At 29.1% G+C, this 57,365-nt stretch carries 54 protein-coding genes; 14 read left to right on the top strand and 40 right to left on the bottom strand.

Annotated features, from left to right (window positions below; translation table 11 throughout):
* Nucleotides 1-121: 121 nt before the first annotated feature.
* Both RSD37_RS12415 and RSD37_RS12410 read right to left on the bottom strand, forming a co-directional pair.
* Nucleotides 122-697, bottom strand: coding sequence for a response regulator (locus RSD37_RS12415; RefSeq protein ID WP_346947059.1), 576 nt, complete (start codon nucleotides 695-697; stop codon nucleotides 122-124).
* A gap of 8 nt (nucleotides 698-705) precedes the next feature.
* A complete protein-coding gene (locus RSD37_RS12410; RefSeq protein WP_346947058.1) occupies nucleotides 706-2,535 on the bottom strand; it encodes an ATP-binding protein in 1,830 nt (609 codons plus the stop codon).
* 195 nt (nucleotides 2,536-2,730) lie between these two features.
* Here RSD37_RS12410 and RSD37_RS12405 point away from each other — a divergent pair, with 195 nt between their 5' ends.
* The 6 genes from RSD37_RS12405 to RSD37_RS12380 all read left to right on the top strand — a co-directional run bounded on the left by RSD37_RS12405 (nucleotide 2,731) and on the right by RSD37_RS12380 (nucleotide 6,641).
* Complete coding sequence (locus RSD37_RS12405) at nucleotides 2,731-3,111, top strand: NAD-binding protein (RefSeq protein WP_346947057.1); 381 nt, start codon at nucleotides 2,731-2,733, stop codon at nucleotides 3,109-3,111.
* 1 nt (nucleotide 3,112) lies between these two features.
* A complete protein-coding gene (locus tag RSD37_RS12400; protein WP_346947056.1) occupies nucleotides 3,113-3,478 on the top strand; it encodes an NAD-binding protein in 366 nt (121 codons plus the stop codon).
* Between the two features lies 1 nt (nucleotide 3,479).
* Nucleotides 3,480-3,887 carry a TrkA family potassium uptake protein gene (locus RSD37_RS12395; RefSeq protein WP_346947055.1) on the top strand — a complete coding sequence of 136 codons (408 nt, stop codon included), beginning with the start codon at nucleotides 3,480-3,482 and terminating at the stop codon, nucleotides 3,885-3,887.
* Nucleotides 3,872-4,561, top strand: a complete 690-nt coding sequence (locus tag RSD37_RS12390) for a TrkA family potassium uptake protein (protein WP_346947054.1) — start codon at nucleotides 3,872-3,874, stop codon at nucleotides 4,559-4,561. Before RSD37_RS12395 ends, RSD37_RS12390 begins: the two co-directional genes overlap by 16 nt.
* Before the next feature lie 77 nt (nucleotides 4,562-4,638).
* Nucleotides 4,639-6,165 carry a potassium transporter TrkG gene (locus RSD37_RS12385; RefSeq protein ID WP_346947053.1) on the top strand — a complete coding sequence of 509 codons (1,527 nt, stop codon included), beginning with the start codon at nucleotides 4,639-4,641 and terminating at the stop codon, nucleotides 6,163-6,165.
* The gene (locus RSD37_RS12380) at nucleotides 6,144-6,641 is read left to right on the top strand and encodes a hypothetical protein (RefSeq protein ID WP_346947052.1); all 498 of its coding nucleotides are present in this window, start codon (nucleotides 6,144-6,146) and stop codon (nucleotides 6,639-6,641) included. Before RSD37_RS12385 ends, RSD37_RS12380 begins: the two co-directional genes overlap by 22 nt.
* 89 nt (nucleotides 6,642-6,730) lie before the next feature.
* Here RSD37_RS12380 and RSD37_RS12375 read toward each other — a convergent pair whose 3' ends face one another.
* Both RSD37_RS12375 and RSD37_RS12370 read right to left on the bottom strand, forming a co-directional pair.
* Nucleotides 6,731-8,680, bottom strand: a complete 1,950-nt coding sequence (locus tag RSD37_RS12375) for an ABC transporter ATP-binding protein (protein WP_346947051.1) — start codon at nucleotides 8,678-8,680, stop codon at nucleotides 6,731-6,733.
* Entirely contained in the window at nucleotides 8,673-10,934 is a 2,262-nt protein-coding gene (locus RSD37_RS12370) for an ABC transporter ATP-binding protein (RefSeq protein WP_346947050.1), read from the bottom strand. The genes RSD37_RS12375 and RSD37_RS12370 overlap by 8 nt, the downstream gene beginning before the upstream one ends.
* Nucleotides 10,935-11,409: 475 nt before the next feature.
* On the opposite strand from RSD37_RS12370, the gene RSD37_RS12365 reads away from it, so the two are divergent.
* Complete coding sequence (locus tag RSD37_RS12365) at nucleotides 11,410-11,853, top strand: MarR family transcriptional regulator (protein ID WP_346947049.1); 444 nt, start codon at nucleotides 11,410-11,412, stop codon at nucleotides 11,851-11,853.
* Nucleotides 11,854-11,981: 128 nt separating this feature from the next.
* Here the strand turns inward: RSD37_RS12365 and RSD37_RS12360 are convergent, their stop codons facing one another.
* The gene (locus tag RSD37_RS12360) at nucleotides 11,982-12,773 is read right to left on the bottom strand and encodes a methyltransferase domain-containing protein (protein WP_346947048.1); all 792 of its coding nucleotides are present in this window, start codon (nucleotides 12,771-12,773) and stop codon (nucleotides 11,982-11,984) included.
* Between the two features lie 376 nt (nucleotides 12,774-13,149).
* Entirely contained in the window at nucleotides 13,150-14,646 is a 1,497-nt protein-coding gene (crtI, locus tag RSD37_RS12355) for a phytoene desaturase family protein (RefSeq protein WP_346947047.1), read from the bottom strand.
* 319 nt (nucleotides 14,647-14,965) lie between these two features.
* On the opposite strand from crtI, the gene RSD37_RS12350 reads away from it, so the two are divergent.
* Nucleotides 14,966-16,483: a S41 family peptidase gene (locus RSD37_RS12350; RefSeq protein WP_346947046.1), complete on the top strand. Its 1,518-nt coding sequence runs from the start codon at nucleotides 14,966-14,968 to the stop codon at nucleotides 16,481-16,483.
* Between the two features lie 176 nt (nucleotides 16,484-16,659).
* Here the strand turns inward: RSD37_RS12350 and RSD37_RS12345 are convergent, their stop codons facing one another.
* The gene (locus tag RSD37_RS12345; protein ID WP_346947045.1) at nucleotides 16,660-17,832 is read right to left on the bottom strand and encodes a MalY/PatB family protein; all 1,173 of its coding nucleotides are present in this window, start codon (nucleotides 17,830-17,832) and stop codon (nucleotides 16,660-16,662) included.
* A gap of 444 nt (nucleotides 17,833-18,276) precedes the next feature.
* Between RSD37_RS12345 and RSD37_RS12340 the strand changes: the two genes are divergently transcribed.
* The 3 genes from RSD37_RS12340 (at nucleotide 18,277) to RSD37_RS12330 (ending at nucleotide 23,905) form a co-directional block, all read left to right on the top strand.
* Nucleotides 18,277-19,428, top strand: coding sequence for a double-cubane-cluster-containing anaerobic reductase (locus RSD37_RS12340; protein ID WP_346947044.1), 1,152 nt, complete (start codon nucleotides 18,277-18,279; stop codon nucleotides 19,426-19,428).
* A gap of 377 nt (nucleotides 19,429-19,805) precedes the next feature.
* Nucleotides 19,806-21,974: a helix-turn-helix domain-containing protein gene (locus RSD37_RS12335; RefSeq protein ID WP_346947043.1), complete on the top strand. Its 2,169-nt coding sequence runs from the start codon at nucleotides 19,806-19,808 to the stop codon at nucleotides 21,972-21,974.
* 563 nt (nucleotides 21,975-22,537) lie between these two features.
* Entirely contained in the window at nucleotides 22,538-23,905 is a 1,368-nt protein-coding gene (locus RSD37_RS12330; RefSeq protein ID WP_346947042.1) for an MATE family efflux transporter, read from the top strand.
* A gap of 92 nt (nucleotides 23,906-23,997) precedes the next feature.
* Here RSD37_RS12330 and RSD37_RS12325 read toward each other — a convergent pair whose 3' ends face one another.
* The 16 genes from RSD37_RS12325 to RSD37_RS12250 form a co-directional block, all read right to left on the bottom strand.
* Nucleotides 23,998-25,293 carry a hypothetical protein gene (locus RSD37_RS12325; RefSeq protein WP_346947041.1) on the bottom strand — a complete coding sequence of 432 codons (1,296 nt, stop codon included), beginning with the start codon at nucleotides 25,291-25,293 and terminating at the stop codon, nucleotides 23,998-24,000.
* A 186-nt stretch (nucleotides 25,294-25,479) separates the two neighbouring features.
* Entirely contained in the window at nucleotides 25,480-26,532 is a 1,053-nt protein-coding gene (locus tag RSD37_RS12320) for a hypothetical protein (RefSeq protein WP_346947040.1), read from the bottom strand.
* Nucleotides 26,533-26,813: 281 nt separating this feature from the next.
* Entirely contained in the window at nucleotides 26,814-27,626 is an 813-nt protein-coding gene (locus RSD37_RS12315; protein ID WP_346947039.1) for an ABC transporter permease subunit, read from the bottom strand.
* A gap of 1 nt (nucleotide 27,627) precedes the next feature.
* Nucleotides 27,628-28,515: an ABC transporter ATP-binding protein gene (locus RSD37_RS12310; protein ID WP_346947038.1), complete on the bottom strand. Its 888-nt coding sequence runs from the start codon at nucleotides 28,513-28,515 to the stop codon at nucleotides 27,628-27,630.
* Nucleotides 28,516-28,663: 148 nt separating this feature from the next.
* On the bottom strand, nucleotides 28,664-29,104 hold the full coding sequence (locus RSD37_RS12305; protein ID WP_346947037.1) for a hypothetical protein: 441 nt from the start codon (nucleotides 29,102-29,104) through the stop codon (nucleotides 28,664-28,666).
* Between the two features lie 14 nt (nucleotides 29,105-29,118).
* Nucleotides 29,119-29,556, bottom strand: coding sequence for a LytTR family DNA-binding domain-containing protein (locus RSD37_RS12300; RefSeq protein WP_346947036.1), 438 nt, complete (start codon nucleotides 29,554-29,556; stop codon nucleotides 29,119-29,121).
* A gap of 200 nt (nucleotides 29,557-29,756) precedes the next feature.
* Nucleotides 29,757-30,503, bottom strand: coding sequence for a hypothetical protein (locus RSD37_RS12295; RefSeq protein WP_346947035.1), 747 nt, complete (start codon nucleotides 30,501-30,503; stop codon nucleotides 29,757-29,759).
* An 89-nt stretch (nucleotides 30,504-30,592) separates the two neighbouring features.
* The gene (locus tag RSD37_RS12290; RefSeq protein WP_346947034.1) at nucleotides 30,593-31,603 is read right to left on the bottom strand and encodes a sensor histidine kinase; all 1,011 of its coding nucleotides are present in this window, start codon (nucleotides 31,601-31,603) and stop codon (nucleotides 30,593-30,595) included.
* Entirely contained in the window at nucleotides 31,600-32,268 is a 669-nt protein-coding gene (locus tag RSD37_RS12285; protein WP_346947033.1) for a response regulator transcription factor, read from the bottom strand. The genes RSD37_RS12290 and RSD37_RS12285 overlap by 4 nt, the downstream gene beginning before the upstream one ends.
* A gap of 154 nt (nucleotides 32,269-32,422) precedes the next feature.
* Entirely contained in the window at nucleotides 32,423-34,438 is a 2,016-nt protein-coding gene (locus tag RSD37_RS12280; protein WP_346947032.1) for an FtsX-like permease family protein, read from the bottom strand.
* Complete coding sequence (locus tag RSD37_RS12275; protein ID WP_346947061.1) at nucleotides 34,428-35,192, bottom strand: ABC transporter ATP-binding protein; 765 nt, start codon at nucleotides 35,190-35,192, stop codon at nucleotides 34,428-34,430. The genes RSD37_RS12280 and RSD37_RS12275 overlap by 11 nt, the downstream gene beginning before the upstream one ends.
* A 393-nt stretch (nucleotides 35,193-35,585) precedes the next feature.
* On the bottom strand, nucleotides 35,586-36,122 hold the full coding sequence (gene rbr, locus RSD37_RS12270; RefSeq protein WP_346947031.1) for a rubrerythrin: 537 nt from the start codon (nucleotides 36,120-36,122) through the stop codon (nucleotides 35,586-35,588).
* A 94-nt stretch (nucleotides 36,123-36,216) separates the two neighbouring features.
* On the bottom strand, nucleotides 36,217-37,281 hold the full coding sequence (locus tag RSD37_RS12265; RefSeq protein WP_346947030.1) for a hypothetical protein: 1,065 nt from the start codon (nucleotides 37,279-37,281) through the stop codon (nucleotides 36,217-36,219).
* Between the two features lie 298 nt (nucleotides 37,282-37,579).
* A complete protein-coding gene (locus RSD37_RS12260; protein WP_346947029.1) occupies nucleotides 37,580-38,737 on the bottom strand; it encodes a GerMN domain-containing protein in 1,158 nt (385 codons plus the stop codon).
* A 202-nt stretch (nucleotides 38,738-38,939) separates the two neighbouring features.
* Nucleotides 38,940-39,446: a hypothetical protein gene (locus RSD37_RS12255; protein ID WP_346947028.1), complete on the bottom strand. Its 507-nt coding sequence runs from the start codon at nucleotides 39,444-39,446 to the stop codon at nucleotides 38,940-38,942.
* 177 nt (nucleotides 39,447-39,623) lie between these two features.
* Nucleotides 39,624-40,424 carry an SDR family oxidoreductase gene (locus tag RSD37_RS12250; protein ID WP_346947027.1) on the bottom strand — a complete coding sequence of 267 codons (801 nt, stop codon included), beginning with the start codon at nucleotides 40,422-40,424 and terminating at the stop codon, nucleotides 39,624-39,626.
* Between the two features lie 232 nt (nucleotides 40,425-40,656).
* On the opposite strand from RSD37_RS12250, the gene RSD37_RS12245 reads away from it, so the two are divergent.
* Complete coding sequence (locus RSD37_RS12245; RefSeq protein ID WP_346947026.1) at nucleotides 40,657-42,048, top strand: hypothetical protein; 1,392 nt, start codon at nucleotides 40,657-40,659, stop codon at nucleotides 42,046-42,048.
* A 90-nt stretch (nucleotides 42,049-42,138) separates the two neighbouring features.
* Here the strand turns inward: RSD37_RS12245 and RSD37_RS12240 are convergent, their stop codons facing one another.
* From RSD37_RS12240 to RSD37_RS12230, 3 genes are all read right to left on the bottom strand, one after another.
* Nucleotides 42,139-42,624 carry a GNAT family N-acetyltransferase gene (locus tag RSD37_RS12240; RefSeq protein WP_346947025.1) on the bottom strand — a complete coding sequence of 162 codons (486 nt, stop codon included), beginning with the start codon at nucleotides 42,622-42,624 and terminating at the stop codon, nucleotides 42,139-42,141.
* Nucleotides 42,625-42,673: 49 nt separating this feature from the next.
* Complete coding sequence (locus RSD37_RS12235; protein WP_346947024.1) at nucleotides 42,674-43,228, bottom strand: GNAT family protein; 555 nt, start codon at nucleotides 43,226-43,228, stop codon at nucleotides 42,674-42,676.
* 110 nt (nucleotides 43,229-43,338) lie between these two features.
* Nucleotides 43,339-44,415: a ribonuclease Z gene (locus tag RSD37_RS12230; protein ID WP_346947023.1), complete on the bottom strand. Its 1,077-nt coding sequence runs from the start codon at nucleotides 44,413-44,415 to the stop codon at nucleotides 43,339-43,341.
* A 361-nt stretch (nucleotides 44,416-44,776) separates the two neighbouring features.
* Here RSD37_RS12230 and RSD37_RS12225 point away from each other — a divergent pair, with 361 nt between their 5' ends.
* Both RSD37_RS12225 and RSD37_RS12220 read left to right on the top strand, forming a co-directional pair.
* Nucleotides 44,777-45,907, top strand: coding sequence for a sodium ion-translocating decarboxylase subunit beta (locus RSD37_RS12225; RefSeq protein WP_346947022.1), 1,131 nt, complete (start codon nucleotides 44,777-44,779; stop codon nucleotides 45,905-45,907).
* Entirely contained in the window at nucleotides 45,907-46,035 is a 129-nt protein-coding gene (locus RSD37_RS12220) for an OadG-related small transporter subunit (RefSeq protein ID WP_346947021.1), read from the top strand. Before RSD37_RS12225 ends, RSD37_RS12220 begins: the two co-directional genes overlap by 1 nt.
* A gap of 140 nt (nucleotides 46,036-46,175) precedes the next feature.
* Here the strand turns inward: RSD37_RS12220 and RSD37_RS12215 are convergent, their stop codons facing one another.
* From RSD37_RS12215 to RSD37_RS12150, 14 genes are all read right to left on the bottom strand, one after another.
* Entirely contained in the window at nucleotides 46,176-46,511 is a 336-nt protein-coding gene (locus RSD37_RS12215; RefSeq protein ID WP_346947060.1) for a DUF2085 domain-containing protein, read from the bottom strand.
* A gap of 36 nt (nucleotides 46,512-46,547) precedes the next feature.
* Nucleotides 46,548-46,841 carry a zinc-ribbon domain-containing protein gene (locus RSD37_RS12210; protein WP_346947020.1) on the bottom strand — a complete coding sequence of 98 codons (294 nt, stop codon included), beginning with the start codon at nucleotides 46,839-46,841 and terminating at the stop codon, nucleotides 46,548-46,550.
* Between the two features lie 553 nt (nucleotides 46,842-47,394).
* Nucleotides 47,395-48,186 carry a GNAT family N-acetyltransferase gene (locus tag RSD37_RS12205; RefSeq protein WP_346947019.1) on the bottom strand — a complete coding sequence of 264 codons (792 nt, stop codon included), beginning with the start codon at nucleotides 48,184-48,186 and terminating at the stop codon, nucleotides 47,395-47,397.
* A 91-nt stretch (nucleotides 48,187-48,277) separates the two neighbouring features.
* Nucleotides 48,278-49,381, bottom strand: a complete 1,104-nt coding sequence (locus RSD37_RS12200; RefSeq protein ID WP_346947018.1) for an alkaline phosphatase family protein — start codon at nucleotides 49,379-49,381, stop codon at nucleotides 48,278-48,280.
* A gap of 170 nt (nucleotides 49,382-49,551) precedes the next feature.
* A complete protein-coding gene (locus RSD37_RS12195) occupies nucleotides 49,552-50,082 on the bottom strand; it encodes a DNA topology modulation protein (protein ID WP_346947017.1) in 531 nt (176 codons plus the stop codon).
* 20 nt (nucleotides 50,083-50,102) lie between these two features.
* Nucleotides 50,103-50,804 carry a 5'-methylthioadenosine/adenosylhomocysteine nucleosidase gene (locus RSD37_RS12190; RefSeq protein WP_346947016.1) on the bottom strand — a complete coding sequence of 234 codons (702 nt, stop codon included), beginning with the start codon at nucleotides 50,802-50,804 and terminating at the stop codon, nucleotides 50,103-50,105.
* Nucleotides 50,792-51,547, bottom strand: a complete 756-nt coding sequence (locus RSD37_RS12185) for a nucleoside phosphorylase (protein WP_346947015.1) — start codon at nucleotides 51,545-51,547, stop codon at nucleotides 50,792-50,794. Before RSD37_RS12185 ends, RSD37_RS12190 begins: the two co-directional genes overlap by 13 nt.
* A gap of 31 nt (nucleotides 51,548-51,578) precedes the next feature.
* A complete protein-coding gene (locus RSD37_RS12180; RefSeq protein ID WP_346947014.1) occupies nucleotides 51,579-52,013 on the bottom strand; it encodes a GNAT family N-acetyltransferase in 435 nt (144 codons plus the stop codon).
* 168 nt (nucleotides 52,014-52,181) lie between these two features.
* Nucleotides 52,182-53,108, bottom strand: a complete 927-nt coding sequence (locus RSD37_RS12175; protein WP_346947013.1) for a DUF2935 domain-containing protein — start codon at nucleotides 53,106-53,108, stop codon at nucleotides 52,182-52,184.
* A gap of 226 nt (nucleotides 53,109-53,334) precedes the next feature.
* Nucleotides 53,335-54,102: a class I SAM-dependent methyltransferase gene (locus tag RSD37_RS12170; RefSeq protein ID WP_346947012.1), complete on the bottom strand. Its 768-nt coding sequence runs from the start codon at nucleotides 54,100-54,102 to the stop codon at nucleotides 53,335-53,337.
* 184 nt (nucleotides 54,103-54,286) lie between these two features.
* A complete protein-coding gene (locus RSD37_RS12165) occupies nucleotides 54,287-54,760 on the bottom strand; it encodes a GNAT family N-acetyltransferase (protein ID WP_346947011.1) in 474 nt (157 codons plus the stop codon).
* A gap of 31 nt (nucleotides 54,761-54,791) precedes the next feature.
* Entirely contained in the window at nucleotides 54,792-55,355 is a 564-nt protein-coding gene (locus tag RSD37_RS12160) for a GNAT family protein (RefSeq protein ID WP_346947010.1), read from the bottom strand.
* 32 nt (nucleotides 55,356-55,387) lie between these two features.
* Complete coding sequence (locus tag RSD37_RS12155) at nucleotides 55,388-56,242, bottom strand: GNAT family N-acetyltransferase (RefSeq protein ID WP_346947009.1); 855 nt, start codon at nucleotides 56,240-56,242, stop codon at nucleotides 55,388-55,390.
* A gap of 73 nt (nucleotides 56,243-56,315) precedes the next feature.
* Nucleotides 56,316-57,353 carry a S66 peptidase family protein gene (locus RSD37_RS12150; RefSeq protein ID WP_346947008.1) on the bottom strand — a complete coding sequence of 346 codons (1,038 nt, stop codon included), beginning with the start codon at nucleotides 57,351-57,353 and terminating at the stop codon, nucleotides 56,316-56,318.
* Nucleotides 57,354-57,365: the final 12 nt, after the last annotated feature.

The raw sequence follows: 57,365 nt of genomic DNA, 5'->3' as shown, positions 1-57,365 counted from the left end.
AAATGCCCCCTTTATAGAAACAGTTTTATTATTTTAACTGTCTACTATAAAGGGAGCATATCATAATGCAAAGGTCCTAGGAAACTTGCCTACTTTAAACCTAAAATATGTCGGTTGCACATTATTTCTTAAATGCATTGTAACAATTTAAGAACTTATCTCTATTAGTATTATCACCCATGCCTTCATAACATTCTGAAAGTAGCTTATATACTTCTGAATTCGTTGCCTCTATTGATAATGCTTTATTTAATAGAAGTATTGAATCCTCATATTTCTTTAGGTACATCAGCTTTGATACTCCCTTTATTATATTTTCAAGTACTTTGTTGTCTTCATTAAAGTTATTTAATCTATATACTAGGGAATTAATTTTGTCTATAGTAAATGGCTTAAGTAAATATTCAACAGCGCCTAATTTAGTGCAGTCCACAGCATTTTTAACTGTTGGAAAAGCTGTCATAATTATCACTGTAGAAAATATTCCATCTTCTCGAATTCTTTTTAACACTTCTGTGCCACTTAATGTTGGCATTTTAACATCTAAAAAAATCAAATCAAAGTTTTCCCTAGATAATATTTCTATTGCAGCTACTCCATTTTGAGCCTCAGTAACAAGATATTCATTTAATTCTAAAGATGTTTTCAATAATTTCCTTATATTTTTAGTATCATCAACTACAAGTGCTTTTTTCATAGTACCTCCTAATTATATGGAATAATAATTGTAAATGTTGCCCCTTCACCTAAATCACTTTCGCATGATATTTGTCCATCATGAGCAGTTATTATGTCTTTGCATATCCAAAGTCCAAGACCAGAGTTATTTTTAATATCCTTATTAGTTAATTGAGTATATTTATCAAATATTTTTTCAGTATTATCTTTTAAGATTCCAACACCGGTATCAGTTACTGTTATATTTAATATATTATCTTTTAAGAAGCCTCTTATAGAAATTAAATCTCCATCTTTACAGTGTCTAATAGCGTTTATTATCAAATTGTTAAGCACCCATACTAATTTCTCACCATCACAAGATATCGGTTTTACATTTACATCTACATGGTATTCAAGAATAATTCCACTATAATCTGCAATCCCCTTATTGCTAGATACTGAAGTTTCTATTAAATCTTCAACAGAGTTATACTCTTTTTTATAAATTTCAGTTGAAGATTCCAGTTTTGATAACAAAAGCATATTTGAAACAAGTAAGTTTAGCCTTTCTCCATCCTCTTTAATTGTATTTAATATTTTTCTTTGTTCCTCACTTAAATTACCCATTTTACTACTTTCTAACAGACCGGTACCAATCATAATCGAAGTTAATGGAGTTTTAAATTCGTGTGAAATTGTTGCAAAGAAATCTTTACTAATTTGTTCTATTTCCTTTAAATGAGTTACATCCTTTAATAAAATTACATAACCAGCTTGAAGATCTTCCTCTTTAATTTCTCTAATTGATATATTGTAATATAGTATGTCTCCATTTTGATTTTTCAAAGTAATAATATTCAAGAAATCACCTTGACAGTTATTCAATGTAATATCGTATATAATGGAAAAAAAACTTCTATCATTAACTAAATGCGTTAAATATCGTCCTTCAGGTTTCTCATCATTAATGTCAAAGGCTTCAATAAAATTTTCATTAACCATAGTAACTTTATAATACTTGTCAATAACCACCATTGGTGAATCTATACTTTTTAATATGGAATTTGAATTATTTCTTTCCTTTAATATTTGACCTAATGTACTTTTTTCAAAGCTTTCAATTCTTTTTGCCATTAGGTTAAATTGATTAGTTAATTCCCCAAGTTCATCTTTGGTTGTTATTTCTAGTTCTTTATATGTGGAGTTAGTTTTTATATCCTTTATAGCATCAATGATGTTATTTAATGGATATAATATCATTTTAAGAAAATGCCTTGATAAGAAGAATGAAATTAATATTGAAATTAGAGTAAAAATTATTGTTGTATTTATTATAATCTCTGTTTTATTCTCAACTCTAGTTTTTGAATTAATCATCATTGTTTCATTTAAGTTACTTATGTTATCTAGATTTTTTATAATCACATCATAACTAACTTTAATTTCATTAAAGAAAAATTTATATGCAAATTCTTTATCATTACTTTGAATAATTTCTGTTAAGGTGAAAAAATTCTGTGTATATTGAAAATATGATGTATCGAGGCTAGTTACATATTCAATTTCACCATCTTCAGTTATATTGTTTTTTTCAAAGTAAAAATTGTCTAAAAATAAAGAATTATTTTTAGAATATTCTTCTATTCCTAGTTCTTTATCTCCTGATAAGTAAAGAACTAAGCCCTGTTGTTGATTATGCAATGCATCTTTCATATTTTCAACAGCTTGAATACTTTTATAATTATTAGTTAAAAGCCCGTTTATATCATTTGAAATTGTAATTAAGTTTCTAACTGAAACTACTCCTAGAAATGCCATTGCTAGGATTATAACAATATAAATAAGCGAGAGTTTTCCATTTAAAGTTTTAATCATAGTTTTCCCTCCGATTTTAATTGTCACCGTAAAACTTAGTAATTTATAGTAAAGCTAAGATTTAGCAATCTAATTTTTAAATTTGAATTTCTGAAGTATGGAGAATTCTTAATAGTACTTTAATCCAACTTTGATATTTATATCAAATGGTATTAAACTTAGTAAGTAATAAAATTTGCGTAGGAAGGTAATATTATGTATAGCTTAATTATAGGTTACAATAACTCAAGTATCAACTTAATTAAATCACTTATATTTAAAGAGAAGATAGTCTTTTTAATTGATAGTAAGTCTCCAGAACAAATTGAAATAAAAAATAAATTTCTCTATTACTATCAAGTTGATATAACTAATATGAAACAGATATTAGACAAGGCCTCTAAATCTATGTTGTTAAATGTTTTTATAATAACAGAGGATGATTATTTAAATTTAATGATTGAAGAAACTTTGAAATCTTTAGATAATGTACAAGTTGTGTATAATTCTAAATCATTAAAAAAATTATCCAATCATGGAGATAGAAATTTATATATTCAAGATTTTTTTGAAACACTATCTAAGGAGGGTAACTGATTTGTTTGTTGTTTTTATTAGTGAATATAAATTTATTAATTTGTATAAAGAGTATTTAGAAGATTTAAATTTGGATTTTTCCAATGTAATTTCCCCAAAGGATCTTTCACCATTATTTTCAGATGTTTTTAATAATTATTTACTTAAACGGGCAGATGTAGTAGTGATTCTTACGCCAAAAGATCAGTTTAATTTCTATATGGCAAAGATTTGTAAGACTTTTTACCATACAAAAAAAATCATTACATCAATTAACAATTCCAATAACCTGAATATTTTCACTTCCATTGGAATTTCTGATGTAATAGATATTAATTGCTATGCTAAAGAAACTCTATATAAATTTTTAGAAAGGGGTGTAATTTAAAATGTATATAATTATTATTGGATGTGGAAAAATGGGAAGTAGATTAGCTCAAGATTTAGCTGAAACATCTCATGATATATGTGTAATAGATAGAAATAAAGAAAAAACAGACAACCTAGGTTCAGGGTTTAACGGAAAAATATTAAATGGAGTTGAAATTGATATTGACTTGTTAGAAGAAGCTGGTATTAATGAAGCAGACACACTACTTGCACTGACTCAAAATGATAATATAAATATTGTTGCTTGTGAAATAGCACAAAATATTTATAATGTTCCAACTGTAATTGGACGGGTATTTAATGATGACAGAGCTCACATTTATGATTCCTTAGGTATTAAAACTATTAACCCAGTAAAGTTAGCTATTGGAAATCTAAAGGAGGATATAAGATGCGAGCAGTTGTAATTGGTGGCGGTAAGGTTGGTTATTATTTAATAAAAAATCTTTTAGATATTGGATGTTCAATAACTTTAATAGAAAAGGACTACGATATATGCGAGAAAATATCTAATGAATTAGACATTGATGTAATATGTGGTGATGGTTCAAATCTAGAAGATTTAGCAGAAGCAATTGAAGGCTCAAATACTGTTGTTGCCGCAGTTACAGGTAAGGATGAGGAGAATTTGATTATTTGTCAAATGACCAAACTTAATTTCTCTATTAAAAGTGCTATTGCAAGAATTAATAATCCTAAAAATAGGCAATTGTTTAATAAGCTTGGTATAACATCTACTGTTTGTAGTACAGAGGTTATTTCAACATTAATTGAGAATGAACTTGTAGACGATGACTTTAAAATTGTAAAAACCTTGGATAGAGGTGAAATGGTAATAATTGAAGCATATATAGATAAAAAGTCCTATTGGACAAATACTTATATAAATAAATTGATTTTACCCAAGGATTGTATAATTGCTTCAGTTTTACGGGGAAATGAGATTATCTACCCTAGGGGAAATACTAAAATCTTAGTTGAAGATACTGTGGTATTAATGACAAATATCAGTGAATCTCATATATTGAGGAAATCTATTTATGGAGATGGTAATAATGGTAAAATATTCGGAATTTTTTAAAGGTATATTATTTGAAATGCTAGTTGTGTGTGGGTATATTATAGTAATTTTTCTTTTAAGCTTTTTAGGTTGATAAAATGAGCGAGAAATATTTAAAGGATTTTAAAGTTATAAACTATTATGCTGGAATTATTATATTAGGAACAATTACATTGATGATTATACCCATTATTGTGACTGTTTTTTATAAGGAGTGGAGTTCACTTGTAGATTTTATTCTAGCTTTATTTATTGGATTATTTATTGCCTTTACTCTTATTCTTTTAGGTAAAAGTGAAAAGGCAAACACTAAAATCGAATGGAAACATGGGCTTATTATTGCCTCTTATTCCTGGCTACTTTTAATGCTTTTATGTGCTCTTCCATTTGTTTTCAGTGGACATGCAAAGTCTTATTTAGATGCATGTTTTGACGTAATGAGTGGCTTCACTACAACTGGAGTTCTTCTTATGCAAGATTTAGATCATATGCCTTTTGGAATTAATATGTGGAGACATATATTAACATTTGTCGGTGGACAAGGTATGGTAGTATTAGCACTGTCTATATTAATTAAGAATTTTTCAGGTGGATATAAGATGTATGTAGGGGAAGGAAAGGACATCGGACTTTTACCTAATATTAAGGGAACAACAAAGGCCATTTGGAAAATTAGTATGATATATTTAATAATTGGTACATTAGCCCTTACAATTAATGGTGTAATTATAGGGCTATCTCCTTCTAATTCATTTATGCATGGATTATTTATATTTGCATCAAGTTGGAGTACAGGTGGTTTTGCACCAATGTCACAAAATATATTGTACTATCATAGTTTTTCATATGAAATAATTACAATGGTATTTTTCATTATAGGTTCATTAAATTTCGGACTTCACTTTACTGTTATAAAGGGAAATAAAAAGGAAATGTTTAAGAATATTGAGGTTCAAAGTTTCTTTATAACATCTTTTATTCTTACAGCACTATTAGTAATGTTTTTATCAAAATCTGGTGTATATGGAGATGCAGTTTCTTTATTTAGAAAAGGAGCTTATCAACTTTTATCTGCACATACAACTACTGGATTTGGTAACCTATATGCTAGACAATTACTATTTGAGTGGGGAGATTTTGCAATTTTAATTATGATAATTGCAATGCTTATTGGAGGTAGTGCATGCTCCACTGCTGGTGGCTTTAAGGGTCTAAGGGTTGGAATTGTTTTTAAAGGAATAATTGCAGATATGAAAAGAACTCTTAGTTCTGATAAAAAGCTATTAACTACAAAGGTTCATCATATTAAGGATATAATTTTGGATAATTCCTTAGTAAAATCTTCAATGCTAATAATACTTTGTTATATTACAATGTTTATCGTTGCAACTCTACTTGGGACATATTATGGATACACACTTATAGAGTCAGCCTTTGAGGCAGCTTCTGTAGCTGGAAACGTTGGTTTATCTATCGGGGTAACTTCTATAACAATGCCTATACCATTAAAAATTTGTTATATTATTGTTATGTATCTAGGTAGATTAGAGTTTATTTCTATATTTGCATTAATAGGATATTTTATAGGAGGAATTAAAAAGTTATGTGTAAGATATATAAGATAATATTATTTACAATTATTGCAGTGCTTTTTTCTTCATTAACTGCACTGGCTAGTGAAGTTATAACTCCTGTTAATGAACTTATTGATAATGCTAAGGAATATAACTCTAAAGTTGTAATCATTCAAGGTGAAGCTATTGGTGAACTTTTAGAAAGAGGTGAGCATTCTTTTGTTAATATAAACGATGGGACCTCCGCCATGGGAATTTATTTGAAAACTACGTATGGAGAAATCATTAAATATTATGGAGATTATCATAACATTGGAGATACGGTAAGGATTAAAGGAGTTTTTAATAGAGCTTGCAAAGATCACGGTGGAGATATGGATATTCACAGTGATTCAATAGAAGTAGTTTCTACTGGTTATGAAAGAACACATGATATTAGTAAGTTGAAGTTAATTTTAATAATTTTATTAACACCTTTTGTAATATATGGATCAATAAATGTTTATAGCATAATTAGAAAAAAATGATATCAATAATATTTTATTAATGTTAGTCAACAATAAAAGGTGGCTCTTAAGAGTCACCTTTTATTGTTTGCTATATATGAACTTACTTTCTAACTAACCTCTTCTTTATTTTCAAATTGGCTATTATATAATGATGCATAGAATCCATCTGCTTTTAATAATTCCTTATGGTTTCCTTGTTCTACAATATCTCCATCCTTCATTACAAGGATTAGGTCAGCATCTCTTATTGTAGATAGTCTATGTGCTATGATAAAACTAGTTCTGCCCTGCATAAGATTCTCCATAGCCTTTTGAATTAACACTTCTGTACGAGTATCAACGGAGCTAGTAGCCTCATCTAGAATTAAAATCTTAGGATCTGCAAGGATTGCACGAGCTATTGTTAATAGTTGTTTTTGCCCTGCTGATACATTGTTGGCTTCCTCATTAAGAACCATATTATAACCATCTGGAAGAGTTTTCACAAAGTGGTCTACGTGAGCTGCCTTTGCAGCTTTTATAACATCTTCATCACTGGCACCTAGTTTTCCATATCTTATATTTTCCCTAATAGAACCATTGAATAGCCAAGTATCTTGAAGTACCATTCCAAAAATACTACGAAGATCTTCACGATTAAAGTCTTCCACATTGTGACCATCAATTAAAATCTCTCCACTATTTACATCATAGAATCTCATTAGAAGCTTAATCATAGTGGTCTTTCCGGCTCCAGTAGGTCCAACTATGGCAACCTTTTGTCCTGGTTTAACCTTAGCTGTGAAATCATTTATGATAATTTTATCTTCACTATATCCGAAATGAACATTTTCAAATGCTACCTCACCCTGGATTTCTTCGCCATCTTCATTAGCTTCATTTCTTCCTCTTGAAAGAGTAGTATCCTCTTTTATATCTTTATATTCTGATTGAATAAAATCTCTCTTAATCCTTACAGGGTTCTCTGCAAATTGCACTTCTTCTTCCTCTGCTAAGAACTCAAATACTCTCTCCGCTGCAGCTACAGTGGATTGCATAAGGTTTGCAACCTGAGCTGATTGTGCAATAGGTTGGGAAAATGATCTTACATACTGAATGAAAGATTGAATATCTCCAACCTTAATAGTTCCTTTAATAGCAAGCCATCCGCCTAGTATCGATACCACAACATAACCTAAGTTTCCTATAAAAGTCATAATAGGCATCATCATTCCTGATAAAAATTGAGATTTCCAAGCAGAATCATATAATTTATCATTTAGCTTATTAAACTCAGATATAGCATCTTCTTCTCCATTGAATGCCTTTACTATATTATGTCCTCCATAAACCTCTTCAACTTCACCATTAACATGACCTAAATACTCTTGTTGAGATTTAAAATGTTTTTGAGATTTCTTTACCACTAAAGATATCATTAATATAGATAATGGAAGTATTAGTAAGGCTGCAAGAGTCATTGCCCAGCTAATAGATATCATCATTATAAGTACTCCAATTAAAGTCGTAATTGAAGTAATAACTTGAGTCATGCTTTGATTTAAGTTTTGACTCACTGTGTCTACATCATTAGTTACCCTTGATAAAACCTCTCCATGAGTTTTGCTATCAAAGTATTTAAGTGGCATACGATTAATCTTTTCTGAAATTTCTTTTCTAAGATTATAAGAAACCTTTTGAGAAACTCCTGACATTATAAACCCTTGAACAAAGGAGAATAATGTACTAATTATATATAGAACTAAAAGGATTATTAGAATTCTACCAATATAAGTGAAATCTATCCCTACTCCCTCTCCTGTAATCTTGCTAACTAAACCTTCAAAGATATTTGTAGTTGCCTTTCCCAAAATCTTAGGTCCCACTATAGAGAAAGCTGCACTTCCAATGGCAAATATTACAACAATTATAATAGCTAAAGTAAAAGGTTTTAGATAATTCCCAAGTTTTTTAATAGTTTCTTTAAAGTTTTTAGGCTTTTCTCCACCACCCATCATCGGTCCGCCGCCCATAGGTCCTCTTCCAGGTCCTTTTTTCATAGTTTGATCTTTACTCATGAGCTAACTCCTCCTTTGAAAGTTGTGATAGAGCTATTTGTTTATACACATCACAGGTTTCCATAAGCTCATTATGAGTTCCAATACCTGCAATCTTACCTTCCTCAAGAACTACAATTTGATCTGCATGTAAAATTGTACTTATTCTTTGAGCTACTATTAGAACTGTACTATCTAAAATATCATGTTTTAAAGCCTTACGTAGTGCAGCATCTGTTTTAAAATCTAAAGCAGAGAAGCTATCATCAAAAATATAAACCTCTGGATCCTTAGCTATTGCCCTTGCAATAGAAAGTCTTTGCTTTTGTCCACCAGATACATTTGTTCCACCTTGAGATATATCTGTCTTAAAACCTTCTACACTTGAAGATATAAATTCTTTAGCTTGAGCAATTTCCGCTGCCTTTTCCATTTCTTCTACTGAAAGATCATTTTTCCCATACTTTAAATTACTTTCAATAGTTCCTGCGAATAATACACCCTTTTGAGGTACATATCCTATTTTTTCTCTAAGTTCATGTTGAGTTACATCCTTTATATTTACTCCATCTAGTAGTACTTCACCCTGAGTTACATCGTAAAATCTTGGAATCAAGTTAATAAGTGTGGTTTTTCCACTTCCTGTACTACCTATAAAAGCTGTTGTTTTACCTGGGCTTGCAGTAAATGTAATATTGCTTAGTACATCCTCTTCTGCATTTGGATATCTAAATGCAACATTTTTAAATTGAAGTACTCCTTTTTTATCGTCTTTAAATTTTACAGGTTCCTTAGGATCATTAACCATAAAATCTGTAGATAGCACCTCATCTATACGCCCTGCTGAAACTGCAGCTCTAGGAAGCATTACAGATACCATTGAAATCATTAGGAAAGACATGATAATTTGCATTGCATATTGTATAAATGCCATCATATCTCCAACTTGCATAGTTCCCGCATCAATACTGTGTGCTCCATTCCATACTATTAATATAGTAATTCCATTCATCACCAACATCATAGTTGGCATCATTAATGCCATGGTACGATTTACGAAAAGATTTGTTTTTGTTAAATCTTTATTTGCATTATCGAATCTCTTCTCCTCGTGTCTTTCTGTTCCAAATGCACGAATTACCATCATTCCAGTAAGTATTTCACGAGTTACTAGATTCACCTTATCTACAAGGTTTTGAACTCTTTTAAATTTAGGAATTACAACTGAGAATAATGAAATTACAATACCTAGGATAATTACAACTGCTAATCCTATAATCCAAGCCATTGAAGTTTCTGTATTAAGAACCTTTATAACTCCACCAATTCCTAAGATTGGTGCATAGAATACAATTCTAAGTAGCATTACCATAAGCATCTGAATTTGTTGTATATCATTAGTACTACGAGTTATTAAGGATGCTGTTGAAAACTTATCTAACTCTGTATTCGAAAACCCAACAACCTTAGTAAATACTCGACTTCTAAGATTTCTTCCAAGGGATGCTGCAACTCTTGCACCTAAATATCCTACAGTAACTGCAGCTGCCATGCTTACAAGTGCTATAAGTATCATTAATCCACCTGAGTACAAAATATAATTTGTTTGCATTCTATCAGTATTTATACCAATTTCCTTATATTCACCTTTCACATACGACATAGCTGCTTGATTTATCATAGTGTTAGGTAGCTCTTTAAAATTCTCCTCAAACTTATCAGTAATACCATCTAGTTCGTCTTTGGGCATTTGTGCAAATACAGCTAAAAGATCTGTATTCTCATCTATCCCCATATTAGGTGGAAACTGTGCCACAATTCCGGCTTTCATTTCCTTAGAGGTATCACTATTACCCTCAAAAGTTTCTACCATTACCATAGGCTTACTAAATATATTATTTAATTTTTCGATAACTTCGTTATCCTTTTTCTTAACCGTTATCTTATAAATTTTGTCTGTTTCAAGAGCTGGATATTTTTTTACATATTTATCGAACTCCTCTTCACTAAGAGTATCCTTAGAAAGTAGGGTATAATTACTCTTTATCTGAAGTTTATCCTCCTCACTTATAAATAGCTCTAGCTTATCTAGCTCACTCTCTCTAATTACCTCTGGTGCTACATTCTCAACACCACCTTGCTGAATTCCAACATTGACTATGTTAGATGTATAATCTGGCAAAGAAAGATCACAGACTGCCTGAACAATTAAAAGTCCAATTATCATTATAATTGGTACTACTGAATTCTTTAAGTATTTAATCAACTTAAACATTTTTCCCTCACTCCCCTTAATAAAATAAATTTGCTTCTACAACTAAAAATAATTTCAATAATAAATTTTATTTCTCTGTATTATAATTGCAACTATCAATAGTATGTTCAATTTCCTATGATATTTGCAATTGTTCCTATAATTAATTATAATAATATTGTAAGAAAAATTTATGAATTTATATTAATTTTATTTTTATATTATTTATTATAATATAATTATTATAAATTTATAACTATTATAAGTCAATATATTTTGTTTCATATGAATTAAAAGTAACAAAGAGTTCACATATTAAATTTAGTTCCAGTATAAATTCTATAAAAATAATATTAAATTTGACTTGTGTTTAATTGTAAAATACTGTTTAATATATGTTGTGTGAAAATACTTATAGATAGCTGTTTATGCTAAATTTAAAATATTATAAAATGAAAAAATGAAAATTTAAATATACAAATTAAGGAGAATGGAAATGGATAATAAAAATCTAACTAAAATATCAGATGATCTATTTACCCTAATAGTACAATTTCATAAAAAGGTAATTAAGCCTGAGGAGTTTATTAAAAGTTTACCTATCCCACCTTCTCATGTTAAGGTTATTTGTTATTTATCCCACACTGGTTCATCACCAGTTTCTCAAATAGCTAAGGATTTATCAATTTCAAAACCAAACATGACTCCTATAATTGATAAACTTATTGAAGAGGGATATGTTATTAGATATGAAGATCCAAATGATAGAAGAGTTCTTAGAGTAGACATTACAGATAAAGCTCAAGAACTATTTGAATCTAGAAAGCAATTAGCTAAGCGTTTGTTAGAAGAAAAAATGTCAACTCTATCCCCGGAAGATTTAGAATCTTTAGGATCTATAGTTAAACAATTTTCAAATATAATTAATAAATTAAATTAAAAATATATAACACATAAACTGAACTACCATATATAAAAAGGTATGAAATAAAGATTAACTCTAAATTTCATACCTCTTTTAAATATTCTTTTCAAACTACGTCCTTATATAAATAAAATATACCATATTTATCTATCTACTTTTAATTTTGAAGCAACTAAGGTAAAGTCTCCTGGAATATTCTTATGAGAATCAAACCTTGGTCCTTCCACTAGTTTTTCTATAACAAAACCAACAGCTGCAAAAGAAGTTATAATTTCTCCCATAGTATAGTAGCGTAGGAGACAATCTAAGGTATCTTCTTCCCCTATGGAATTAAGTATGTTTTTATAAGCCACATCACCTACTTCTAATTCACTTTGAAAATAATCTCCTGTAATTTCTAAGGCATCAGCACTTTCATCAAAAATATTTCTACATTTAAATATCTTTCTTATGGGATGAAAATCATTTAATACTAACTTTCCTCCAAATTTAAGCAACTCATATATCTTCCCTGCAAATACATTTAAATCAGAAAAATAATGAAGTATACCACCTTCTAAAAAAGCTATATCAAAACTTTGCCTCATATTCTCAATATCTAGTTCTATAAAGTCTGATACTATATAATTTAAATCTACCTTTGCGCTGTTGGCTACCTCCGTTGCATATCTTTTATTATCATCTGAAATATCCACCACCGTTACCTCAGCTCCAAGTATTGACAGTGGAATAGCTTTTTTACCACTAGATCCAAGTAAATTTACTATTTTCTTTTCTCTAACATCTCCTAAAAACTCTAAATATCTACGTAAATAAGTCTGTGGGTTATTTATCATATCCTTGGCAACAATACTAGGCTCTCCAATGCAAGTAACCCAGGCTTTATAAGCATTCTGATTCCAAGCTTTCTTATTTATTTCACTTTGATTGTTCATGATTATTAACCTCCAATTAATATGAATTACAATAGTCTTCTAACCACACCTTAGATTCCATAAGCCATTTATGAGGATACAAAATTAAATTATTATCTATGCATCCCCATTTCTTTCCTATTTATTCATATACTTATTATACCTATATTTACATTATTTTTATACGGTAATATCACATTACAAACATAAATATTATTGTAGCAAAGCCTCCTAAGAATATTAAAATTCTTAGGAGGCTTTATTATATATATATATATATATATATATATATATTATTATGTTAATCTTATTGCCTACTTATACTTGATTTTATGCTAAGTTAAATTGTTCTTCATCGTAGCCAGCAAATACTACTAAAATTATAACATTAATTACCTTAAATACCTTTTTCATAATCTTCCTCTATCTTTTGTTGCACAAGTTTGCTTCCATCTATTATTACAGAGACACCATTTCCTGGATGCGTTGATGATCCTATAAAATATAATCCATCTACATTTTTAGATTTAATATGGGGTCTAAAATAAATGGTTTGGCTTAACTTATGACTTAGTCCAAATGCAGTTCCATTATAAGAATTAAATCTTTCTTTTAAATCAATTGGCGTTAAATAATCTTCATATTCTATATTTTCTTCTATATCTCCTAGGTCTTTTATTGATTTTAGTTCATTAATTGCAATATCTCTAAATTTTGATATAGTATCTTTATCCCATATAACATCTTTAAATGTTAGATTGGGTACTCTTACAACTACATTCAAAATTTGTTTATATTCTCCACATACATCATCATCTTGAACACTTGGAGAATATAAATATAATGATGGATTTTCAGGCAACTTTCCTTTGAATGGAGCCTCTATACTTTCTCTAAAGCTTTTACTTATATAAATGTTATGCACCTTCAAGTCTTCATATTTTTTCTTAAGTCCTAAATAAATAATAAATATGGAACATGAGTAATCTTCCTTATCTATATCTTCTGTTTTATATAGTCCTTCATCTATATCATTTTTAAATAAATTTTTAGTAGCGTATGGAAAATCAGCATTACAAATCACTATATCAGAAGTGTAAATTTTATTATCTACTACTATTCCTTTAGCAATATTTTTCTCTACTATTATCTCCTGAACTTCTTTTCCTACTTCAATCCTTCCGCCTAAATCATATATTAATTTCTCTAAAGCAATAATATATTTATAAAATCCTCCTTTAATATACCAAAGTCCATAAGTATGTGATATTGCTGGTATTAATGTATATAAATTAGCTGTAGTAAATGGATTAGAGCCTATGTACATAGATTGAAATATTAGATATTCTCTTAGTTTTTGGTTGCTTATTTTACTTGAAATATACTTATCTACATTAGTAATGGGACTTATATTCAATAACCTTTTTATACTTTTTAGGTTTATAATTTCACCTTTATTTATCATTGGTTTATTCAAGAAATATTCTTTACTTAGTAAATACTTTTTATATGAATTGTATAAAAAGTCTAGATATTCTATAGATAATCCCTTCTGCATATCTTCTAAAACATTTATCATATCTCTTAAATCATTGTAAAAATTATATGTGGTACCATCATAATAATCTACTCTATATATTGGATCTAACTTTTCTAATTCTATATAATCTTTATAGTTTTTTCCTACTGATTGAAAAATTTCAGTATATATATCGGGTGTCATTAATATTGAAGCTGTTAGGTCAAAGGATGCTCCTTTGTTACTCTTTATATTAACTTTACCACCTATAGTATTTTCTTTTTCAAATATAGTTACTTTATAACCTTTATTTAATAATCTTATAGCCGTACAAAGTCCCCCTATACCAGCACCAACTACTATGACTTCTTTCATCAACTCAACTCCCTTTAGTACCAAATCTTTTTATATTATATTTATTATTCTCCCATTGCTGTTAAAGAATACTATATTTTAGTCGAATGGGCTATGTCAAAATGATTAACTTATGTTTTATATGAATGTTAAAAGTAGACTTAAATATTATTGATAGCAAAGCCATTTGAAGGGATCTTAAATTTACTTAAGTTATATGAATGGTTAATCCATATTACCTAGAATTAAATTTAAATTATATTATTAATTTCCTTTTAATTTTTTACAAAATATGGTATAATAGTTTTATTTAATATAATTTTGCGAGGTGGAGAGTGTGATGAAATCTAAATTTATAAACAAGTTCGTACTTGGTTGTTTTTTAGCAATTTTAGTACGTATCTTAACATTTTCATTTAATAACGAATACTCTATAGACTTCCAAGATGAACTTTCAAAAATCAATTATAAAAATACTAATATAAGCATACCTGATGTAAACATAAAGGATTATACTTTTTCTATTTCTGATGATGACATGATAACCTACGAAGATTATTCAAATATTTTTCTTCCTAAAGAAGTTAAATCTATAAGCACAGTAATAAAGAATGATGCTATTGAAGACATTAATTTATATTTTAAAATTCTTAAGAGTACTTATGCCCCTTATAAATACTATGGTGGTGACGAAGCTTTTCTCCAAGCTAAAGAAAAAATATTAGATTATATTTATAAATATGAAGGTGATACAGTAAACGTAAATTCACTAGAAGATTTTATGAAAGAATCACTAAACTTCATAAAGGATAGACATTTTTACGTAGGTGACAATTTAAATTCTGATTCTATTTTAGGGACAAGCACCTATTATTATAATGATAACTTTCCTATTCTTAAAAACACCCTTGGATATTACGTATATTATGGTGGAGTAAACTATTATATTAAAAGCATAAATTCTGAGGATAATATAGAAAAATATCTAAAAACATCTATAAATAATAATGGTGAGTTAGTTCAAAATATAGGAATGTTAGAGGTTTATAATGGTGAAGACCATCTTAATATTAATGTAGTCTTTTATAGAGGCGAAAGTGAATATCCAAAAGAAATTGAGTTAAGACTTGCAAGTAATTTCAATGAAACTACATCTTCTAACTTCGATTATACTGAAGTTGATAATATACCTGTCACATCAATAAGACGTATGCCCTACCACATTTCTGTGGATGGTATTGACTTAACAGAAACTTCACTTAAAACTAAAAATGAAAAGATAAGTATCCTTGATTTACGTAGTAATAGTGGAGGTGACATATTAGTAGCCTTAGATTGGATAAATACACATTTTGGTGTTGTTCCCGAAGGTAATAGCCTTTATTTACTTCTGTATGGAAGGGTGAATGACTATCTAACTTATGCCAATGACATCTACTTTAATGATGATATTAACCTATTAAACTTAGAAAAACTTGATGACTACTATTACGCTAATACTCCTAAAACGAATACTGAACTCCATGAAAATGAAAACATAATATTTGCACTTACTGATAAAAACACTTCAGCTGCTGCAGAGTTTTTCATTGAAAACTTAAAAGATTTTAATAATGTTGTTGTAGTTGGAACCAATACAAATGGTACTCTTCAAAGCTCAAATATAGAATTAGGCTACCTACCTAATTCGCAAATCGAATTTTCCTATGGCAATTGGTTAAAGATATTTGATGATGAATTCTTTAAAGAAGGTGAAGGCATTAAGCCAGATCTTTGGGTTGATGGGGATGATGCTCTAGATTTAGTTTTAAAGCTTATCTCTAATTATGAGTTAATAGATGATTACAACATAAAATAAATGTACTTAAGTCTTTATAATTATAAACAAACCTAAAAACCTTAGAGCTAGCTTAACTCTAAGGTTTTTTATATTAGTATTATATTTATTAAGTCTTAAATCCTCACATCTTCCTAAGACTATAATTTAAATTATCCTTTAAAGCTTATATTCTTAATTAAGATTTAGATTGTGACTTAAAGCTTATTTACTTCTCTCTCAATTCTTTCAAGTGCTTCTGTCAAAACTCCCCTACTTGTTCCTATATTAATTCTTTGGAACATATCACCTGCTTTTCCAAACATGCTACCTTCATTTAACCAAACCTTACATTTCTTAAGAAAGAAATTCTTTAGTTCTTCTTTTGACATATTTAAGTCTGTACAATTAAGCCATAACAAGTAAGTTCCTTCTGGTCTTTGAATCTTTATTTTAGGGATTCTTCTTTCAAAAAAATCTAAAGTGTACTCAATATTATCAGCTAAATACTTCATCAATTCTTGGTACCAGTCTTCTCCCTTTGTATAAGCAGCTTCCTGTGCCACCGCACCAAGCGTCGTTGGCCCATCTATACAGTGCTTATCCATCTGAATTACATACTGATTTCTCAGTTTCTCATTCTTTATAATTATATTAGCAGTTTTAAATCCTGCAATATTAAAGGTTTTATTTGGTGCTGTACAAATAATAGAGTGGTCTGCAAATTCTTCACTAATATCAGCAAACACTGTATGAGTATTTGGTTTAAATACTATATCTCCATGAATTTCATCTACTACTATAAGTACATCATGTTTAATACATATTTCTCCTAACCTTATTAACTCTTCTTTTGTCCATACTCTTCCTACTGGATTATGAGGGCTACAGAGTATTATCATTTTAGTTCTTTTAGTTATTATTCTCTTCAAATTTTCAAAGTCCATCTCGTATCTACCATGATTGCAAATCAGTGGATTTTCAAGAACTTGACAACCATTATTTTTTATTATGGTGTAGAATGGATGATAAACCGGAGTTTGGATTATAACCTCATCACCTGGTTGTGTAAAGGCTGCAACTAAGGTATTTAACCCTGGTACCACACCTGGCGCAAACTTTATCCATTCCTTCTTGATTTTCCAACCAAATCTTTTTTCAAACCACTCCATAACCGCCTTATAGTATGAAGGTGGTCTAAGTGAATATCCAAAAATCGGGTGCTGCAATCTCTTTGTTATTGCCTTTGCAATTTCCTCTGGTACCTTAAAATCCATATCCGCAACCCATAATGGCAAGATCTCATTATCTCCATGTGACCGCTCTACAAGATCCCATTTTAAACAATTACTGTTTATTCTATCTACTCTTTCATCAAAATTATATTGCATTTCTATACCTCCTATTTTAAAATTTTTATAATTTTAATTTACAACTTTTAATTAAAAACTTGTACTTTCAAACCCAATATTGTTTATATAATTTTATATATTACTATAATTATATGAAATTATATATTCAAATCATTATTTCATATATATTCTTTATTTTATCATCATTAAATCAATTGAAATAGTATTTAAAATAAGTTTTACATATGTATATGGATAAATAGTAAGTAGGGTTTATCTATCACATTTACAAATAGTTGGAAAACAATATATTAAAAAATGCTATAATGCATAATATTCACCAAATTCTATGTATAATCTTATATAGAAAGGTTTGAACATACTAAATATATTTTTCTAATCTTTCATATACGAAGATATAGTAATTTGTATATGTAGTATTAACACTACCTTATAACAAAATAATTTGATAGGAGAATTAATATGGAATTAAGAAAAGATTTACCTGAAATATTCGATGAATTTGCAGAGGCTAGAAGAAATTCTTTCATAAAAGTAAAAGAATTAAAGGATAATAATATTCCTGTTATCGGAGTTTTCTGTACATACATGCCACAAGAACTTCCTCTTGCTATGGGAGCTACTGTTGTATCTCTTTGCTCAACTTCAGATGAAACTATTTCTGAAGCTGAAAAGGATTTGCCTCGTAATCTATGTCCACTAATAAAATCAAGCTATGGTTTTGCTAAGACAGATAAATGTCCCTTCTTCTATTTTTCTGATTTAGTAGTTGGTGAGACAACCTGTGATGGTAAGAAAAAAATGTATGAGTACCTAAGTGAATTTAAACCTGTACATGTTATGGAACTTCCAAATTCACAAAGTGAAGAAGGATTAAAACTTTGGAAAAGCGAAGTTATAAAATTTAAAGAGGTTCTTGAAGAGAAATTTGAAACTACCATAACTGATGATAAAATTAAGGAAGCTATTAAAATTAAGAATGCTGAAAGAAAAGCACTTAAAGATTTCTATGAACTTGGAAAATTAGACCCACCTCCAATGTTAGGACAAGATATGTTTAAGGTTCTTTATGGAGCTACTTTTAAATTTGATAAAGGTGAAATCCCAAATGAAATTTACTCGTTAATAGAGAAAATTAAGGGTGAATATGAAGTTGAAAAGAAATGCGATAAAAAACCTCGTATACTTATAACCGGATGTCCAATTGGTGGAGCAACTGAAAAAGTTATAAAAGCTATAGAAGATAATGGCGCTAATGTAGTTGCTTTTGAAAACTGCACTGGTGCAAAAGCTATTGATGAATTAGTAGATGAAACTAATCCTGATATCTATGATGCAATCGCTCGTAAATATCTAAATATTGGTTGCTCTTGCATGACTCCAAACCCTAATCGTTTTGATTTGCTAGATAGAATGATAGATGAATATAAAATTGATGCTGTTGTAGATGTAGTTCTGCAAGCATGTCATACCTATGCAGTAGAAACCCTTCAAATAAAAAGATTTACAAATACTAAGAAAAGTATTCCTTACATCAGCATAGAAACAGACTATTCTACAGCTGATATTGGACAACTTAACACAAGAATGGCTGCCTTTGTAGAAATGCTATAATGGATATTCCTTAAGATAACTTACAAAAATCATCCTATAAATATTAAGTTTTAAGTTTAGAATTGAACTAAAAATAATTACTTTAAAATGTTTAATTTAAGATATTAAAGTCAAGATTTAATAATATACTAAAGCTCCAAGGTATTGTGCCTTGGAGCTTTAGGTTTTATTTTAAATTAAAATTATCCCAAATACTAGCTTTTAATTTACACTTTATGAACTATGATTTTTTTTCTAAATAGTGCTATAATACTAATAATATTAAATGTTAGCTAAGTTTTTTAATTAACTATAGAAATTTGACTTCAATAATATTAAGTCATAATTAAGGTTAGTTTAAAGCATAGCCTATTAGAAATTTTTAAGGAGAGTTTATAATGCATAAACAATATGTTAATTACTCAGCCAATATGCCTGTGTCCATATCCTATGAAACCATCAAAAATTATCCTATTCACTGGCACTATTGTATTGAAATTCTATATGTAATAAAAGGTACTATTAACCTTTACATAAATACAGAAAAATACGTTATAAATGAAAATCAGGTAGAGATTATTAATATAGATGAGGTTCACAGTCTTGAAAGTGATGATGAAGATAATAAAGTAATTATATTTCAAATAGACCCCTATTTTTTTCAAAAGTACTATAATGACATAGAAAACATGTTTTTTTATACTAAATCCATTGCTGAAGACTCTCAGTATGGAGAAGAATATGAAGATCTTAGGATATTTTTATCCCAGATTCTTTGTGAAACAGTTCAAAAGCAAGATAACTACGATGAAGAGATTGAGGCTATTCTAGTAAAACTCCTTTATCATCTTATAAATAATTTTAACTATCTAATTTATGAGAAAGAAGAACTTAAGGATAATAAAGATCAATTACAAAGATACCACAGTATTTCAAAATATATCTATAATAATTATCAAAATAATATTACTTTAAAGGATATATCTAGTAATGAATATCTAAGTACCCATTATCTATCTCGTGAGATAAAGTATGCTACTGGTTATTCCTTTACAGACTTTTTAAATCTAATAAGGGTTGAGGAATCTATAAAGTTAATTTTAGATACAGATATGACCCTTTCTGAAATCTCAGAGGAAATAGGCTTTTCCCACACTCGTTATTTTAATAAACACTTTAAGCTCCACTATAAGCTTACACCCCTTCAATTTAGGAAAAAGTATAAATCTACATCCAAGGAATTAGAAAGAGCTACTAAATTTGAAACCTTCCCTTTAAATGATAGCATTGAATCTCTAATATATTATCTTGAGGATTATGATAGATTCAATTATGAAGATAAAATCCATCAGCTTAACTTTAACATGGAAGAGTATATTGGAGACTTCAATAAGGATTTCAAGAAAATTATTACTATTGGAGATGCATTTGACCTATTAATTGAAGATAATAAGGATACTTTAGAAGATCTTCAAGGGGAGATGGATTTTGAATTTGGAAGAGTTATAAACCTCTTTAGCACAGATATGGCAATATTTCCTGGCTCAAAATTTCATAACTGGAATAGAGCAAAGGATGTACTAGAATTTATAGAGTTCCTTGATATAATTCCTATTATTGTTTTAGATTTAAATAACCAAGGCTTAAATAAAGATGATGAAACCAACTCTACATTTGAAAGCATTCATCCTCCGAAATGTAGTAGTAATTTGTTTGAAAATATAGATTCTATATATGAAGATTTTAAAAATATTCTTCTATCTTTTACGGAATATTTCAGTGCTATTGAAACTCTTAACTATAAAAACTTTAGGTTTCAATTTGCTTCTACCTTCCCTACAGATTTAAGAGAGGACATTATAAACCTATTCAAGGATAATAATCTTAAAATGGAAGACGAAACCTTTACTATTAATAATGAAATAAATAATATTTATGATACAGCTTATATGATTCCATTTATTGTGGATAACGTAGTTAATACCCAAGGAGATTTAAGTTTTATAAGAGCCTTTGATGTACTAGATAAGCAAGTTAATATCACTAATGAGCTATTTTTTGGTTATCCTGGACTTATAAATGATAAGGGTATAAAAAAACCTGCCTTCTATGCTTATTCTCTTCTTAACAAATTAGGAGATAACTTAGTAACTAAAGGCGAAGGGTATGTTGTAACTAAAAGTGATAACCAATACCAAATCTTACTTTATACATATCATGACAAGATCAGTAATCTAATATCTACAAGTAGTTTTTCAAAGCTTAGAGGTCTAAAGAATGCTACTTCTAAAAAGTTATCTCTAAACGTTACTAATATCCATTCTGATATAAATGTAACTACCTATGAAATTAATGAGAAAATCGGTTCTTCATATAACTATTGGGTTGATATGGGTAGACCAACAAGGCTTAATAAAGAGGAAAATGGAATTCTTCATAAAGCATCCTATCCTGATATTAAATTTAAGTACTCTAAAAAAAGTACGGTAATAAATATTTTAACTACACTTAAAACCTATGGAGCTATATTAATTATAATAAACGAAGTTCAAAAGCCTCGTAAATGATTTTAAAATCTATAATATTACTATACTTACCTTCAAAACCCAGTATATCTTAACCTAATATTTAAACATAGACTTTTATTTTAATAAAATAGCCATAAAATATTTATATTTTGAATAGGAACTTAAAAAAATCTATGAAAAATTGCAGGTTCCACTGAAAATGCTTAAATTAAAGTACAAAAACATCTTATTTAAGGTGCTTTTGTGCTTTTTTATGTTTTCTGAAAACTTGCAAATTAGTTGATTAGTACTTTTTGCTGGGCACTTAAGTGAATGCGTGTCAATTTTTTTTAACGTATAATAATATTATAAGATAGATAGTTTAAGATATATTTTTATATGATATTATACTTACTTACAAAAGTTACTGTATATTTCTATGAACTATAAACACTTAACTAAATTGGATAAATAACTAAAGTATTTGTACTGTTAAATACTTTATGTAGTAATAATAAATTTATAAAATTGAATTGTAAATCCAATTTTATAAAAAGAAACAGTTTTTGTAAAACTAATCTAACAAAAACATACAGAATATTCAAACAATAGAGGTGGAACTTATGGGAATTAACCCAAATATTTTTTCAGACAATAAACCTTATAGGGTTTTACTTAAATTCGCAATACCAGCAATATTTTCATTACTTGTTGCAGAACTTTATAATATGGTAGACACAGTCTTCGTTGGAAGATTCATCGGCCCTAATGCCATTGGAGCACTAACTGTAGCCTTTCCAATCCAACGTTTTCTTATAGCAATTTCCTTTTTAATAGCAATAGGTTGTTCAACCTATGTTTCAAGATTTTCCGGAGAAAATGAACCTAAAAAGGTTAAGAAAACAATCATAAACGCTATAGTTCTAACTTTAATAGCACAAACTATAATTCCATTTGTATTATTCTTCTTTAGAGGAACTATACTTTATAAATTAGGAGCTAGTGAAGTTACCTATGGATTAACAAATGATTATGTATCAATAATTTTTATAGGTGCGCTCTTCCAGGGACTTACCATTGTTTGTTCATACATAATGACGGCCCTTGGTAATTCAAAGATTGGACTTTATGCAAACAGTATTGGTGCAGTACTAAATATTATAATTGACTATATACTAGTAGCTCATTTTCCAATAGGGATAGCGGGAGCAGCTATAGCAACTGTATTTTCTCAATTTGTAGGACTATTATTTGTACTTTATAAATTTAAAGATGTAGTTAAGCACTTTGAAATTAAATTTTCACTTAAACACATTATATCTAATATGGATATATCAATACTTAAAGGTCTCGTTGCAGTTGGATTTTCAACCTTCGTTATTGAAATTTCAGATGCTGTTGTGGCAGTAGTTTTAAACAACTTGTTAATTGCCGAAGGTGGAGATGCTGCAATAATAATTGTAGGTGTTATAACTAAAATATCCATGTTCATGTTTATAGCTATAATTGGTATAAGTTCAGCTATGCAACCAATAGTTGCCTTTAACTTTGGAGCTGGTAACTATACTAGGATGAAAACTACAGTTAAGGCATCAATAAAAACTGTAACTGTAATATCCTTAGCCTTCGGAGCAGTGCTAATGTACTTTGCTCCTCAAATGATAAGTTTATTCTTAACTGATGCAAAATTACTATCAGAGGCAGTTACTGCCCTTAGAATATGCATATGTTTTCTTCCTCTAGTTGGATTCTATTATGTAGGAATTTACTACTATCAAGCTATTGGGGAAGCAAAAAAAGGATTTAGACTATCTCTATTTAGACAATTAATAGTTTTTATACCTCTAGCTGTAGTTTTCGTAAATATTTTTGGTATTGTAGGTGCTTGGATTGCATACCCAGTATCAGACTTAATATCAGCAGTGGCATCATTCTACTTGTTAAATAGCACTTGGAGAAAAGATACAAATATAGAAATAATACCAGTTTAAAATAAAAACTCTCTAGAAAATTTTTTCTAGAGAGTTTTTTTAATTATTATAAATAACTATTACAGCTCTATTCTTTCAAAACAGCAGAGATGCTAAATTAAATTCACTTCAAACTTTATAATATTTTTTAAAATTATGTTCTTAATGTGGTTATCTATATAATATTTCCCCTTTAATGCAATAGCTGAAATCTCCCCTATTTCATTAACTACCTTAGGAATTTGAATTTCCTGATTTAAATTATCCCTTGTTTCCACAAATTCAATTTGCTTAGTTTTCACATTAATATATGCAGCTATAGTGCGTATTTCTCCGTAAATCAAGGCCTTAGTTATGCCTTCTTCCTTAATGTATTTGTAATTAAGGATATCTACCTTCATGTTTATACCCTTAACATCAATATCTTCTCCTGGGTTTCTAATTCTTAAATTTGTATAAAAGTCTGTCTCCATATAGTATTTTTCCATTACAGTTAAAATTCTCACAGCTAAATTTGAAGTTTTATTCTCATTACTTACTACATGGTTACTTTTAGATGATATATTATATTCCGCAAAGGCCATGTGTTTAATTTGACCCTTTGCATATTTGCTAATCACTACCTGATACTCTATACTATGATATTCCCTTGGCTCTAAATCACCTAAAGCTATGCCTTCATAAAAATCAACTTTTTCTATTTTTATTCCATCTATACTTACACTATTAGGATTAGCTTTTATATCCTTAGAATTACCAATAAACAATCTAATATCTTGAGATTTAATATTTACTAAATTTTCAACCATCATTTTACAGTGTACATTTCCTTCAGTCTTCACCACTGTTGTATCACTATCCAAGGTTATTTTAATATCTCCTGAAATTATATTAACTACTACAGAATTGCTTTCAATAATACTATAATTGACTTCACCTTCTTGCTTATCCTTAATCCCCTCTGAAATATACAGCGCCTTACCTTTATTAAATATTTTTCTTTCTATTGGCACACCTATAATATTAACCTTAAATGAAACTTTCACCACATCTCCCGGTAAAATCTCTCCAATATCCACTCCATAGGTTATATCAACATCACCATTTATACAGTTATTAACCTTAACACTTCCATATATAAATTTAATATTTGGTCCTAAACTATCCTGAATAATAACATTTTTTAAAATAACCTCTCCTGAATTTATAGCTATAAAAGTATATTCATATATCTCTTTAGTGGATACATAATTCACATTAACTGTATTAATTAATTTTAGTTCTTCTTTATAAATTGATACATCTGTAACACTAGACGTAATAGTGGAACTTTGTACCCTTCCATTACTCCCCTCATAATCATAATCAATTATAATAAAACTATTTAATTCACTTCCTTTGTTATCCACCTATATCACCGCCTAACGTAATTTTCACATAAATAATACTCTATTAATTTTATGAAATATAATTCACATTATTACTTTGATATATAAATAGAATAAAGAGATATTTAAAATTTAATTTAACTAAATATCTCTTTAATATATCAATATTTTCTCTTACTAAATTCTATAATAAATTTTCATTCATTATTAAAGTGTGTTAATGGTTATATTATCTGATGTTTGAACAGTAACGCCACCCGTATATTCTACATGCGGAATAGGTGGGTTATACACTTTACCTGACATTTTCACATAAAGTTTACCCGGAGTGATCGTTCTTGATTCAACACTTGCCACTCCAATAGATAATCCATTTATAATAAGTATATTTGTATTTATATCTAGCTTTACATTTTTATCAGTCATTGATATCCAATTGACTCCATCAGTACTGGTTTGAATAAGCCCTTCATTACCTCCTATATGAACTTCTTCTGGTAATAAATCTGTTATTCTCACTCCTGTAGCCTGTACATTGCCCCAATTTTCTAAGGTTATAAGATAATTTATAGCCTCTCCATTTTGTTTTGGCTTTATCCCTACCACTGACTTTGTTACAGTAACATTTGCATAGCTTATTTCAGTTGTAACAACTTCTTCTTTACTCAGTTCATTATCAACTTGGTCTCTACCATCTAACGGAGTATAACTAAAGGTGCCATATACTTTATTAGAAATAGTATTATCAATATCGCTAAATTGAGTTTCTGATTTTACCTTTACTGATAACTTGACAGTAACAACATCTCCTTGATTTAAACTATCAGTTGGAAATAAAGTTATTGTTACCATTCCTTTATTAGGTGATATAGCTGGTACATAGACAACTTCACAGTGTCCTGTAGTATGCATAGCTGGAACTACTTCATAGTTTACTCCATTTACCTCAACCTTTGCACTATCTTCAATATAGATTACATTATCATCTAATTCATCTACTATTACTAGATTAGTTTGAGCTACGTTTCCTTGATTTACACCTACTATAGTATAAGTTAAAATTTCTCCTGGGCCTATTACATTAGTACAACAAATATTCTGAAATGCTAAAACTGGTGTTGACGTTTCAGCAATGATAATAGGATCTGTTAATGTTGTTATTTTAATGCCTATTTTAGTTACATTTAAAGCCGTATCTGGCTTATATTCATATTCAACACTAGCTATATTCTTTAATTTTCTCACATCTTCACTGACCATATATCTTCTCCTAAATTAATAATTCTCTACTCTAATATACTATTACTATCAAGTTTATATGTTACATAAAACCTTACTTTTGTGATTATAACAATATTATTATATAAATCTTCTATTTTACTCTTGATAATAATATTGCTTCTTTAACTAATTATAGATTTATGTCAATTGTTTAATTTATTAATCTAGTAAATTCCCCATAAAAATAAGACCCATATAAAGTCGTTTTCATCGCTTTATACTGGTCTTATTTATTATCAATGTTTCCCCTATTATATTTATTAAGCTAAATCCTTCTTATTATATATAATATAAGTTGTTGAAATACATATAACTATTATACCTAATCCAAGAAGCACATACTTCATGTCAAAACCATTCTTTATGAGATTTGATGGTACCACATAATCAAATGGTGATAGATATAAAAAGCCTTCTAGCCCATCCTTCATTTTACCAAGTATGCCCAAAACATAAGTTGTAAAGAATACTCCTAAAGAAATAGATGTTGCTTGTTTACCACTCTTTATTAGAACAGATATCAAGAATCCTATTGCCATAAATATATAGCCAAGAAAAGCCATGCCTATAAACAAAATCTTCATGTCCATAAGTAATGTCATAGTATTAATATCCGCTGGCTTAACAACCATAGCAACACCCATGGTAGCAACTCCAACTATAAGGATGAATAGATAAAATATAGCTGCTGAAGAAAGTAATTTTGAAGTTACTATCTTACTTCTTGTAATTGGTTTAGAATATAAAAACTCAATAGTTCCTTCACTTTCTTCTTTAATTAAAGCAGATACTCCAAGAATTGATCCATAGATTCCAGCAGCCATTGCTATATATTGAATTACATAGGCTGTATACTCTGAAATATTGCTAAAATCCACAACACCTTCAATATTGAAAGCTTCTAATAGTGCTGGTGGTAATGCATCTAACTTTGTAGCAACCAATTCCTGCATTCCACTATCCTTCATGCTAGGAAACAATGCCATAAACATTATTATCAATGCTACACACACCATTGACCATATAATTGATGATTTTAAAAGTCTTCTAAACTCATACTTAAATACATTCATACTATTTATCCCCCTCATTACTGTAGTAATCCATAAAGGTATCCTCTAAGGTGTGCTCCCCTATTAATAAAGTTTCTATTTTAAACTTAGCTACGCCCTTAATTATTTCATCAATATTCCCCATAAAACTAAAGGTAATCTCACCTTTATTATTTTTTATAATTTCACCTTTAAGTTCATGAATTTTTTTCTCATCTATGCCCTCAGCCTTTATGGTAATCTTCAATCCTGCCTTTTTAGAAATCTTACTAACATCAAGGACATCAATAATTTTTCCATCTTTAATAACTGCCACTCTATCACATAGATTCTCCACCTCAACTAAGTTATGAGATGATAAAAATACTGTAGTTCCCTTAGCTTTCTGAACTTGTAATATATCAAAAAGTTTCTTTTGAATAAGTGGATCTAGCCCATTTGTAGGCTCATCTAAAATAAGTAATTTGGGATTATGAATAATAGCTTGCACTATAGCAACTTTCTTCTTATTTCCAAGGCTTAGTTCACTCATTTTCTTATCTAGCTCAACATCTAAATCTTCACAAAGTCTATCTATTTCTTCCTTGCTACATCCATCATAGAATGTAGAAGCATACTTTATAATATCCTTAACCTTAGACTCATCATAAAACTTTACTTCACTTGGTACATATCCAATGTACTTTTTAATTTCACTACTATCCTTAACAATATCCTTCCCAAAAATTTTTCCATGCCCATCCGTTGGGAAAATGAAGTTTAAAAGAGTGCGTATTGTGGTAGATTTTCCCGATCCATTTGGTCCTACAAAACCAAATATTTCACCTTTTTTTACCTGTAGATTTACATCTATTATCCCCCTACTTTTCCCATATGTTTTTGTTAAGTTATTTGTTTCAATTATATACATTTACCTTACCCCCTTTTATCATTTAACTATATTAAAAAGTAGAATCTATTATGATTTATGTTAATTTCATAATCTTAATTGTATATGACTAGGTGTTAAACCAATCCTAATTTCATTTCCATTTATATCTTTAATAATATATAAATTATTATTTCTCCTTTAAATTTTTATATAATTTAAGCTTTTCATTAAATTGTTCGCCAGTAGATTTGTTGTATATTGCAATAGATCCTGTAAACGCTAAAAACCATGCTGTAAATACTAATAAAGCAACGAATACATTTTTGATATTATCTATGTCAAACCACTTAAAAACCTTTATCCATAGATATCCTATTATAACCAGTGATGCATAATGAAAAAGTATCTTTACCCATGTTTTTATATGTGACAAAAGATTTGATGTATATATAATGTATTGAATTGCAGTTAAAATTACAGATATAAATGCCATTTGCCATATTAATCCTAATGATATACTATAGATCCCTAAGAATGGAGCCATTATTGCATACATCATAGCTTCTCCTGTAAAGAATACACTTGCTATTATCTTTATTTCCGTTGTGTTTTTAATTAAATCTCTCATAAATATATCCTCCTTTAGAAGTTAAGCTTACTTTTAAGTGTAGGCACATACTGCCTGGATATAACTAGCTTCTCATTGTTTTCTAAGACAATCTCTATCCTTCCTCCAAACATGGGAGTTATATTTTTCACCTTAGCTAAATTTACTATAGTCGATTTTGATCCTCTAAAAAAATCAGTATTCTGAAGTTTTTCCTCCAGCTCATATAGTCTAAGAGTAGTTTCATAAACTTCCTTATCCATATAGATAAAAGTCTTTTTATCCACTGACTCAAAATAAAATATTTTATCTATATCCAATATAAATACCTGTCCGTCTTTTATTCCTTTTATCTTTCTATCTAAGGCCTTAATTTCAGATATAATTCTAGATATCTTATCATCCACGCCACTACAATTTATAATAATTTCAACCTCTTGAAATTCATCAGATTCATTTATTATAATCTTCATTTAAAGCCTCCATTCTTCTCTTTACTTAAGTATATGACTTGAATTTTACTAACACAACTAATTTATACTAAGTTGCATAAATCCATTACCAAGTTGCACTTTAAAAATAAAATTCACCACAAGAGTCACATTACTGTTACCCTTGTGGTGAATTTTTACTTATGCTTAGTACTATTACTAGATTCAAAACCTTTAATCTATCATATATCTTGATTTTCTATCATTTTTTTAGTCATATTATCCATATTCTCACTATAGGTGGAAACTCCTGCATTATATATAATTATATTGTTATCCTTTAAACTAACAAAACTTTCAACCACACCTATTACCTGTTCATTAGCTATATCTATAATTTTTTGTCTTAAAAATAAATTATAACACCCTTGATGTATATCATTAATTGGATATGCACTATTTATTGGTGATACCGCTGGTATTCCTTCACCTGTAACCTTTCCTTTGTCGTCGTAAGTAAGTTTTAAATAATTTTTAGACTTGTATGATATATCTATACTCCACTTTTTCTTTAATGGTATTGAGTCTACTCCTACCTTATAATTATCTAAATATCTTGACTTAAATTCATACTTCTCCATAAAAATATTTTGATTAAACATTTCTTTTAGTTCACCATTTTTATAATCATAAATAGAAAAAATCTCAAATCCATCTGCTCCACCAAATCTTCCTCTTAACATTATCTCCGCTTTACCATCACCGTTAAAATCCCCTAAAAATAACTTCTGAAAACAGCCACAATAATTAACTGGAATTACAATTTCCTTACCACCTTGTAACGGTACAATAGAAATCTCTAAATTATTTGAATAACTACTATCTAGACTTAAATATTCCCCCCGCAGTGTAACCATATATAATGATAATTTGTCTGTTATATTTCCTATCTTTGAATCAAGGGCTACTTTCTCTCTACTATTTATCATATTCCCTCACAAAAAAATCACTCTACAATATAATATTAAAATGTATCATGTATGTTACATTTAACCCACTTATTCAAAATTAATTGTTTTTAAAAATTAGTTAACTTTCCCAGTGGGAATATAATATTAATCTTAGTTCCCATGTCTATTTTTGATTGAATATTAATTGATAATCCTAGCTTATTACAAAGTTTTTCACATAAATATAATCCCATTCCAGTGGCCTTACCAAACCTTCTTCCATTTTCACCAGTAAAACCCTTCTCAAAAACTCTATTTATATCTTTATTTACTATACCTATCCCATTATCTTCTACGGTTAGTATTATGGAATTTTTATTTTTAATTGAATATATGCTTATTTGGTCATCCTTACCCTTTGAGTATTTAATTGAATTGCCTATTATCTGATTTAATATAAATTCAATCCATTTAACATCACTATGTACAATTTCCTCTACATCTTTTATATCCAATTTTATTTTTTTGCTAATGAAATCTCTAGAATTTCTTTTTATTACATTCATAACTACAGTATTTAGCTGAATTTTTTGTACAATATAATCTTTATTTACATCATTGCTTCTTGAATAATATAGTGCTTGCTCTATAAACCCATCAATTCTGTTAATTTGAAAATTTATTTTATCTGTTACTGGATTATTATTGTTTTCTATAATTAATTTTGTTGATGCTATTGGAGTTTTTATTTCATGTACCCAAGTTTCAATATATTCCCTGTATTCATCTTGCATATTTTTATAATATTTAACATTTTCATTCATATCTCTACTTGTTTCTTTAAGGATATTGTAAACAGCTTTTCCAGAAATAAAATTAGGTTCATTTATAACTTCTGGTAATAAATACTTTCTCTCTAAATTTTCTAATACACTACCAATTTCATCAAAGAATTTTTTGTTTTTAATTAATTCCATTATAATATATGATACTAGTGGTAAAAACCAAATGCAAAAAACTAAAAAAACTATAACTATGGGAACTTTTATTACAACCATTACTCCTGAAATAATAAGAAATAATACTAAATTAAAAAATAGAAATGGAAGCTTCTCTTTTAAAAATTCTCCTACACTCATTGCATTATATATCCTAGCCCTCTCTTAGTTTCTATTGCATTTTCCATTCCTATATCCCCAAGCTTTTTTCTTAATCTAGTAATATTTACAGAAAGAGTATTATCATCTATAAAACAATCAGAGTTCCACATATAATTCATAAGTAATTCTCTAGATACTATATTCCCCTTATTTTTTACTAAGTGAGTGAGTATTTTAAACTCATTTTTTGTTAACTCTAAGGATTTTTCTCCAGATGTAACAGTTGCATTAGACATATTTACACTCAAATTTTTATAGGTTAAAACGTCTTGTACTAACTGATTACCATAGGATCTTTTCAAAATAGAAGCTATACGTGCCAATAATATTTCAGTATTATATGGTTTAGTTATAAAATCATCAGCTCCAAGATTCATACTCATAAGCTCATCCACTTGGCTATCTCTACTAGTTACTATAATTATAGGTATATGTGATTTTTTTCTTATCTCTCTACATATGTAATAGCCATCAAAAAAGGGAAGATTTATATCCAATAATATAATATTTGCATTTGCATTTTCTACATATTCTATAATATTGCTAAAATCAGTTGGTGCTTTAACCTCATACCCATACCTGTTTAACAGATTTTCAAGTTCTTCTCTTATTGATTCATCATCCTCAATAATAATTATTTTCATAAATTTACTCACCACTCCTCTTTTACTTAAATATATTATATCTTATTTTAATAAGTAATAACTTTATATTTTACTGAAAATTTAAGGTTATTAAAATAGATTTTATATCATTTCTATTTTAATAACCTCTTAATTAAGAATTTTAACTATTCAATTATTGATTATTTCTAACTATATTTTTATATCCTGTATATGTAGCATAGAAATATCCAACATATACTATCATAAATATTGAGGCTGTAATTAATGAAGATCCTACTATATTTGGCTTGTTAAATATAGATATAAATTCATTTGCTACTTTTATTCCAATAACTGAATGTATAAAAGCAAGAATAACTGGAAGGCTAAAATATATTAATGTTTGGACAAATATAGTTTTATTTATCATTTTATCATTTGCACCAATTTTCTTTAATGATTTATATCTATCTATACTATCACTAGCTTCTGATAATTGTTGAAGGGCAAGTACTGCCATACTAGCAATTAAAAATATTATTCCTAAATATATTCCCACAAATAATATTGTGGTTGTCATTCCTTTAGTTTCAGAATATACTTGTTCTCTAGTCATTCCAATAACAAATCCGGATTTGTCATAATCAAATTTGCCATCCTTAAATTCTTTAAATATATTTGCAAATTTATCTTCAGATTTCTTCTTATCTCCTTCAAAATTCACATTAATATATGAAACTTCTGGATTTAACTCTTTAGTTAACTCATCATTTACCACTAATGTAAATATATTATCACTAAATCCACTTGTATGAATTGCATCCTCTATAACTTTTTCGTTTTTAACATTATAATCTTTGCTATTAATTTCTATAGAATTATTCTTGTTCAAAAATACATTTACTGATTTTACCAAGTCAGTAAAATTTGATGTAATAAGAACTTCATCTTCTTTTAGTTCTATTGACTCCTTGTTTTGTAATTTTCTTATGTCATTGTATTCAGATATTTTAATAACGGAAACTCTAATTTTACCAAATTTATCTACAATATCCTTGTTTGATTTATCAAGTCCAGAGTCTAGTAAATCATTTATTGTAGCATCAGTACCATACTCAGTATAGTATGCATATTTTTCTGATTCATCAAATTTGAAATTAATGTTTTCAAAAGATTCCTTTATGCTTTTTATTTTATCATCGTTATATATATATATAGTTGCACTTGCATCAAATGGAGTTGTATTTTCCAACCCTGATTCTAATGCATTTTTAAAGCTAATTCCAGTTGATAATATGCTCATAGTTAAAAATAACATTAAACATATTATAGTCATAGATATAAAATTTGTATTTACCTTACTATTTATCTGTTTTGCTATAAATATATTTAGCCCTTTAAAATATACTTTTTTATTTTTCTTTAATAAATATAATCCAAATCCTGCTAAACTAAAGAAAAACAATGATGTACCTAATATTCCAAGTAGAATTGAAATCATAAACCTAGGATTTATTACGTTTAACCCTACCTTTAATACTAGCTTATATGCAACACCAAGTGATACTACACATAATACAAAAGTTATTAAGTATATAATTGGATTTTTAAACTTAACATCTTCATTTTTTCTACCTGCTGTCAGTAAATCTATTATCTTATATTTAGATATAATAACTGTATTAAATATCATAACAAGTAAAAAGATTATTCCAAAGTATAATATAGTCTTCCCTATTGCAACGGTGGAAATTATAAACTTGTATTCAGTCATCGATATATCAAATAATTTTGAAGTAAATACAGATAATCCTTGTGATGCTACAAGTCCTAATAAGAGTCCACTAATTAAGGATATAGCTCCAACAACAAGTGTTTCTATTACTAATATCTTAGATATTTTATTTTTCCCCATACCTAGTGTCATATATATTCCTAGTTCTTTCTTCCGCTTTTTCACTAGAAAATTATTAGCATATAATATTAAGCATCCTAATATTATTGATACAAATACTGATACATATGATATGACTGAAGTTATAGTTTCTACAGCGTTTTTACTTGATGCTTGCATTTCCACAAGTGCCTTTTGAGATTCTATTGAGTTAAAACTATAGAATATACAAACTGCCAATGTAAGGGTTAAAAAGTATATGTTATAATCCTTGAAACTCTTTTTTACATTACCTACCGCAATTTTAGAATACATTGTCATCACCTCCAAGAAGAGTTATAACTTCTATAATTCTATTGAAGAATTCTTTTCTACTATCATTGCCTCTTACTAGTTCAGTAAATATTTTACCATCTTTAATAAATAAAATTCTATGTGCATAACTAGCTGTAAATGCATCGTGAGTAACCATAAGTATTGTAGCCTTTAAATCCTCATTTAAACTTTCAAATCTTTCAAGTAATAATCTTGCTGATTTTGAATCAAGTGCTCCTGTTGGTTCATCTGCAAGAACTAATGATGGATTTGTTACTATTGCTCTAGCTGATGCTACTCTTTGTTTTTGTCCCCCTGACATTTGATATGGATACTTACATAAAACATCTTCAATTTCTAAATATTTTGATACATCTTTTATTTTTTTATCTATATTAGAAGTATTCTCCCCTTTTATAGTTAAAGCTAATGCTATATTTTCATAGGCTGTTAAAGTATCTAATAAATTAAAATCTTGAAATATAAAACCAAGTTCATTTTGTCTAAACTTATCTAGTGATTTTGATTTTAACTTTGTAACATCATTACCATTTATTATTATGTTACCCGTAGTAACACTATCTATTGTTGATATACAGTTAAGTAATGTTGTCTTACCACTTCCTGATGGTCCCATTATCCCAACAAATTCCCCTTCACCTACTTTAAAACTAATATTATCAATTGCCTTTGTGACACTTTCTTTATTCCCATAATACTTTTCTATTTTTTCTACACTTAATATATTTTTCATCATAAATCTCTCCTTACATTTTTATAATTTTCATCTTACAAAATACAGCAATATAATTTATCTAATAGAATAAAAATAATTACCCTTTGTGTTGTCTTGTTTTAAATTTCAATTATAGATACTAATTGTTATTATTATCATCTATACCTGTAAATACCATTCTTTGTATGTTTGCCTAAATCCTTAGCACATTTATAATTTTACTATATTAAATTATTAATACATATTTATTTATCTTTCAGCTAAGTTACATTTTTGTAAGATTCATTTTAAAATATGAAAGATTATAATTAAAATATCTTCACATATAAAAAGAAATTCTTAAAGTTTTAGTTACTTTAAGAATTTCTTTATTAATTTAACATATAAGAATTATCTATATGTATATAATTCTTAATAATTTTCAGCTTTACGCTCAAAATATGCTTTAGGATGAGCACATACAGGACAACCTGCTGGTGCATCTTCACCTTCGTATATATATCCACAATTACGACATTTCCAACCTAGAGGTGCATCACCTTTAAAAGTCTTTTCTTCACGTAAACTCTCAAGTAATTTTAAATAACGTTTTTCATGAGAGGCTTCAACATCTGCAACAAGTTCAAACTTTTTAGCTAAAGCTTCAAAGCCTTCCTCACGAGCCTCTGCTGCCATACGCTTGTACATATTTGTCCATTCATCATTTTCACCTGCTGCTGCAGCTTCAAGATTTTCTTCTGTATTTCCAATTCCATGAAATTCTTTAAACCACATTTTAGCATGTTCCTTTTCTTGATTAGCTGTTTCCAAGAAAAGTTCTGCAATTTGTTCGAATCCAGCTTTTTTAGCTACTGAAGCGAAATAAGTATACTTATTTCTAGCTTGTGATTCACCACTGAAAGCCTCCATTAAGTTCTTTTCTGTTTTTGTGCCAGTATATTTTGACATATGATCCCCTCCATTAACATTTTTATTTCTTGATTACACATTATCATTTCATACAATTAGTGTCAACTAATTGTTTCCATATGTTCCAATCATGCTATTCTTTATCTATTACACTTATTCCCTTATCATTTGCCTTTTGTATAAATTCTTCTTTATCCTTTAGTGTGCAATTATTTAATTCTATAATACTTAAAGATTCACATTTTAAAATTTCATCTATATCTTCAATATATATTTCCTTTAGATTTAAGGTAGTTAATTTCGGAAATTCATCCAGACCCTTAAAACTCATATTCTTTGTAGAAGATATACCTATCTTTTCTATATTCTTAGACCCTTGTAAATTAGATAGTTCTATATCTCCACCTTTAATTTCTAGCACCTTTAAATTAGGAAAAGCTTGTAACCCTTGAAGCTTGCCTTTATTAGGGTATATAATTCCTAGATTTTTCACAGAATTCATGGTGTCTAAATTTGAAAGTTTATCCAAATCTCCATACCATATGGTTATTGTATTTAAATTATTTAATTTGCTTATGTATGAGTAATCTTTAATTCTCCTAGCATCCCATATACATATGCTTTCTAGGTTTTTCATCTGTTCTATACCCTGCAATGTATTTACATCTCTTTCATATGGTGTGGATAATTCTTTTATATTATCTAAATCTGATTCCATTATTTTTCCTTTAATAGAATTTTCCTTTTTTATGTGTATACATAATCCTTCATCCTTTATTAGATTATCTACATGAATATAATAATTCCAAGATAAAAATCCTAATACCACTATCAAAACGTATCCCATACTAACTTTTTTCTTAATACTATTTCCTTTGTAAATATGCCATAAAGCAACTATTGTTATTGAAATAATTACCATAATGTTAATCTCAATATCAACTCCTATGCCAATTAGCATATAGCTGATTACTATTGTTGCTGGTATTATAGATATTATTTTCCATGTCATATTTCTTCTTATACAGAAAATCGCTATTGCTAATGATAAATAAAAGATTGAAATAAATACAACTTTCATCCATAGTGTAGTAGAAAATCCAGTAACCCCCGCTAAGATTAGACCACTTATAATTACCATTAAAGCTATTTCACTAATTTTATTTCCATGAACCTTTACATATTTATTAATATCCATCTTTTGTAACGACCCCCTGTTACTTATGTCATTATTACATTTTGTAAACACCTATTTAAATTGAACTAATAATTTAACTAAAATATATCGATATTATACCATATATTTACTTGGCATCATACCAATATATTGAATATATTGAATTTAAAATCTAATTTAAAAATAGTCAGTATATAGTATTAAATTAAAAAAACTACTATAAATCCTAAGTTTTATAGTAGTTTTTATTTGTATATTAATGTCATATATTCATAGTCAAAATATACTCCTAATATTAATAGATTAATCTTATAATATATTATTTACCTTCTGTGACTCCATTGAAATCAACTTTAAAGCATTCACCTGGTGATTTTAATATATGCCCTGAGCTATAAGCTTTGTTATCTATTGTTATATACACCTGATCAACACCATAATAATTACCAAAAGTATTAACTATGCTTTGAAGTATCATGAGCTCTGTGCTTGAACCTGAATTCATTTCTTTTACAAAGTTACTTGTAAAATCTACATATAACTTACCATCATCATTTAAATATAAACTATTAATGGTTACATTCTTCCCTAGTAATGATCCTTTATCATTTCCTGGGAATTCCTTTAATATATTTTGAAGTGTCATCTTAGTTATATCATTGGTACTAAACGAAAGTTCCTTATCTTCATAATAGATTTTATCTACATTAATGTCTGGATAATAGAATCTTACTGTTTGAGTTAGCTGAATATTATCCTCAATTCCTTGTAATGTTGAAGTTATTTTCATATTTTCTGAATCACCAACGTATTTTACTAGACCATTGTTCAGTGCATAATAATGTAGACTTTTCTCTCCGTTATTTCTTTCTGTAGTTACTTCAATAGCACTATAGTTTCCACTTGGAGTTTCTACCTGCACATTTACATTTGAAATGTATCTTTTACTACCATCTGATAATGTCCAACTGGTTCCCTTTACTAAGGGTTCTTTTAATAGTATTTCACTAGATGTTGATTGTTTGGTAGTAAAATTTTCTCTATAGTAACATACACCTCTTCTAAATGTTTGTCTAAGTTCTCCATCTTTAATCTGTAAAACCATTACTGTTTCACTTCCACCATTATTAGTTCTTATTTGAAATTTATCGCCACTTATATAATCTACATAAGCTACAAACTCTGCGTATTCAGAGTTTTCTCCTTTATAGCTATACTTTGCATTTTCATTAATAGTGATATAATCATTTATTTTATATTTAGAAGTTACTTTCACATCATTATTACTATCTACCGCCTTATTACTATTCACTTCTGAATTATTATTTACCTCATTGTCATTAGTAGCAACATTGTTACTTATCTCTACGCTATTGCTTAAATTAATATTTGCATCTTCTTTATTATTTTTCTCACTACAACCAGTTATAAAAACTGCTATGAATAATATAATTATATATAATCGTTTCTTATTCATAAAATTCACTCCTTAAAACTCTTATCTATAATTATATACGCAACAGAATACAATTAAATACAATTATTTTTATTTAATTTTCAATTTCACATTAATCCAACTTCAAGTTCTATACTTTTAGTTCCTCTACTTATACTACCCTATAATCATAATTGTCCCCAATGATTTTATAGCCTATCTTTTTATAACTTCTACTGATGCTCTATTCACCTCTTAACACATCTAATAAATTTATATTAATGTCATCTGTTAAATCTTCTAGTTTAGATACTTGTCCCTGTGCAATTTCACCTAAAGCATATCCTCTACAAGCAAGAATAACTCCATCAAGGCTACTTATATATTTATTATGAATAAAATTAGCTTCTTCACTATGTTCTAAAGCCTCTGCTTGATTTTTCAAATGAACTAATTTATCTATACCTTCTTCTGTAATTGTGTCTTCTTTCATATCATCAATAATCTTATATGCTTCCGCTGATATATCTTTTATATCCATTGTGTATGCAAAATCTGTTTTGTACCTATTTATCTCATAGGTTATAGACTTCTTTGCTACAAATATATTGTAGCAAGATACTCCCACCGTTAACAAAAGAATTATTGCTATTATAGTTTTAAGAACACCCTTAAAAACTTTAATAACTAGTATTAATAATACTATTGCAACTAATAGTAAAACGATATTGTCTGTGGTAAATCCATTCATATAAATTACTCCTTTATATATCTCGTGCTCCATACACAAAACCTGTTTATTTTTGTCTTTTAATTTTCAGTCTAGTTATCTATGTTAATTCTTAATGCTTGACTATGTTTAAATCAGTATGAATCCTCAAAAACATAGTTTTATATCTTCTTCTACTGGTTATTTAATAAAATAAAATTATTCAATTAAACTTCTTTTATTAAAGGCAGATGCCATAAATCTTTGAGTGGACTTAATCTTTGTTAACCATTGAATATGGACATTATTTTTTGTATTTTTTAATATTCTAGGTATAAAGAATTCTGCTACAGTTTCTGGTTTATCTCCAAGTATATTAAATATCTTTTTGAAACTACCTTCCTCTATTGCCTTTGATTTTTCCCCTTCTGGTGACTTGGTTATAAAATCTGTTAGCATCATTCCTGGAGATAATCTTCCCACCTTTACAGATGTAGCTGCCAATTCCTTGGCTAAAGCCTTTGTAAAATAAGTAAGTGCTCTCTTAGATGTACCATAGAGGATTGTCTTTTCTACTATCATATCATCAGAACCTAATCCCTCCATATTCCATATCTGTCCATTACCTTGCTTAATCATATACTTAGCGGCTAATTTAGAACCATAGATTATGCCTTTTATATTAGTGTCTATGACCTTATCAACATAGTTGTCCTCTGTATCCCACACAAATTCATAGGGACAGTTTTGCCCTGCATTATTAATCCAGATATCTATATTTCCCCACTTTTCCTTAGCTTCAAACCAAAGTCTTTCAATATCAGCCTTATCTGTCACGTCACATTGTACAAATTGAGTTTTACTATTATATTCCTTTAACTTTTCTTTGCACTTTTCTAATGATTCTCTAGTTCTCCCACATACTGTAACATTACAACCTGACTTTAAAAATTCTTTTGCCATAGCAAACCCTACTCCTCTTGTACTACCAGTAATAATAACATTCTTCAATACAATCATTTCTATCTGCCCCTTTGTCTTTATTATTTATATTGTGATTTTTATTATTGTTCATATTAACAACTTGTTAACTGGAAATATTTGTACACTTTAAATTATAATATATTTTCTCCAAATTAATAAGATGTTTCTTAATTAAATTTTTTCAATTTTATGCTTTTAAAACTTAACACTAAATAAGGTTAAATTCATATTATATATAAACTAAGATAAAATTAGCAGGAGGCTACAAATGATTGGTTTAACTTTAATACATTATGTTTACTTAATATTTATATTAATAATATTAATAGCTATGATTAAAAAAAGAGATGTATCACTAATTTGTATTATAGGAGTATTCTTAATTGCATTAATTAGTACTAAATCAGTTCCTCTATCAGTGGTTAGCATATTTAATAGTTTTATATATGCCATAACGGAACTACTACCCACAATTCTTATTATTTCTATAATAGCAGCTTTGAGTAAAATTTTACGGTATACAGGCATTAATAAGTCAATGATAAGTCCATTCACTAAACTTATTAAAAATGATTTTATGGCATTTTGGATAATTGGTTTAATTATGATGGTTATTTCCTACTTCTTCTGGCCATCACCTGCCGTAGCACTAGTTGGTGCGGTGCTTGTACCTGTAGCTATAAAAGCTGGACTTCCAGCTATTGGTGCTGCCATAGCAATGAATTTATTTGGTCATGGTATTGCACTTTCCACTGATTTCATTATCCAAGCAGCTCCTAAGCTAACAGCTGATGCTGCAGGAGTTCCCGTTGAAGCTGTTGTTAAAGCAAGTATTCCTCTAATAATAATCATGGGGCTTGTAACTACCATTACAGCTTTTATAATGTTAAAGAGAGATATGAAAAATGGTACTCTTGAAAATATGGTTTATGATGAAAAACTAGACGAAGATGAAGAAATAAATGAAACTGTTTTATCTAAGGGGTGGAAAACTATATTCGCAATCCTAGTTCCAGCATTATTTATTATTGATGTGTTTATTATGATATCACTTGGATTAAAAGGTGGAGATGCTACAGCATTAATTGGTGGTACAACACTATTTTTATTAATTGCTATAGCTATGAAAACCTACAAGAATGGTTGTCTAGAAGAATTAACAACTCACTTTGTATCAGGATTACAATTTGCCTTTAAAGTTTTTGGTATAGTAATACCAATTGCAGCCTTCTTCTATATAGGTGATAGTGGCTTTTTAAATATCATCGGTGAATTTTTACCTGAAGGCTCCTTAGGTATAGTAAATGACTTAGGTTTCGCTTTATCTCAATTAGTTCCTATGAATAATATCTTCAGTGCCTTTACCGTAACTGGTATTGGTGCAATTACTGGACTTGATGGATCTGGATTCTCTGGAATATCCCTTGCAGGCTCAACTGCAAAACTATTTGGAACTGCCACAGGTGCAAGTGTACCAACTTTAACAGCACTAGGACAAATCGCTGCAATCTGGGTTGGTGGTGGAACTATAATTCCTTGGGCAATTATTCCAGTATCTGCAATCTGTAAGGTATCTCCTTTTGAACTGGCAAAACGAAACTTTAAACCAGTAGTGTTCGGCTTGATTGTTACATCATTATTTGCACTATTTTTACTATAAGTATATGTTTTAAATAACGTCTTAAATTAAGCAAAAGGATGTCTTAGGACATCCTTTTAATTTACATATTATTGAAGTGTGAAATTAGATTTATGCACAACATATGCTAAATATATATTGCTCAGCACCAAACCTATGAACTGATTGTTCTAATTCCATTCCTACTTTCTTTAGAAGTTTACAAGAATACTCATTTGCTGACTGTGTCTCAGCTACAAGTTTCTGTAACTTTAGTTCTTCAAATGCATATTTTATAATTCTTTTAACTACTTCTTCTGCATACCCAAGTCCCCACCACTCTGATAAAAACTGGTATGATATTTCTCTACTTATACCATCATGATGTAAATCAATAGAAACTAACCCGAGAAACTTATTATTATCCTTATGTCTCACAACCCAATATAATGAGCTATTATCCGAAATATTCATTTCTGAAAATATACTATTATATGTAGTCTTATCTATTGTTCCCCCAAGAAATCTTCTTACTTTTTCATCAATATATAATTTTTCTACATCTTTATAGTCATTATCTTGCAAATTAATAATTTTACATCTCATTGTCTCTAACATAACCGTCTCCTTCTAATGTTTAATACATGACTTAATACTTTAAGATTAACTATTTTAACTTATGCCATTCCCTTTTTAATAAATCCATATATACAACATCTGAAAATTCTCCAGCTCTACTATCAAAGTACCCCTCTCTAACTATGCCAATTGTCTTAAATCCTAATAACTCATATAACTTTTGAGCCCTATAGTTGTCTTTCATTGTTGTAAGTTCTATCTTATTTAGATTTAAGAATTTAAACATAAAATCAATGAAAAGACTTAAAGATTCCTTTCCATATCCCTTTCCTTGCTCTGAAGTTTCGCAAACTTTTATTCCGAGCTCACATTTTTGATTCCTAGAATCCCAATCGCAATAATTCATCTCTCCTATAGGAACCATTCCATTCTTTTTACATATAATAAATCTTTTATTCCTTGGATATAACTCTGAATTTGATATTTCCCTTTCAATACCTGCTTTTATGGTATCCTTGCTTTGAAGCGTTCCATAAGACAAAGTAGCATGTCCCATAAATTCTCCATCATTCCACCACTTATAAAGATATTCTTCATCCCCTAATTCTATTTGTCTTATAACTATATCTCTTCCCACTATCATGATTATCCCCCTTGTATAATGAAATATGTTGTTACTTACTTATTCTTTAGTGGAGTGCTTAATTCCTTCACACTCCACTAAAGTATATAATCTAGTTATAAGCCATATATCTACTCATATCTAAAGCATAGTGTCATTTTCATTCTATCTTCACCTATTAAGGTATTTTCAAATACATCTTTAGCATTATTTATAAATTCATTAGGCTCTAACATAGCTGGACTAAAGTGAGTTAATAATAGTGCTCTAACCCTTCCCTCTTTTGCTAATCCTGCTGCTTCTCTATATGTCATATGTTTGTTTTTTATTGCCTTATCTACATCTTCACCCTTACCATAGGTTCCTTCGCATATGAATAGCTCGCTGTCCTCTATAAATTTAGGTATTATATCTAAAGGTCTACTATCAGTTACTAAGCTAACTTTTATTCCTCTTCTTTCGTCTCCTAAAACCATATCCCCATTATATTCTTTTCCTTCAAATGTTGCTCTTTCTTCTTTCTGTAGTCTGCTCCATAGAACTTTAGGTACATTATTTTCCACTGCCTTTTTCACATTAAACTTTCTTTCTCTTTTAAAGTTCAAACTATATCCAAGGCATGGTGATGAGTGATCTAACTCTAAGGTATTTATAGTTAATTGACCATTTCTTCCCCTTATTTGTCCCATTTTATATTCTTCTATACTGTTATTACCAACTTTATCATTGCTAAAATTATCCTTAAGTTTTCTTACTTTATCTTTCCCAACTTCTTCTAAGCATACTTTCTCTTCATAAAACATTTGTCCACTCACATAAAGTCCATCATCTGAAATATCAAACTCAACTAATGATGGATTCTCTATGATATTAACCTCATAAGGTAGGTACTGTGCTATTACTCTCAGACCATTCACTATATCTGTAATTCCTTCAGGCCCTATAATTGTTAAGGGCGCAGTTCTTCCGCTATTCCCTATGGTAGAAAGTAATCCTGGTAATCCGACAATATGATCTCCATGTCCATGAGTTATACATATCACATCTATAGATTTAAACCCACAGCAAATTATCCTCATGGATACTTGAGTTCCTTCGCCACAATCTATTAATATCTTTCGTCCCTTATAATTTATTAAGGTAGCTGAAAGATTTCTAAAAGGCATAGGCATTCCACCACCACAACCTAACAAACAAATATCAACCATATTAATCACCTAACCCTTTCTATATATAATCACTTAATATGTTTCCCTGTGGATTTTTACTTAAACATATTTACTAAGGTGATATAAATTTAAAATAAAAAATATCATCTTCATAAATAGTTCTTAATATCTTAATAACCTTTTGTTAATATTTACTTTTTATAGTGCAAATATTCTCAAAATGTTATAAAATTACTATGGATATAAAGATAAAATTAAATTTTATAACTGATACTCTAAATTTTTGATTTAGCCAGTAAAAGTTACTTATTGAAATTAAAATGGATATTAGAAGAAATTTACTAATACTTTATATTCACTTAATTTATTATAATCTAATTTACATACGGGAGGTTTAATTATGGATTTTCTATTGAATGGATTAAGAGCCATGACTTGGCAACAAGGGGTAATGTGGTTTATAGGTGCAGGATTAATATGGCTTGCTATTAAAAAAGGATTTGAACCAGCACTTTTATTACCAATGGGTTTTGGTGCTATACTTGTAAACATACCACTATCAGGAGCTGTTACCCAATTAATCAATGGTCATTCAGAAATAGGTATAATTGATAACTTATTTAACATGGGTATAGCCAATGAACTATTTCCTCTAATATTATTTATTGGTATTGGAGCTATGATTGATTTTGGTCCACTACTTACAAACCCAAAAATGCTTTTATTTGGAGCTGCCGCACAATTTGGTATTTTCTTCACAATAAGTTTAGCAGCATTGTTAGGTTTCTCCTTAAAGGATGCTGCATCTATAGGTATTATTGGAGCTGCCGATGGACCAACATCAATCTTTGTTGCTAACTTCTTTAAGAGTAACTATATTGGTCCCATAACTGTAGCGGCCTACTCTTATATGTCCTTAGTACCTATTATTCAACCCTTTGCAATAAAGCTAGTAACTACTAAAAAAGAAAGACAAATAAAAATGAAATATAACCCTGCTTCAGTATCTAAGACAACTAAGATACTATTTCCAATAATAGTTACTGTAATTTCAGGCCTTATAGCACCTACTTCTGTAGCTCTCATAGGCTTCTTAATGTTTGGTAACCTAATTAGAGAATGTGGTGTGTTAGAAAGATTATCTTCAACTGCACAAAATGAGTTAGCAAACTTAGTAACATTACTTTTGGGTATTACTATAGCCTCTAAAATGAAGGCTGAATTCTTTGTTACCTCGGATACCTTTATGATTATTGGACTTGGACTTATTGCCTTCATATTTGATACCATTGGTGGAGTACTGTTTGCAAAGTTTATTAACCTTTTTGCCAAAGAAAAAATCAATCCAATGGTTGGTGCTGCCGGTATCTCAGCATTCCCTATGTCAGCTAGAGTAATTCAGAAAATGGGACAAAAAGAAGATCCTCAAAACTTCTTGTTAATGCATGCAGTAGCTGCAAACGTATCTGGACAAATAGGTTCAGTAATAGCCGGTGGATTAATTTTATTCTTAGTCGGAGGTGGAATGTAATGCATATTGAAGCATTTAAACAGAGTTTAGAAATAATGTGGAAAGGTATGGGCGGAATATTTGTAGTAATGCTCATAGTATTTGTATTCATTAAAGGCCTAACTTACTTATTTCCAGGAGAAGAATAAATAATATTTCTCTATTTTTATAAATTAAATAGACTAGGTATAAGTTAATTTCATATATCTAGTCTATTTTTAACAATATAAATTTTTCAACTGATTAAATACAACACAACTTCTTAAATAATTTTAAAAAGCCTTATTCCCTAGTTAATAATTACCTTTACTATATGTCTTCCCGTTGCAAGTCCTAATACCATAGCTAGTCTAAAAAATCCTATGGTAGCAATACCTGCAATAATACCTGTTACAAATCTTCTTGTATTATTACTCTCCCAATGACCATATAATTGACCTAGTCCATCAATAGCTATAGGAATCATCATTAAAGCCTCCAATATAATATGAGGCCTCTTTGATATTACAATATATATAATTCCAAATATGTATCCTACAAGTATTCCTGTGCATCTTGCACATATAGGAAATTGTTTTCCCCTATAAAAAAAAGATCTTTCAGGTATCTTATGACATAAAAACATATAGTTCAATATTTTATCTGTAACCTTCATTTAATTTTAATAATACATTGAATCTGAAATACCTATAAAGATACAAACAATGTAAAATACTACCCAAGCAGCAATTCCGCCTAACATCCAATAACAAACGACTTTAGCTGATTTTGGTTTTTCTCCTCTCCAAATAAAGTATAAAATTAAACCCACTATTGGAAAGCAACATGATGCAACTCCCGCAAAATGTGATGGGTTGTCCACAACTGTTGATTCAGCCTCTTTTACTCTTACTCCACATAATGGACATATTTCTGCATTACTATCAATTTGTCGTCCGCAATTTTTACAATACATATTATTCTCCTTTTTATTACACAAAATTCTTATTTATTACATTTTATATTAATATTATATAAAATTTTTGTTAACTTTGCAATAATAGTTTAATATGTAATATATAAACTACTTACTTGTTCATTGTATTTCCACTTTGGTTACATTGTAATATTAGTTAAAATCTTAGCTTTATTTACCTCACCCTTTCGTATGTTCAACATTCCTATACAAATCTCCTATATTATTTATGAGATTCTCCATATTTTTAACATCTTCCTCTAAAAATAACGGAAATTTTATTCTATAGGTATCATCCTTAACTTCTATTGCATTAATCAATTTAAGATCATTAATAATGCCAGGAATTATTTCATCATCTTCTCTATTTAAAGCTTTTGCAATTTCATAATTTGATATTGAAAATGGTTCATTTACTGCAATTAAATATAATAGTTCAGTTACATATTCCTTACTCGTTACATATGTAGGATTGTAACAATCATACTAACCTACCTCTCCAAAGAAATAAAAATTTAGTTTACTATTATTCATATTAATTTTCTCCCATATTTTATGTTTCTGATATCATAGTCCACTTATCTATATCTTCAAACCCTAATTTTTTATATATTCTTCCGGCTAAAGGATTATCATAAAATAAGCATAATGTTTTCCCTTCACTTAATAGGTCATAACATAATTTAGATAAACACTTTGATGTTAATCCTTTATTTCTATTTTCCTTATCAGTGGCAACACCTACAACCATGGCTGACTTAGAGTTTTCAGCAGTGGTTTGAGAACTTGAAATTATCTTTCCATGTTCATCTTCAATATAATATATTCTTCCAAGGTTACTTTCCATAGTTTTAGAAATTTTATCTTCAGTACTATCTTTATCTGTGCTAAATTCATTAATACTATTAATAAAATCATTTAATCTTTTTGCATCTTCAACTTTTGCAAGTTTTACACTACTATCAAAATCACATAACAATTTATCATTTTTCAACTCACAAAAGTAAGTTTCTCTTTCCTTGTAATCCTGAAAAACATCTTTAAAATCTTTCATTATACTTCTTTTCCCTGAAATCATTTTCTTACCTTCAGCTTTTTTAATCATACACTTAAATTCATCTATATCACTATGGTACTTCTTATAATAAGGAATATAACTCTCATAAAACCTTAGCAGAATTCCTGTAATCTTATTGTTATCATCAAAACTTCCCCAAGTCTCCATAAACTCAGTTTCAAAACCAAAATTTTCCACATCTCCAATTATAAATAAATTGATTGCAACTTCCTCACTCAAAAATTCAATTACCGTCTCTTTATCCTCTTCCCTTAACTTTCTTATCATACCTTTCACCTCTTCTTTCTTAATATTATTTCGATTTTTATCTGGCTTATAATTCTTCCATGAAAATCTATGTTGTTTTTGTTTTCAATAATTATTTACACTCAACAACTATGAGTGGCACCATCATTTCCCACTCTGTTAACCCAGCATGAACCCCAATAAATTTCTTATACGCTGCTTCATTATTAAATATAGAAGTTTCAGCAATTGCTATTGCTAAATAATCTCCTAGAAAATCTTGAAATCTAGTGTGTTCTTCACCATATCCAAAAAGTTTCTTTTTCAATACCTCTTCTCTAGATAAAAGTAAAAAATCATCTCCAAACTCTTTTAAAAATACATCTTTAAACTTTTGCTTCATTCCTTCTTTTACATGAAATGCAAGAGAACGTGGTTCTATGGAAGGTGGCCACTTTAAGCAGCTAGTAATTTCTTTATAATTTACTATTAATTCATTTCTCCCATCTATGTGTCCATGATCTGCCGTAATAATTAAAAGTGTATCTTTTAATTTTCCACTTAACTCTTCTAACATATTATTTATTTTTTTTATCCAATAAATGCTATCTTCGCTTGAAATTCCTTTAGTATGCATAGATGAATCTGGTTCTGGCCAGTATGTGTAAATATAATGTTTTTCCTGTTTATTACAAAGCATTTCAACTGATGACATAAGCTCATATATATCGTTAATAGGATAAGTTCCAAATGGAGACACGGAATAAGCCTTTGAATTTCCTGTATCTTTAATTTTATCAATTACATTCTTATATGGAATGTAACGTCTTGCCACATGATAATCAGCAACATTTTCGCCTTTATCATTAGTGTTAATGAAAATATTTACATTGTCATTAACTTCATCAAAATGTAGACTCCATCCTAGCCATGAATGTTCCATAGGTGCAAGTCCACTTTCAAGAGTCATTGTAGCGGCTGTTGTGGTAGGTGGATATACTGATGTTATTTCATCTATCATATGTTTTCTAAGAAAACTATCTTCCGGCAAAATGCTTTCAATATTTTTACTTCCCATAGCATCAAAAACCATAACAACTACATTTTTATAGTTTTTATTCAAAATACAATCAAGCTTTGGTAATGTAGTATGAGTATACTTTGCTCCAAAATGATTTAAAACTGAATTTATTAGATTTAAAATACTGTGATCATAATCTGGATATGTTAATTTCATAATTTACTCCTCAATTCCTTCATAGTCTATCTCACTTCAAAAACCCCAAGCTCTTTCATAGGGTAAAACTCACATACAGAAAGCTTAATAATTTTGCCCTTAAATGGTTGAAAGTTTTCATTAACAATAGGCAAAGCTTTTAAAAATAAGAATAACCATTTTAAATTTCTTTATACCTTTACTACCAAGTCCTTTATACTTTTAAGAAATGCTTCCACCTCTGATGGACTTTTAAGAATTATGACCTTTTTTTCACCCTCATACCTCTCAATCTTTTCTAAAATTCCTGGTGCTCTCTTTCTATTAAAACTCCACACCCAATTAACAAACTCTAAATCTAATTTTTCTTCACATCCAGCATTCATATCAGGTCTTGTTTTCCCTTGATACATAAATCTTCTCTTTATAATTCTATAAAGACAAAGATATGTTGGCATTTTAAGAAATATAATAGTATCTGCAGCTTTAAGCCTAATATCTAATGTATTTCCGTAATTACCATCAATAACCCACTCCTCTTTTTTTGCAAGACCTTCTACTATAGGTTCCCATTTATCCTTAGGAGTTTCAATCCAACCTGGACTCCAATATAAGGAATCTAAATGATATACAGGTATACTTATTAGCTCTCCAAGTTTCCTTGAAAATGTGGATTTTCCTGCTCCACCACTTCCTATTACAGCGATTTTATTCATATCCATTAATGTCCTCCTATAAATTCTTAATCATTAATAAGTTCCAGCATATTTATTACTAATTTAGCAGAGTTGTTTGCAGCTATACTTTCAAAATTCTCATAGCTCTCAGTAGCATCCTGATCTGCATTATCTGAAATACTTCTAATAATTAGAAAAGGTATGTTATTTATATGAGCTACATGCCCTATAGCTCCACCCTCCATCTCCACACAAAGAGGATTATATTCTTCAATTATTACCTTCTTCAGAGCATTATCCGATACAAAACTTTCCCCTGTTACAATCCTTCCAAGGTGATAATTATGCTTCTTTAAATCACTAATCTCATAGGCCCTTACTGCTATATCCTTTAAACTTTCACAGGACTTAAAATCTTCTTGAAATGGAAACAAAGATTCCATCTGTCGCTTTCTTACATCGTGATAGGTAACATTATCTGAGATAACCACATCACATATCTGTACATTTGTATTTAAGCTTCCTGCAATTCCTGTATTTATTATCTCAGTTACATTAAATTTAGTAATTAATACTTGTGTACAACTTGCTGCATTTACCTTTCCAACACCACAAGAACATAGTACTATACTTAAATCCTTATACTTTCCAATATAAAACTTAACACCTGAATAGGTTATTTCTTCTATTATATTTATTTTAGATTTTATAAGATCTATCTCAACATCCATAGCTCCGATTATGCCTATAGTTCTTATAATGCACATCCAATTTCAAAGGCAATCATCATATATTTCTCTCTTTCACTTATATCCAAATTACCAAGTATCCTTTTTTCCCACTTGGAGCTATCTAAATTGTCAGCTGAATATAGAAATTGAAGAAATTCAACATTTCTAAACTTACATACTGCTGCTAAGGATGCACATTCCATTTCTACAGATATACAACCTTCCGCTTTTCTTTTATTCATATTTCCTATGGTTTCTCTATAAATAGCATCCGTTGTCCATGTTTTTCCCTTTACGTAGGGAACTTCTAACTCCTCTAAAATACTAGCTAGCTTATCTGAACTTTCAATAAAAATGTAATCACTTGGCTTCATATAATGATAACTTACACCTTCATCTCTATAAGCATGTGTAGGAACTATGACATGCCCAGCAGTAATATTTCTATCTAATGAACCGCAAGAACCATAAATAACAACTTTTTCTGCCCCCATAGCAATTATTTCTTCAAGAGTTCCTGCTGCAAATGAACCACCCACAGGAGTCATATAAAATCCAATTTCCTTATTCTTATAATTCATTTTATAAATTACTACATCCCCATTTACAGATTTGGTGCATCCTGCTCTTTCTACACCTTGAAGCTTTGAAAAAATCTCCATTATTTTATAGGAAAATGTAGCTATTACTACCTTTGGAAATCCCTCAATCTTTTCCATAACCTCATTTGGATTAATAATTGCATTCATACTTTCATCAAAACTATTAATTATACTCATTTAAACATACCCCCATATTTTTCATTATCCTCTAATAATCCAACCTCATAATATGTTCACTACCAAACACCTGTCCATCAAATTCAAAGCCACAGTTTCTATAAAGTTTTACAGCATACTCACTATCCTTATGAACACCAAGAAAAACCTTATTGTGAGATTTGTCCTGTTGCATAATTTCTAAAAGTTTCTTCAATGCTTTCTTCCCATATCCTTTTGACTGATGATTTTTATCAATCATCATACGATAAATCCAATACTCATCATCATCTTCATCAACACAATACATTACAAATCCCACTATTGTGTCATCATGATATATCGCTAATGGTATACATTCTGGTTGCACCTTGGATTGTGCTATGGAAACTGCATTGGATGTAACAAAATCAACTTGTCCATTCTCAACCTCTAGACTAATACAATCCCAAAAGTTTTCTTTATCAATTTCTTTAAATAATATCAATATTTCTTCCCCCTATTTATTGTAGTTTTCTAAATCTCCAAAACATAAGAATAACCATTCTTATTTACTTGAATAACGAAACAAAAATACCGCATATTCACTTCTGAATAATACGGTATTTAAAGAAATTATTTAATAATCTATGGAATAGTAATTTTTACTTAACTTTTACATACTCTTTTTAAATATTTTCAATAAGCGCAAATAATGATTAGCTTCACGTAAAGTATGATCTCCCAATAAAGGTATTATTATGGACTTGATCTTACATTCTAATATTCCTTGTGTACCTTGTGCTTTGAATTTACTAATATCTATAGTTGCTTTTAGGCTTTCGTCTGTAACTTCAGAAATTGGCATTGACTTGTTCATAGCCTGCTTTGATTCTATTAGCAATTTATCAAACTCATTTCCAAAATTATTTGCTATACTTATAAGTTCGTCTTCAGTTGGGTCAAGCAGTCCACGAATAAACTTTGAATGTTCAGCCATAATTCTATTCCAAAACATTTCTTGCTCATAAGCTTCTCTTTCCATGTCTATTTCATCACCATTTTGTAATCTTTGTATCATTTTAAAATAAAAATTTGCTTCCCTTAAAATGTGATCAATAAGTAAAGGATAATTAACTGTGAATATTTTACACTCTAAAACATCTGATAACAATCTCTTTTTAAACTGTGTTAAATCTCTAACTAATTCCATTGCACTCTCATTAATCCTACGCACCCTATTTTCTAGCCTTTGGTTACCTTTCATCAACGGAGTTCCCATCAACTTTTTCTCTGCCTCAGTCAAACTGATAGGAATATCTACTCCTGTAAAATATGATGATGCCATTTCAGCATTTAATGTAAATGGTGTTACCACCTCACCAGACTGTAATACACTTGAACTAACAACACCGTTTGAAAGTGATATAACATCACATAAAAGTTTGTCAAACTCCCTTCTGAATCTGTCTGCTTGATCTATAAGTTTTGAGTTCTTTTGTGTAAAACCTACTTGCAAAAAAAATGAATGTTCTTTCATAATCCTAGCAAAAAAAAGATGTAACTCCAATGATTGTTGTATAAATTGGGTGTTAGATAGCATCGCTTACCTCTCTTAATATAAAATACTTGTCGCTATCATTGTATTAACTATATATATGAAATGTTACTCTTTATTATAATACTTCCTTATACTTCATATAAATAATTGTTGTTTTAAATACCGTACTATTCAATTTTCAAAGATCATATTCTATTATCTAATTCGCCATATCTACAGAATGCATATTAAATGTAAATAACTAAATAATAATTTAGAGCCAGTATCTTTACGGCTTTTTTGCAAGATATAATTCTACTGTATCATTAATAATTATTTCATTTCCAAAGTCTTCGATCGCTGTCCTAATACTATCGAAAAGAAGTGATTTTATTGATTTTTCCAAGGCTATATGATCTGAATAAGTATTCAGCAATTCTACATATTCAATGCCGGTCATTTTCCTTATATTTTGGTATTCCTTAAACTGAGCATTTACAAACCCATATTGCTCTATTTTATTTACGCTTGAATATTTTGGTCTGTCTTGGTAATTAGTTACCTCATTACCCCACTGTGGTACTAGCTCTCTATAAATAGATTGAATTTTTTGATGTACTGGATTATCGTTTGGTGATGGCCTATTCCAAAATAAAGCAAGTGTGCCACCACTCCTTATTATCCTATATGCCTTTTTATATCCAATTTCATCTGGTATCCAGTGGAAGGCAGTAGCAGAATATAACATATCAAACTTATTATCATCACAATCATAATCTTCAAAAGCGCACCGAACAACGTTGAAATTTTTATAAACCTTGAACTTTTCTCTTGTATATGAAGCAAGATTTTCACCTAATTCAACCGCTGTTACTTTACATTTTGCTTTTAAAAACGGTTCTGTAGCTTGGCCTGTCCCGCAACCTACCTCTAGCAAATACTTGTCCATAGTGATTTCTGCATATTCTATTACATCTTTAAATAGTTCAGTTCCATAATTCGGACGCCTCTTTTCATAATTTAAAACTGCCTCATCAAATAAGTATTTTAAATCCAAGTTATCATCTCCATTCTCAATATATATTCTATCGATAGTTTAGTCATAATCTACAACTACGCTTGAATTTTATCCATATTATAGCATATTTTCAAATACCGTACTATTCAATTTTCAAAGTTCATTTTTTATTTGTTAATTCCAATTTATACATACTATGCAATAAATTAATTACATAGTATGCTTATAATCTGCATATCTTTATATAATTAACAAGTGTCATTCTTTCATTTATCGGTCTTAGCTCACCGACTTTTACATATCCCAATTTTTCATACAGGTGACAGTTTCCATTTTCCTGAATTATTGTATCCAAAATCCATTTGCGTGCATTTGGATAATAACTTTCTATTTGTTTCAATGCTTCTTGTGCAATTCCCCTATTTTGATATTCAGGAAGAATACATAAAACCGAAATCTTATATGTCATTTCCTCCAATTCCATTACTCTAACCCATCCAACATTAATGTCGTTAAGTTGAAAAATATATGCTGTAGTATTAGCTCTATCAATCTTCTCTTTAATTCGCTCAACACTTTCCATTGCAGGATTCACATCATAGTCATGGTATTTGTAAAGCAATGGTTCAAATGATTTTTTCTGTATATCATGAACAATATGTGCAATATCGCTTGAAATCTGTATTACCTTTAGCATTTTTTCTCCTCCATATATGATTCTTTATCTTCTAAAATTTAAATTCTTCTTTAAGCAATCCATAAATATACATATCATTACATTGCCCTGTTACAGAATGTGTTTCATATTGACGTAAATATCCTTCTTCTTCAAATCCAAACTTCATTAAAATTTCTTTAGACCCAATATTTTCTGCACAAACAAATGCTTGAATTCTTTTCAATTGCAATTTATCAAATCCTAAAGTCAATACTGCCTTCATTGCCTCTGACATAATACCTTTTCTCCAAAATTCTTCCGATAATTCATACCCAATTTCTGCTCTTTTACCATCAAAGCTATTTAGAAAAATAGTTCCAATAATCTTATCCGTATTTTTATCAGCTATTGCAAATCGCATTATCCAATTTTCTTCAAAGCCTTTATTCCATATATCTATTATTTCTTCTGCATGTTTTATAGAATTAGGACCATTCCAATCAAGATATTGATATACATTTTTGTTATTATAATATTGAAATAGGTCAGTTGCATCACTATTTCTCATTCTTCTTAAATTAATCTTCTCTAACTCAATTGTTGGTATTTCTCGTATCATTTCTGATAGAATCATATTATTCACTCCTACCAATTTAATTAACCTTCTTAAACAATTCTATAATCAAAATTATCTTTCAATATCTTATAACCTATTTTTGAATATACTCCATTGGAAGTTGGATTATGCTTATCTACAAAGAGACTACAAAACTTATTTCCCCTTTCTAGATATAGCTTACTTAAATAATAAACCACAGCTAGTCCATATCCCTTGCCTCTTTCTTGACTATTAGAATAAACTAGACTAACAGAAACGCCATTAACTAATTGTCTTGTGGTCGCCGCCATAGAAACAGGGGTATGATTTTCATCTTCAAATAGATAAATGCATTTATTCTCAATCCTCATTGCTATCTTGTCTTTGAAATCCCCATAGGTCATATCCTCATTTAATGCTTCCTTAACAAATTTAATGTACCAATCTGCTATTATATTTAAGTCATTCCAAGTTGCTTCACGAAAGCTTCCTTTGGGTAATGAAATATCCTTATTTATCTCTCTTAACTCCATAACATCCATAGCTAAGTATTCCTTAAACTCACAACCACTTATTACGCTATAACATGATATAAATTCATCACAAATCTTTTTATTAGCATTAACCCCTTTAATACTAATTTCACTGTCTAGTAGATAGTCAGCCAAAACTTTAACTGCTTCACCTGTATTCTCCTTTAGATCACATATTAATAAGTTGTGTGGAGTTACATTACAGAAAATAATATTTAGGTCACCATTATCATCTTCAACTCTTCCAAATAACATCTCTTTACTTACAGTTTTATCTTTATTTATAAAACTATTAAATAGAATCAATTGAGTTATAGCTTCTCTTTCTAATAGAATATTCTCATTACTTTCTATAAACTCCTTCACTGTATTGTATATAACTATCTTCATACTAACCCTCCTCCAAATTTTCATCCCTATGACTAAATATTCCATGAATGAAGCCATTAATGTTTGTTATACCTTACATAACTCCAGACTCAACTATACTGAATTTATTTTCATCACAATTTATTTCCCCAACTGCTCCATAAGGAATAATCATCATTGGAGCTGTATGTCCAAAGTTCATATTAATCATAATAGGTAATTCTGTTAATCCTAGTTCTTCTCTAACCACCTTTAAAATAACACTTTTGTATTCTTCATAATACATATTGTCATAAGGCTTCCCAAAGATTATTCCATTAATATTATTCAAGATTCCTTGAGAACCATAATTTCGTAACCAATACTCAAAATACTTAGGGCTTGGTTTATCTTCGCTAGTTTCTAAAAATAATATGGTATTATTCCACACTTCCTTCTCTGGCCAAAGTTCTGTTCCTTTAACCATCTCTAGGACTTCTATGCATCCACCTATAAGTTGACCTGTTACACAACCGTTCCCCTGTAAAACTTCATATCCACTACTTGGATAAATATTTCTTTTTATATCTTTATTACACTCATCCCAAGGCAAATATTCACTTGTCCAATTATCAGAAGGAAAAATATTTCCTATGGTATCATTATCAAACAAAACCTTATTGACCCAATGGGTCGTGTAATCATGCATCTTCACATTTTCAGCAAACTCAGCTAGCACTGAAGGACCATAAAAGCTAGAAATTCCTGCCTTTAAACAAATCATATGAGTTACTGTAGTGTCTGAATATCCCATGAAAATCTTAGGATTACTCCTTATGGTTTCAAAATTAATATATGGTAGCATTCTAATGCTTTCCTCTCCACCAATACATGAAAAAATAGCTTTTATGGACTTATCCTCAAATGCCATCATAAGGTCCCTTGCTCTACTTTCTGGATTGTTGTATATATACTCAGTGCCCTTTAAAGTGTTTGGCATCTCCACCACCTGAAATCCAAATTCCTCTACTAACCTTTTCTTTCCTTGATTATATCTCCACAATATTTCCTTATCTCCAGCACCACCCCAAGATAAACTTATAGTAGCTACCTTGTCTCCTTTTTTTAGCCCTAAAGGCTTTATTAAATTCATTTAATCCCCTCC

Source organism: Clostridium sp. (genome assembly GCF_036646415.1).
Lineage (GTDB): Bacteria > Bacillota > Clostridia > Clostridiales > Clostridiaceae > Clostridium_J.
Note: the sequence above shows the minus strand (reverse complement) of the source record. Positions and strands in the feature narration are given on the sequence as shown.

Coding starts and splice junctions, on each gene's coding strand:
- RSD37_RS12255 (WP_346947028.1), bottom strand. CDS start 39,446: ATGAATGGATTTACCACAGACAATATCGTTTTACTATTAGTTGCAATA.
- RSD37_RS12200 (WP_346947018.1), bottom strand. CDS start 49,381: ATGAAATTAACATATCCAGATTATGATCACAGTATTTTAAATCTAATA.
- RSD37_RS12415 (WP_346947059.1), bottom strand. CDS start 697: ATGAAAAAAGCACTTGTAGTTGATGATACTAAAAATATAAGGAAATTA.
- RSD37_RS12395 (WP_346947055.1), top strand. CDS start 3,480: ATGTATATAATTATTATTGGATGTGGAAAAATGGGAAGTAGATTAGCT.
- RSD37_RS12360 (WP_346947048.1), bottom strand. CDS start 12,773: ATGAACAATCAAAGTGAAATAAATAAGAAAGCTTGGAATCAGAATGCT.
- RSD37_RS12315 (WP_346947039.1), bottom strand. CDS start 27,626: ATGAATGTATTTAAGTATGAGTTTAGAAGACTTTTAAAATCATCAATT.
- RSD37_RS12150 (WP_346947008.1), bottom strand. CDS start 57,353: ATGAATTTAATAAAGCCTTTAGGGCTAAAAAAAGGAGACAAGGTAGCT.
- RSD37_RS12210 (WP_346947020.1), bottom strand. CDS start 46,841: ATGTATTGTAAAAATTGCGGACGACAAATTGATAGTAATGCAGAAATA.
- RSD37_RS12250 (WP_346947027.1), bottom strand. CDS start 40,424: ATGATTGTATTGAAGAATGTTATTATTACTGGTAGTACAAGAGGAGTA.
- RSD37_RS12330 (WP_346947042.1), top strand. CDS start 22,538: ATGGGAATTAACCCAAATATTTTTTCAGACAATAAACCTTATAGGGTT.
- RSD37_RS12190 (WP_346947016.1), bottom strand. CDS start 50,804: ATGTGCATTATAAGAACTATAGGCATAATCGGAGCTATGGATGTTGAG.
- RSD37_RS12370 (WP_346947050.1), bottom strand. CDS start 10,934: ATGTTTAAGTTGATTAAATACTTAAAGAATTCAGTAGTACCAATTATA.
- RSD37_RS12160 (WP_346947010.1), bottom strand. CDS start 55,355: ATGATTCTATCAGAAATGATACGAGAAATACCAACAATTGAGTTAGAG.
- RSD37_RS12345 (WP_346947045.1), bottom strand. CDS start 17,832: ATGCAATATAATTTTGATGAAAGAGTAGATAGAATAAACAGTAATTGT.
- RSD37_RS12215 (WP_346947060.1), bottom strand. CDS start 46,511: ATGTTTTTATGTCATAAGATACCTGAAAGATCTTTTTTTTATAGGGGA.
- RSD37_RS12285 (WP_346947033.1), bottom strand. CDS start 32,268: ATGAAAATAATTATTATTGAGGATGATGAATCAATAAGAGAAGAACTT.
- RSD37_RS12335 (WP_346947043.1), top strand. CDS start 19,806: ATGCATAAACAATATGTTAATTACTCAGCCAATATGCCTGTGTCCATA.
- RSD37_RS12175 (WP_346947013.1), bottom strand. CDS start 53,108: ATGCTATCTAACACCCAATTTATACAACAATCATTGGAGTTACATCTT.
- RSD37_RS12375 (WP_346947051.1), bottom strand. CDS start 8,680: ATGAGTAAAGATCAAACTATGAAAAAAGGACCTGGAAGAGGACCTATG.
- RSD37_RS12290 (WP_346947034.1), bottom strand. CDS start 31,603: ATGAGTGTAGGAGAATTTTTAAAAGAGAAGCTTCCATTTCTATTTTTT.
- RSD37_RS12275 (WP_346947061.1), bottom strand. CDS start 35,192: ATGAAAAATATATTAAGTGTAGAAAAAATAGAAAAGTATTATGGGAAT.
- RSD37_RS12295 (WP_346947035.1), bottom strand. CDS start 30,503: ATGATAAATAGTAGAGAGAAAGTAGCCCTTGATTCAAAGATAGGAAAT.
- RSD37_RS12230 (WP_346947023.1), bottom strand. CDS start 44,415: ATGGTTGATATTTGTTTGTTAGGTTGTGGTGGTGGAATGCCTATGCCT.
- RSD37_RS12405 (WP_346947057.1), top strand. CDS start 2,731: ATGTATAGCTTAATTATAGGTTACAATAACTCAAGTATCAACTTAATT.
- RSD37_RS12195 (WP_346947017.1), bottom strand. CDS start 50,082: ATGGATATGAATAAAATCGCTGTAATAGGAAGTGGTGGAGCAGGAAAA.
- RSD37_RS12240 (WP_346947025.1), bottom strand. CDS start 42,624: ATGTTAGAGACAATGAGATGTAAAATTATTAATTTGCAAGATAATGAC.
- RSD37_RS12365 (WP_346947049.1), top strand. CDS start 11,410: ATGGATAATAAAAATCTAACTAAAATATCAGATGATCTATTTACCCTA.
- RSD37_RS12305 (WP_346947037.1), bottom strand. CDS start 29,104: ATGAGAGATTTAATTAAAAACACAACGGAAATAAAGATAATAGCAAGT.
- RSD37_RS12265 (WP_346947030.1), bottom strand. CDS start 37,281: ATGGATATTAATAAATATGTAAAGGTTCATGGAAATAAAATTAGTGAA.
- RSD37_RS12220 (WP_346947021.1), top strand. CDS start 45,907: ATGCATATTGAAGCATTTAAACAGAGTTTAGAAATAATGTGGAAAGGT.
- RSD37_RS12235 (WP_346947024.1), bottom strand. CDS start 43,228: ATGATAGTGGGAAGAGATATAGTTATAAGACAAATAGAATTAGGGGAT.
- RSD37_RS12205 (WP_346947019.1), bottom strand. CDS start 48,186: ATGATAAGAAAGTTAAGGGAAGAGGATAAAGAGACGGTAATTGAATTT.
- RSD37_RS12390 (WP_346947054.1), top strand. CDS start 3,872: ATGCGAGCAGTTGTAATTGGTGGCGGTAAGGTTGGTTATTATTTAATA.
- RSD37_RS12185 (WP_346947015.1), bottom strand. CDS start 51,547: ATGAGTATAATTAATAGTTTTGATGAAAGTATGAATGCAATTATTAAT.
- RSD37_RS12260 (WP_346947029.1), bottom strand. CDS start 38,737: ATGAATAAGAAACGATTATATATAATTATATTATTCATAGCAGTTTTT.
- RSD37_RS12165 (WP_346947011.1), bottom strand. CDS start 54,760: ATGCTAAAGGTAATACAGATTTCAAGCGATATTGCACATATTGTTCAT.
- RSD37_RS12380 (WP_346947052.1), top strand. CDS start 6,144: ATGTGTAAGATATATAAGATAATATTATTTACAATTATTGCAGTGCTT.
- RSD37_RS12320 (WP_346947040.1), bottom strand. CDS start 26,532: ATGGTCAGTGAAGATGTGAGAAAATTAAAGAATATAGCTAGTGTTGAA.
- RSD37_RS12410 (WP_346947058.1), bottom strand. CDS start 2,535: ATGATTAAAACTTTAAATGGAAAACTCTCGCTTATTTATATTGTTATA.
- RSD37_RS12350 (WP_346947046.1), top strand. CDS start 14,966: ATGAAATCTAAATTTATAAACAAGTTCGTACTTGGTTGTTTTTTAGCA.
- RSD37_RS12300 (WP_346947036.1), bottom strand. CDS start 29,556: ATGAAGATTATAATAAATGAATCTGATGAATTTCAAGAGGTTGAAATT.
- RSD37_RS12340 (WP_346947044.1), top strand. CDS start 18,277: ATGGAATTAAGAAAAGATTTACCTGAAATATTCGATGAATTTGCAGAG.
- RSD37_RS12245 (WP_346947026.1), top strand. CDS start 40,657: ATGATTGGTTTAACTTTAATACATTATGTTTACTTAATATTTATATTA.
- RSD37_RS12280 (WP_346947032.1), bottom strand. CDS start 34,438: ATGTATTCTAAAATTGCGGTAGGTAATGTAAAAAAGAGTTTCAAGGAT.
- crtI (WP_346947047.1), bottom strand. CDS start 14,646: ATGAAAGAAGTCATAGTAGTTGGTGCTGGTATAGGGGGACTTTGTACG.
- RSD37_RS12225 (WP_346947022.1), top strand. CDS start 44,777: ATGGATTTTCTATTGAATGGATTAAGAGCCATGACTTGGCAACAAGGG.
- RSD37_RS12310 (WP_346947038.1), bottom strand. CDS start 28,515: ATGTATATAATTGAAACAAATAACTTAACAAAAACATATGGGAAAAGT.
- rbr (WP_346947031.1), bottom strand. CDS start 36,122: ATGTCAAAATATACTGGCACAAAAACAGAAAAGAACTTAATGGAGGCT.
- RSD37_RS12155 (WP_346947009.1), bottom strand. CDS start 56,242: ATGAAGATAGTTATATACAATACAGTGAAGGAGTTTATAGAAAGTAAT.
- RSD37_RS12385 (WP_346947053.1), top strand. CDS start 4,639: ATGAGCGAGAAATATTTAAAGGATTTTAAAGTTATAAACTATTATGCT.